The following is a 57,671-nucleotide window of genomic DNA, read 5'->3' as shown; positions in this document are numbered from 1 at the left end:
GGTGGTGGAGTCGGAGCGGCTCGGCCTGATCAGCAAGACGGACTCGCAACTGCTCACCCGCTCGCTGACCGAGCCCGACACCCCGGTCGCCGCCCTGCGGATCCCGGCCGAGAAGATCACCTCCGTCGGGGGCGACGCGGGTGTCGACGAGGTGCTGCGGGTGGCCACCGCGCACGACCGCACCCGGCTGCTCGTCCGCGAGGGCGGCACCGTCCTCGGTGCGGTCCACGCGCGCGACGCCCTGGTCGCCCGTGCCCGCGGTCGCGCCACCAGCGCCCGTGAGCTGGCCCGCCCGGTGCCCGAGCTGACGGACACCACGACGGTCGCCGACGCGATCGACGTGCTGCGCCGACGCCGGGGCACGCTGGCGGTCGTCCGCGACGACGCGGGCCGGCTCACCGGTCTGGTCACCCTGGACGACCTGCTGGCCCGGCTGATGCTCCCGGCCGGGGGCTGACCGCACGCCGCCGGGTGTGAGCACGACAGAGCGCCGGCCGGTCCGCGACATGCGGACCGGCCGGCGCTCTCGTGCTCGGCTCCCGTCGTCAGCGGGCCGTGCCACCCGCGAGCGCGGCTGCGCCGGCTTCCGCGGCCTGGGGCCTGGGGCCTGGGGCCTGTCCGGCGGATCATGCCACAGACGCGGGGTCTGGCACGCCCTCCCCCAAGCTCTTCGAGCAGGGGGACCCCCAGCGGCGTTGTCGTCGGTTGCCGACGCTCCGCGTCGACGCCCTCCTCCGCCTTGCAGCTGGACGCACCAGACCCCGCTCACCTGCGCTGATGAAGCGCCGTTGATTTCCTGCGACCTGATCCGCCGGGCAGGCCCTAGGCCGCCGCGGTCACTGTCGGGTCGTTCTCCTCGACGCGGGCCGACGCCAGCGGGACGGGGGTGAACATGGCGGGTTCCTCGTCCGGGAACAGTGCGGTGGGTCCGTACACCCAGTCGGTGAAGGCCCACTCGGTCGGGTCGATCTCACGCATGATCGCGTTGCGCTGCAGCCGCGGCGTGCCGTCGAGGTGCCACAGCTCGCCCCAGGCGCGGGCGGTCGTCAGCACCCGGCGGCAGTGCTCGACGCGGACCGCCTGGTACGCGGCCAGCGCGGCCTCCCAGTCGACGGCCGAGTCGGCGTCACCCTCGGCGCGCAGCCGGGCGACGTGCCGGGCGAGGACCCAGCCGTCCTCGATCGCCATGATCGCGCCCTGTGCCATGTACTGCAGCGGCGGGTGGGCGGCGTCGCCGAGCAGGGCGATGCGGCCGTGCACCCAGGTGTCGATCGGGTCGCGGTCCATCATCTGCCACCAGCGGTCCCGCCACATCAGCGGAATGCCCTTGCCCACGGTCTCGCAGGTGCCCTCGAAGGCCGCGTCGAGCTCGTCGGGGGTGCCCCAGTCCTCCTGCCCGGCGAGGGCCTTGGGCGACTGGAACACGGCGACCTGGTTGAACATCTCGCCGCCGCGCAGCGCGTACTGGACGAAGTGGCAGCGGGGGCCGATGTAGACGGTGACGTCCTTCTCGGCGATGCCGTTGTCCCGGACCTGCTCGATCGGGACGGCCGCCCGGTAGGCCACGTAGTCGGAGCTGACCACGTCGTCGCCGACCAGCTTCTGCCGGGCCACGGAGCGCAGTCCGTCGGCGGCGATGACGAGCGGCGCCTCCTCGGTGTGGCCGTCGGCCAGGGTGATGCGGGCGCCGTCGGCTGTGTTCTCGTAGTCGACGACCGTCTGGTCGGTCACCAGGTCCACGCCGGCCCGCCGGCAGGCACGCAGGAAGATCGCGTGCAGGTCGCTGCGGTGGATGACCATGTACGGGAAGCCGTAGCGGCGCTCGAGCTCGCCCAGGTCGAGGCGGACCAGCTCGTTGGAGTCGAGCGCGTCGCGCATGACCATGCTCTCGGGGACCACGCCGAGTTCCTTGGCCTCGTCGAGCAGACCGTACTCGTCGAGGATGCGGGTGCAGTTCGGCGCGATCTGGAGGCCGGCCCCGACCTCGCCGAACTCCTTGGCCCGTTCGAGAACGCGGACGCGCAGCCCCTCCCGGGCGAGGGCGAAGGCGGTGCTGAGGCCACCGATGCCACCGCCGACGATGATGGCGTCGGGTCGGCCTTCGGTGGGAGGGGTTGCAGGGGTCATCGTTTTTCCTGTCTGAGCAGGGGACCCTGCTCTGCCTGGCCGCGCCGGGATCCGGCGCCGTCGGTCAGAGCCAGGGACCCAAGGTGGGTGCCGGGCCGCCGTCGGGGGCGGTGAGGGCGTGCCTGCGCCCGGTGAGGTAGGCCGTGATCTCGGCGAGCGGGCCGGTGAGCACGGTCGGTTCGCCGTCGCCGGGGAGTTCCCGGACCTCTCCGGTGTCGGTCTCCGTCAGGCGCAGCGCCGGGCCGGGGGCCTTGGCGCGCTTGGCGGTGACGTCGTCGCAGAGCGCGGCGAGGAAGTCGGCCGGCAGGTCGGCGAAGGTGATGCCGGTGTCCAGGTCGACGGCGTGGACGCACACCTCGCGGGAGCGCATCCAGGGCAGTTCGGTGGCGGGCACCGTGCGGCCCTGTGCCGTCACCACCTGGGACTGCCACTGGTCGTCACCGAGCTTCGCCGTCGACGCGGCGAGTTCGGCGGCGGACCGGCGCAGCCATCCGGTGAGTTCGGCGGCGGGCATCCCGACGCCGCGCTCGATGCCGGCGGCCCGTTCCTCGGGGGACGCGTACATCGGGGTCTCTTCGCCGGTGGCGGCCCAGTGCACGAGGTTGCCGAGGGCGTCCGCGTTGGCGGCGACGTGGGCGACCAGCTGCCTGCGCCGCCAGCCGGGCAGGCCGCTGGGCGCGTCGTAGGCCTCGTCGTCGAAGCCGGCGGTGGCCTCGAGCACCAGGTTCGTGCCGAGCTCCGCCCAGCGGCGGGCGTCGTCGAACGTGCGGGGCATCAGGCCTGCTTCTCCTTGACGACCTTGTTCTCCAGCCGGCCGATGCCCTGGACCTCGGTGACCACGGTCTCGCCGCCGAGCAGGTAGCGGGCGGGCTTGCGGGCGTGGCCGACGCCGCCGGGGGTGCCGGTGGCGATGATGTCGCCGGGGTTGAGGCGGATGATCGTGGAGACGTACTCGACCAGGGCGACCGGGTCGAAGAGCAGGTCACCGGTGTTGTCGGACTGCATGACCTCGCCGTCCACGGTGAGCTTGACGTCGAGCGCGGGGCGGACGCCGCCGGGCAGCTCGTCGGGGGTCACCAGGTACGGGCCGACGGGGGTGGTGGAGTCCCAGGTCTTGCCCTGGAGCCACTCGCGGGTGCGGAACTGCCAGTCACGCGTGGTGATGTCGTTCAGCACGGTGAAGCCGGCGATGGCCTGCTCGGCCTGCTCGCCCTTGGCGCGGCGGACCTGCTTGCCGACGACGACGGCGAGCTCGACCTCCCAGTCGAACTGGTCAGTCTCCTCGGGGCGGACGATGTCGTCGCCCGCGCCGATCAGGGAGTCGGCGAACTTCGCGAACAGGGTGGGGTGTTCGGGCAGGTCCCGGCCCATCTCCTGGATGTGGTTGCGGTAGTTGAGGCCGACGCACACGACCTTGGAGGGCTGCGGGACCACGGGGGCGAGGTCGGCGCCCTCGGCGGGGTAGGTCGTCGCGCCGTCGGCGGGGGCGGCGGCGCGCTCGGCCCAGTCGTCCTGCGCGAGCAGGGTGCCCACGTCGGGGAACCCGAGGTCGACCAGGACGTCACCGTCGAGCCGGACGGCCTTGGTGGTGCCGTCGGTACGGAGGGTGGCGAGCTTCATGAGCGGGTGGTTCCTTCCACGTGGGTGCGGTCGAGCCGGAGGGCTTCGAAGATCGGGGAGTCGCTGAACCGGAACAGGTCCAGGGCGCCCGAGTCGGAGTCGGTGGCACCGGCCTCGGAGCGTACGGAGAGCGGCTGCCAGGACGGGACGACGAACAGGTCGCCGCGCGTCACGGACCAGGACACGTCGCCGACGGTGACGGTGCCGGAGCCGTCGAAGACCTGGTAGACGGACGAGCCGGTCTCGCGCACCGGGGCGGTCTCGGCGCCGCGGGCCACGCGGTGCACCTCGGCGCGGATGGTGGGCAGCACGTCGGTGCCGTTGGACGGGTCGGTGAACCGGACGGCGGCGTGGCCGGGCTCGACCGTGCCGTCGAACCCTTCCTTCTCCAGGGCGAGCTGGTCGGTGAGCGCCCGGTCGGTGTGCTCCCAGCGGTACGCCAGCAGGGGCGTGCCGGGGGCGGCCGAGCCGGCGGCGACCGGGCGCAGTCCCGGGTGGCCCCACAGGCGCTCGGAGCGGGACCGGTCCGGGGTGATCCGCTCGGCGTCGCTGATCTCGTCGCGGCCGAACTCGAAGAACTGGGACTCGCTGGTGTACTGGAACGGGATATCCAGACCGTCGATCCAGGCCATCGGCTCGGTGGTGGCGTTGTGGTGGGCGTGCATGTTCCACCCGGCCTGCGGGAGGAAGTCGCCGCGCCGCATGGCCACCGGGTCGCGGCCGACGACCGTCCACACGCCCTCGCCCTCGACGACGAAGCGGAAGGCGTGCTGGGTGTGACGGTGCTCGGGGGCGTCCTCGCCGGGCATCAGGTACTGGATGGCCGCCCACAGGGTGGGCGTGGCGAAGGGGCGGCCGCCGAGGGCGGGGTTGGCCAGTGCGATGGCGCGCCGCTCGCCGCCCCGGCCGACCGGGACGATCTCACCGGCCTGGGCGGCCAGTTCCCGCAGCCGCTCCCAGCGCCACAGGTGCGGTACGGCGCGGGAGCGCGGGTGTGCCGGCATGAGGTCGCCGATCTCGGTCCACAGCGGGACGAGCAGTTCGCTTTCGAAGCCCCGGTACAGCTCCTCGAGCGCCGGGGTGACGTCGGGCTGGTCCGCGGCGCTGACAGCGCTCAGGCGGACGGGGGAGCCCGTGGCAGGGGGGGTGCTGAAGGAGGTGGTCACAGCTCCCACTGTGCTTCATGTCCACGGAACGGACATGTAAATTCTGGAGAGCAGAACAGGAACGACATTCGGAACGGGCCGCACCGGGAGGTTCGCCGTGGACAAGCCGCTCAAGACGCCGCCGCCGTACGCCATCGCCAGCGTCGACCACGCGCTGCGGGCCGCGACGATGCTCCAGCTGGAGGGCTCGCTGACCGTCACGCAGGTCGCCGAGCGGCTCGGGGTGGCCCGGTCGACCGCGCACCGGCTGCTGGCCATGCTGGTCTACCGGGACTTCGCGGTCCGGGACGAGAACCGGGTCTACCACGCGGGTCCGGTGCTGGAGCTGGCGACGCACTCGCGTTCCCTGGTGTCCCGGCTGCGGACGGCGGCCCTGCCCCACCTGCACCGGGTGGTGGACCGACTGAACGAGACCACGAACCTCACCATCCGCACGGGGGACACGGCCCGGTTCATCGCCAGCGTGGAGTGCGACCGGGCGCTGCGGGTCGGGTCCCGGGAGGGGATGGTCTTCCCGGCCCACCGGACGACGGGCGGCCTGCTGCTGCTCGCGGAACTGAGTGAGGAGGAGCTGGCGGAGGTGTACGCGAGCGAGCACTACCGCGACCGGCCCCAGGAGCGCCCGGACCTCGACTCATTGTCCGCGGAGCTGAAGGACATCGCCCGCGGGGGCTTCGCCGTGAACCGGAACCGCTCCGAGCGGGGCCTGGTGGCCGTCGGGGTCCCGGTCCGTGACGCCGGGGAAACGGTCCAGGCAGGCCTGTCGATCTCCATGCCGGGCACCCGCTACGACCCCCTCAACCTGCAGTTCCTGGTCGGCACCCTGCAAGCGGCGGCCCGAGCCCTGAGCACGGACCTGGCCGGGACGGCCTGAGAGCCCGGCTGCTCCTCCCCCGCTCCGCGGTCAGTCGCGCCGCGCTTCCGGCACGTCCGGGGCGCCGGTGCCCAGCAGGCCGGTCCAGCTCTCGGCCAGGACGTCGACCACGGACGCGCGGTCGGCGCCCCAGTGGCCGGGGGTCCAGGTGCGGGCCACGTGGTCGAGCTGGGCCATCGCGAGCACACCGCGCAGGTGGCGGCTCTCGGGAGGGAAGCGGTCGGCCTGGTCGAGGCCCTCCTCGATGTCGTTGACGGCCTCCTCCAGCCACGCGTTCACCAGGCCGCGCAGTTCCGGGTCGACCGCCGCCGCCTCGAAGGCGGCCACCGTGTAGGGCCGGATCGATTCCCAGCGGCCGGAGATGCCGTACAGCCACTCGGTGATCGCCTCGCGGCTGCCGTCGTGGACGACCTCGACCAGGCGCCGGGCGGTCGAGCCGTGGACGGGTGAGTCAATGCGTTCGAGCTTCTCGTTCAGCTCGCCGATGAGTGCCCGCATCAGGTCGCTGCGGGACGGGAAGTACGCGTAGAACGTCACCCGGGTGGTGCCCGCCGCGGCGGCGATGTCGTCCACGGTGGTGGCGGCGTAGCCCTTGGTGCGGAACAGCTCCAGTGCCGAGTCCAGCAGGAGCTTGCGGGTCATCCGCTTCTGCGCCTCGCGCAGCCCGGCCATCTCAGCGCCCCCGCTTCCTGGCGCCGGACGGCTTGGTGGACGGTTCGGCCGTGGGGGCGGTCATGGCGCTCATCCTATCGCCGGTCTCCCGTTCGACGACGCCTCCCTTACTTCATGATCGCTTTTCGTACGCGGCATACATTTCCTTGACGTGGCGTAAAGCTAGTGCCATTCTCGCCGTCACCGCGCTTCGCTCGCCACCTCCCGGAAGCCCGGTCTGCGCCCCTCCCCCCACTCCACGCCACGTCACCACGTGGTCCGACAGGTCGCGCCCACCCCGTCACACCCACCGGAACCGGCCACAAGGAGCCGGGCCGCCTCACCATCCCAGTCAGGGAGACTGCAGTGACGCTCAACAACGGGACGACGACGTCCCCCGGCCCTTCCGCGGGGGCCGCCCGGAAGCCGGGCTACGCGGGCACGCTTGCTGCCGCGAGCGCCGCGGTGTTCGTGGCCCAGTTGGCCAACGCCCTGCCGGCCTCGCTCAACGGACTCTTCCAGCAGGATCTCGGCACGCACGGGTCCCAGCTGACCTGGATCACGGCGTCCTTCATGATCGCCGTGGTCGTCTTCGAGTTCACCTTCGGTGTCCTCGGCGACCTGTTCGGACGCCGCAGGCTCATTGCCTCGGGTGCGGCGCTCGTCGTCGCCGGAAGCATCGTCTCGGCTGTCTCACCCACCGTGCAGTGGCTGTGGGTCGGCGCCGCGCTGAACGGTCTCGGCGCCGGCGCCATGTTCCCCGGATCACTCACCATGATCGCGGACGTCGCCCGCAGCGCCCTGGAGCGGGCCCGCGCCATCGCGCTGTGGAGCGGCTTCCTGTCGGCCGGTGCGGCGCTCTCCCCCCTGATCGGCGGGGCGTTCGCCAAGGTCGGGTCGTGGCGGGGCTCGTTCCTGGTCCTCGTCGCGCTGGCCTTCGTCAGCATGGTGCTCTCGCTGGCCCTGGCCACCGAGTCGAAGGCCGCCGAGGGACGCCGGCTCGACGTCCCGGGCCAGATCACCTTCGCGATCGGTCTCATCCTGGTGCTGTACGCGGCCGTGGAGGGACCCGAGAAGGGCTGGGGCGCGCCGGACATCGTGGGCGCGTTCGCCGTCGGCGCGGGCTTCCTGATCGCCTTCCTGCTGATCGAGCGCCGTGCCGAGTCCCCGATCCTCAACCTCTCCCTGTTCAAGGACCGCGCCTTCGCGGTGGGGTCGGTCGTGGCGGTCATCGGCATGATCGCCTTCCTCGGCGCGTGCTTCGCGACGAGCATGTGGCTCGGCCCCGTGCAGCACCAGGACCCGCTGCGCGTCGCCCTCCCCTTCCTGCTGCTCCAGGGACCGGCGTTCGCCCTGATCCCGGTCGTCTCCCGGCTGCTCCACCGGGTCTCCCCGAACTGGCTGCTGACCTCCGGCTTCAGCCTGATGGCCGTCGGGTCGTTCCTGTGCGCCCGGCTGGACGTCACCGACCGGAGCCTGACCCCGTTCGTCGTGCCCACCCTGCTCATCGGCGTCGGCTTCGCACTGGCCGTCAGCTCGATCACGGCCGTCGCGCTGAACAGCGTGCCGGGACGGCTGGCCGGCATGGCGAGCGCCACCACCAACATGCTGCGCGACCTCGGCTTCGCCCTGGGCCCGGTGGTCGTCGGCGCGGTCGCCCTCAGCCACGCGGGCGAGACCTTCGCCTCGAAGCTGGCCGGCGCGAACCTGCCGCCCGACCAGCTGGGCGCCGCCACGGAGATCGGCCGGGCCGCCGGACCGATCGCCGTGAACAGCCTGCCGCCGGACGCCCCCGGAGCGGCCGCGCAGGGCATCGCCCTCGACGCGCTGGGCAGCGGGTTCGGCCTCGCCTACACCGTGTGCGGGGTCGCCGCCGCGGTGGCCGCGGCCGTGACCGTGATCGGCATGGCCGGCATCCGCGCTCCCCGCACCCTGGACACGGAACACACAGCCGAGCAGGACCCGTCGGACCGGCCCCAGGCCCCGACCACCGCTCCGGCGCAGTAGACCGCCACACCGGTGGGGCCCGTGTCGTTGACCCCGCGGACGCGGACCGGGTTCCCTGTGTGCCATGGCTGACGAAGCGCGCACGGGGGACCCGGTCCTCGCCGTCGAAACGCAGGGCGAGTGGGAGGAGTGGCTGGAGGAGCACCACGACGAGCTGCCCGGGGTCTGGTTGCGGATCCCGAGGAAGGACTCCGGACTGCCCGGCCCCGACTACGCCGCCGCCCTGGAGTCGGCGCTGTGCTACGGCTGGATCGACGGGCACAAGAAGAAACTGGACGACACCCACTGGCTCCAGCGGTTCACTCCCCGGCGTCCGCGCAGCAAGTGGTCGAGGATCAACCGGCAGAAGGCCACCGCGCTCATCGAGGCCGGCCGGATGCGGGAGCCCGGACTGCGCGAGGTGGAGCGGGCCCGGGCCGACGGCCGCTGGGAGGCGGCGTACGCGAGCCAGAGCACCGCGACCGTCCCCGACGACCTGCGGGCCGCGCTGGACGCGGTCCCGGCGGCCCGCGACTTCTTCGGCACCCTCGACAGCCGCAACCGGTACGCGATCCTCTACCGCGTGCAGGACGCCAAGCGCCCGCAGACCAGGGCGGCCCGTATCGAGAAGTTCGTCGCCATGCTCGCCGAGGGGGAGAAGCTCCATCCGTGACGATGTGACGCCGTGACCACGTGACGGTCTGGCAGGCATCCGCTCCCGGCACGTGGAGAGGCGGTCCGGGCGCCGGGGCCCGGACCGCTTCGGTGTCAGCCCGCGACGATCGCCTCCGCCGCCGCCACACCGCAGACGCGGGCCGCGCCGCGCGTGGCGATGTACGGGGTGCCGCGCGGCGCGGACTGCGGGACGCCCATCTCCACGACGACGGTGTCCGGCGCAGCGGCGAGCAGGGTGTCCAGGGCGGTGCGCATCCACGGGTGCCGGTGCTCGTCGCGGACCACGGCGACCACGCGCCGGCCGGCCGCGGCCTCGAGCACCCGCGCACCGGCGTCGGTGCCGGTGAAGTGGCCGGTGGTGGTGCCGGGCAGCAGCCGCTCCAGCTCCGCTCCGACGCCCCAGGGCGTCTCGTCGCCGACGGCGATGTTGGCCTCGGGGCTGAAGGTCGCCACGTACACGGGTGCGGTGACCGGTGCGGTGGGCCCGGTGCGGGTGACGGTCACCGCGCGGCGGGCCGCCGTGAGGCCGATCTCCGGTTCGGGGTCGCCCGGGGACGGGGACCGCCGCGCTTCCGCGGTCCAGCGGGCCAGCGCGCGGCCCCGCTCCGCCGCGTCGGCCAGGCGCTCCTCGGGCAACTCGCCCGAGCGGACGGCCTCGACCAGGGTGTCGCACAGCCGCCGTACGGTCTCCTCGTCGGCCAGACCACCCCCCACACAGATCGCGTCGGCGCCGGCCGCGAGGGCCAGCACACTGCCGCGTTCGATGCCGTAGCGGCCGGCGATGGCCTGCATCTCCATGCCGTCGGTGACGATCAGGCCCTCGTAACCCAGTTCGCCGCGCAGCAGGTCGGTCAGTACCCGCCGGGACAGTGTTCCTGGATGGTCCGGATCCAGCGCGGGGACCAGGAGGTGCGCGCTCATCACGGCGCGCGAGCCGGCCGCGATGGCCGCGCGGAACGGCGCCAGTTCGCGTTCGGCCAGCACGGCGGCGTCCGCGTCGATGCGGGGCAGGGCGAGGTGGGAGTCGACGGCCGTGTCACCGTGTCCCGGGAAGTGCTTGGTGCATGCCGCCACGCCCGCCGACTGCAGGCCGGCGACGTAGGCGGCGGTGTGCCGGGCGACCAGGCCGGCGTCGGCACCGAAGGAACGCACGCCGATGACCGGGTTGTCCGGGTTGGAGTTCACGTCGGCGGAGGGGGCCCAGTTGAAGTTCACCCCGCAGGCCGCGAGCCGGCGGCCCAGCTCCGCGGCCACCGACCTGGTCAGCTCGGTGTCGTCCACCGCGCCCAGGGCGTGGTTGCCGGGGAAGGAGGAGCCGGTGCGCACCTCCAGACGGGTGACGTCGCCGCCCTCCTCGTCGATCGCGACCAGCACGTCCGGGCGTTCGGCGCGCAGTTGCCCGGTCAGGGCGGCCAGTTGCCCGGGCGAGGCGATGTTGCGCCCGAAGAGGCCGACGGAGGTGAGGCCCTCGCCGAGGCGGCGCAGCACCCAGTCGGGCGCGGTGGTGCCGGCGAAGCCCGGTTGCAGGACGGCCAGAGCGTCCCGGGTGAGGGTGTCGGTGCCGGTGGTGAATGTCGTCATCGGGTGGCGTTATCCCTTCACGGCGCCCGCGGTGAGGCCGCTGACGGCCTTGCGCTGCAGGTAGACGAAGAGGATCAGGATCGGGACGGCGAAGAGTGACGAGGCGGCCATGGTCGCGCCCCAGTCGTCGCCGAACTGGGTCTGGAAGCTGAACAGCCACAGCGGCAGGGTCTGTGCCTCGACGTCCTTGTTGAGCACCAGGACCAGGGCGAACTCGTTCCAGGCGGTGATGAAGCCGAACAGCGAGGTGGCCATCAGGCCCGGGGCGAGCAGCGGCAGGATGACCCGGCGGAACGCCTGGGCGCGGGTGCAGCCGTCGACCATCGCCGACTCCTCCAGCTCCTTCGGCACGGCGGCGACGAAGCCGCGCAGCGTCAGGATGGTGAAGGGCAGGATCATCATCGTGTAGAAGAGCGTCAGCGGCACGAGGCTGTTCAGCATCGACGCGTCCCGCACGATCATGTAGATCGCGATGATCATGACTTCCCAGGGCGCCATCTGGGCCATCATGAAACCGATGATGAAGCCGCGCCGTCCCTTGAACCGCATCCGTGCCAGGGCGAAGGAGCCGGCCAGCGCGATGATCAGCGAGAAGACGACGGCCAGGACGGTGACGGTCAGCGAGTTGCGGACGTACGTCCAGAAGTGGTCCGCGTCGGTCGCGGTCCTGAAGTGCTGGAGGGTGACGTCGGTCGGGAACCAGACCGGGTTCTCCGAGATGATGTCGCCGGTCGGTTTGAAGGCCGTGGTGAACATCCAGTACACGGGGAAGACGCAGCCGATGAACAGGACGACGGCCGTGGCGTTGGGCCAGACCCGGGCAAAGAGCGAGCGTTTCACAGCGCGGCCTCCTCTTCGTTCTCCTGCTTGAGCACGATCCTGAGGTAGTGGGCGGTCAGGCCGAGCAGGATCAGGATGGTGAGGACCGCGATCGCCGCGCCCATGCCGTAGTGCTGGTTGCCCATGCCCTCGACGTAGGCGTAGACGGGCAGGATCTCGGTGAGCCGGTCGGGACCGCCGCCGTTGAAGGCGAGGACCTGGATGAACGCCTTGAAGACCCAGATGACCTCCAGGAAGGTCGTCGCGTAGAGGAACGGCCGCAGGAACGGCAGGGTGACCGTGGTGAAGCTCCGCCAGGCGCCGGCGCCGTCGAGGGACGCGGCCTCGTAGAGCTCGTTCGGGATGGTGGTGGTCGCCGCGTACAGATTGATCGCGACGAACGGGATGGACGCCCACACGATCAGCACGATGACGACGAAGAACGTCGACATCTGGCTGCTGGTCCAGCTGTAGTCGGCCATGGAGTGCCAGCCGAGCTTGTCCAGGACCCAGTTGACGACGCCGAAACGCTGGGCGAACAGCCACTGGTAGACGGTGGTGGCCGCCACGATGGGCATGGCCCAGGCCAGTACCAGGCCGAGCAGCAGGGTGACCCGCATCCGCCGGCCGAGGCGGGCGAGCAGCAGGCCGACCAGGGTGCCCAGGACCATGATCAGGACGACGTTGACCGCCGTGAACAGGATCGAGCGGAGGGTGACCCGCCAGAAGTCCCCACTGGTGAGGGTCTCCGTGTAGTTGTCGACGCCGTTCCACTCGGTGACGCGCTGGATCAGCTGCCCCATGTTGAGGTTCTGGAACGACAGCAGCACGTCCTTCAGCAGCGGCCAGCCGAGCAGCAGCACGGTGGCCGCGCAGGCGGGCAGCAGCAACAGGTACGGGGCGAGCGCGCCGGCTCGCGAGGGGGGCCTGCCGGGTGCCGCCCCGTCGTCCGCCTTGCGGAGGTCCGCCGGGCCGGAGGGCGGCCGTTCGGTCTGCACGGTCATGCTCGCGATCTCTCTTCTCGACGTACCCGGACGCGGTGCGGGGGCCGCCGAGTGGCCGGCCCCCGCTCCGGTCGGAGCGCGTGCGCTTCTACTGCTGCTGCGCCAGGCGCTTGTTGAACTCGCCCTCGACCTGCTTGGCCGCCTCGGCCGGGGACTTGCCCCTCAGGACGGCGGTCAGGTACGTCTTGATCGGGTTGGGCGCGTTCTCCACCGCGGCCCACTCCGGGATCAGCGGCGTGGTGCCGCCGACGGCGGCGGCCGGCGCGGCGGCCTCGGCGGGGGCGTTGCCCTCGAGGTTGCTCTGCAGCGACTCCTTGTTGGGGATGACGCCGTTGAGCTTGGCCAGCTGCCCCTCGAACTTGTCGGACAGGGCGAGCTTCAGGAACTCCTGGGCGAGGTCCTGCTTCTTGCTGCCCGCGGCGACGGCGAGGTTGGAGCCGCCGAGGAAGACGCCCTCGGGCTGGTCGGCCGTGGGACCCGGGATGGTGAAGTAGCCGATGTCCTGCTCGATCTTCGGGTTGGCCTCGATGGCGATGCCGGCTTCCCAGCCCATGCCGATGAAGGCGCCGACGTTGCCCTTGGCGAAGACCTGGCCCTGCTGCGGGGTGGCCTCGTCCTTGTCCTTGGGCGCCTTCGACAGGGCCTGGAACTTCTTGTAGGTCTCCGCGGCGGCGGCGACCTTCGGGTCACCGAGGTTGGAGACGTGCTTGTCGCCGTCCTTCTTGACGAGCTCGCCGCCCTCGCCGATCACCAGGCCGACGAAGTGGTACCAGTTCTGGCCCGGCAGGTAGATCGGTTCGGCGTCGGTCTTGTCACCGATGGTCTTGAGCGCGTCGTAGAACTCGTCGCGGGTCTTGGGGGTGTCCTTCAGCCCCGCGTCCGCCCAGACCTTCTTGTTGTAGAGGACGACCCGGTTGGCGAAGTACCACGGTGCCGCGTACTGCTTGCCGTCGTAGACGGACGACTCGTTGAGGGACTCGGTCCAGTCGGCGCCGATCTCGGACTTGAGGTCGGCGAGGTCGGCGAGGCCGCCGGTCTTGGCGTAGGCCGGGGTCTGGGTGTTGCCGATCTCGAAGACGTCGGGCGGGTTCTCCTCGGACAGGGCGGTGGTCAGCTTCTGCTGGATGCCGTTCCACTGCTGGACCTCGAACTTGACCTTCGCCTTGGTCTTCGCCTCGAACTCCGCGATCAGGTCCTTCTGCCACTCGTCCGGCGAGGAGCCGTCCATCATCCACACGGTGAGCGTCTGGCCCTCGTACCCGTTCGCCCCGGTGCTCTTGCCGTCACCGTCGTCTCCCCCGCACGCGGCGACGGAGAACAACATGCCCGCGACCCCGATCGCGGCTATCAGCTTGCGCTTCACGCGCCACCCCTCCTCAGGAACGCCTTCCACACCCACGCCTTCGGCGGTGACCCTCGCAACGGCGCGACACTCGGCGGGCTGGGACCCGGCTTCCTCTAAATGGTTTAGACCAGCAGGGGGAGCTTGGCCTAGACCTATGACCCTGTCAAGGGTCGCGTCACCAATCGCCCGGACCACCCCCAGCGCCCCCGCACGGACCTGCAACTCCTCCCAAACAGGGACGTGTCGAAGGTTGGACTAGACCAAAGAGAAGCGTGCGGTTATAACGGGACCGCCGAGTGTGCGGCGCCGAACCCGGCCGCCCGCCGACGTGCACCGCGGTCGGCGCCTGCCGCCCGCACGCCGGACACCGCAGCCGGAAGGCAGGTCATGAGCACCGACCTCAGCAGCGCCCAGACCGTCACGGGGACACCGGACCGCACCGACCGCGTGCCGAAGTACTACCGAGTCAAGCAGCGGTTACTGCGGATGACCGAGGCGCGCGCGCCGGGATCGCCGATGCCGGCCGAGCGCTTCCTCGCCCTCGAGTTCCGCACCTCCCGCACCACCGTGCGCAAGGCGCTGCAGGAGCTGGTGAGCGAAGGGCGGCTGGTCCGCATCCAGGGCAAGGGCACCTTCGTCGCCCGCCCCAAGATCTATCGGACCCTCCAACTGACCTCGTACACCGAGGACATGCGCAACCAGGGGCTCACCGCCGCCTCCCGGGTCCTGGACATCGACCACATCGCGGCCGGCGAGGAGCTGGCGGCCCTGCTCGGGGTGGAACGGGGTGACCGCGTGCTGCGCGTGGAGCGGTTGCGGCTGGCCGGGGGCGAGCCCATGGCGATCGAGGCGACCCATCTGTCCGCACGCCGCTTCCCCGGCCTGCGCCGGAACCTGGCCCGCCGCACCTCGCTCTACGCGACGCTCGCCGAGGTGTACGGGGTGCGCCTGGCGGAGGCCGACGAGACCATCGAGACCTCCCCCGCCACACCGCGGGAGGCCGGCCTGCTCCACACGGACGTGGGCCTGCCGATGCTGCTGCTGTCCCGCCACTCACGGGACGAACGGGGCACACCGGTCGAGTGGGTCCGCGCGGTGTACCGCGGCTCGCGCTACCGGTTCACGGCGACCCTGACGCCGCCGACGCCTCCGGTACCTCGGACACCGTTGGCACCGTGAACCGTACCGGTCGGGCCCGTGCGGCACAGTGGTCAGGACTGTGCCGCACGGGCGGCTGGGGGGCCGGCCGGGCGCGGCGCCGCTCAGGGCTCCCGGCGGTCCGTCGTGGTGATGCGGGCGATCGCCTCGAGGGTCAGGGACCGGTCGTGCGGTTCCCGGGACAGGGCACGATGGAGCGTCAATCCCTCTATGAGCGCGTCTAGTTGGCGGGCGGTGTCCGGGTCGAAGTGCTTCTCGAGGTGGCTGCGGCTGCGACGCATCCACTCATGGGTGAGCTCCCGGTAGGCGGGCCGGCGGGCGGCGAGCGAGTACAGCTCCTGGGTCAGCACGAGGTCGCGCGAGCTGCCCTCGGACAGGGCGTGGACGAGGTCGGCCACGGCCGTACGGGCCTCCTCCCGGCCGGTCGGCGCCGCGAGGTACGTGTCGAACACGGCGACTATGTGGCCGGTGAAGTCGCTGAACGCCTCCCGCAGCAACTCGTCGATCCCGCTGAAGTGGTACGTCATCGACCCCAGCGGCACCCCGGCCCGCTTGGCGATCTTGCGGTGGGAGACCGCCGCGAGCCCCTCCTCGGCTATGAGGTCGAGGGTGGCGGCGATGATGCGTGCGCGCCGCTGCGGGTCGGTGTGTCCGGTGGCCATGGGCGTCGTGCCTCAGAGGGTCCGGACCGGACGGGCGGGACTGCCGACGGCGACCACGTTCGCCGGCACGTCCTTGGTGACGACCGAACCCGCTCCGATCACGGAGTTGTCCCCGATGGTCACGCCGGGCAGCACGACGGCTCCCCCGCCGATCCAGACGTTGTCGCCGATGGTGATCGGCTGCGCGGCCTCCAGCTTGTCGCGCCGGGGCTGCGGTTCCAGGGGGTGCGTGGGGGTGAGGAGCTGGACGCCGGGGCCGATCTGGCAGTCCTCGCCGATGCTGATGGCGGCGACGTCCAGCGCGGTCAGGTTGTAGTTGACGAAGGTGCGCGCCCCGATGGTGATGTTGCTGCCGTAGTCGACGTACAGGGGCGGACGCACGTGCGCCTGCTCGCCCACCGCACCGAGCAGTTCGGCGAGGATCGGTCCCGCCGCCTCGGCGTCCTCGGCATAGGCCGCCTGGTAGCGGGCGGCCAGACGTACGGCCTGCTGCTGCCGGCGGGCGATCTCGGGGTCGTCGGCGATGTAGAGGTCGCCCGCCTGCATCCGTTCCAGGTGGGTACGGGGGTCCTGTGCGAAGTAGTCCGTCGCCATGGGAACGACGGTACACCCCGAAGCGTACGAACGTACACTCCCTGCGCCCAGGACTACCGCTTGACGCTGCCGGCCCGCAGCACCCCCGCGCACACGACCACGAGCGCGCCCGCGAGGGGCACCACCACCAGCCCCAGCCGAAGGCCGGCCTCGTCGGCGACGAGCCCGACGACCGGCGGGGAGAGCAGGAATCCCAGCCGCATCAGCCAGGAGACGATCGTGAGCCCCGATCCGGGCTTGAGGCCGGGCAGCTCGTCGGCCTCGAGCATCGCCGCGGGCACCAGCGTCGCCACGCCGAACCCGGCCGCGGCGAAGCCGAGGATCGTTCCGGGCACCGTGGGCACGGCCAGCGCCAGCCCCATGCCGACCGCGGTGATGAGGCCGCCGGCGCGGGCCACCGCGCGCTGGCCGAACCGGTCGACGAGCCGGTCGCCGAGGATCCGGCCGACGAACTGGGCGCCCACCAGGGCGATGAAGCCGGACGCCGCCAGCGCCGCCGAGGCGTTCAGCGAGCCGGAGAGGTAGAGCGCGGCCCAGGAGTTGCCCGCGTCCTCGACGAGCGTGCCGGCCGTCGCGATGAGGACGAGCGCGATCATCACGTAGCGGACGCGTGAGGCCACGGCCGGGCGCCCGTTCCGCTGCGGCGCCCCGCTCTCGGCGCCCTTCTCGTCCGTGTCCTCGACCGGCTCGGTGTCGGGTCCGGGCAGGGCGAACCGCAGGGCGACACAGGCGGCGAGACCGAACACCACCCCCGAGATCGTCAGGTGCGCCCCGCGCGAGAGGTCGAGCGCTATGGCGGCGGCGGCCATGGAGCCGCCGGTGACGGCTCCGATCGACCAGATGGCGTGGAAGGAGTTGATGATGGAGCGCCCGTAGCGGCGCTGCACCCGCAGGCCGTGGGCGTTCTGCGCGACATCGGTGATCGCGTCCATCGCTCCGGCCAGGAACAGCGCTCCCGCGAACAGCACCACCGAAGGCGCCACGCCCGCGACGAGGATCCCCGCTCCGGTCAGCAGGGTGCTCACCACCGCCACCCGGGCCGACCCCAGGCGGCGGATGAGGACCCCCGCCGCCAGACCGGCGACGATGGCCCCCGTCGGGAACGCCGCGACGGCCAGCCCGTAGGCGGCGTTGCCGATGCCGAGATCCGCCTTGATCTGCGGATAGCGGGGCAGAAGGTTCGCGAACAGGGCCCCGTTGGTGAAGAAGAGGACGGCAACGGCTGCGCGAGCCTGCCGCTCGGCCAGGGCGGGCCGGCGCAGTACGTCAGTGGTCATGTGCCTGACCTTATCCAGGGAGCGTACGAACGTACACTCTTTTCGGGCGGCACTGTCCGAAAACACGAGGCGTCGGGTGCCGAGCCGGTGCTCGGCACCCGACGGGCGGGACGGTGACTCACCCGCCCCTATCCGTTGTAGGTCTCGAACTCGGCGATCCGCGGCGTGCCGTTCGAGCCGGTGATCTCGAAGGTGATCTTGCGCAGCGAGGTCCGCGCGAAGGAGACGACGCCCGCGCTGCTGCCGGAGGCCAGGACGGCACCGGTGTCGTGGTTGAGGAGCCGCCAGGACCGGACGGCGCCCTCGGAGCCCGACGCCTCCCGGATGTTGGCCTTCGACACCGCGGTGTCGGACGACCACTTGACCGAGACGGAACCGGTCGAGCCGCTCGGCGACCAGTAGGTGCCGAGGTTGCCGTCGATCACGTTGCCGTAGCTCGTCCCACTGGCCTTGCTGGAGCCGTCGGCACCGGCACCCCGGCTGAGGTTGGTCCCGGTGGGGGGATCGGTCGGGTCGGTGGGGTTCGTGGGGTCGGTCGGGGCGGGGTTCTGCGGCGTGCAGTTGCCGTCCGACACCTTCAGGCCCTTGTTGGCGCCCGCCGTCCGGTTCACCACGTCCGGCACGCAGTTGGCGGCGTCGAGCTTGTAGGGGTTGGGGATGCCGACCGAGGTGTTGGACGTCGGGTTGGGGCCGGCGGGCTGGTTGTCGCCGCTGCGGGCGGACCAGGTCACGTTGTCGAAGATGTTGCCGCCGACCTGCCAGTAGCCGGCTTCGCTGGTGTAGAAGGTGCCGAGGACGTCCTTGGAGTCCTCGAAGTAGTTGTTGTCCACCTTGGCGCGTGCCCCCGGCCCGGGAGTTGATGCCGGAGTCGTTGAGGCGCTTGTAGTGGTTGTTGTACATGTGGGCGATGCCGCCCCGCAGCAGCGGCGCACGGGAGTCGATGTTCTCGTACAGGTTGTGGTGGAACGTGATGTTGCCGTTGGAGCGGTCGCTCTCGCTGGATCCGATGAGGCCACCGCGGCCGGAGTTGCGCAGGGTGCTGTACGACAGGGTCACGTACTGGGTGTTGTCCTTCATGTCGAAGAGGCCGTCGTAGCCCTCCGACTCCCCGCCGGACGCCTCCAGGGTGACGTGGTCGACCCAGACGTTGCGGACGTCGCTCTCCATGCCGATGGCGTCGCCGCCGTTGGAGGTGGGCGAGCCGGACTTCTTGACGTTCCGGACGGTCACGTTCTGGATGATGATGTTGCGGGCCTCCCGGATGTGGATGCCCAGCTGGTCGAAGACGGCACCGCTGCCGACCCCGACGATCGTGACATTGCTGGTCTGCTTGAGCTCGATCACACCGGCGGCGGTGTTGCAGCTGCTGCCCGACACCTTGCTGGTGTTGCCGTGATTGATGGTGCCCTGGACCTCGATGATGATCGGGGTGCTGCTGCTGGCGCGGTTGCACAGGGCGGTGTGGATCGCGGTGCCCGTGGTGGCCCGGACCGTCTGCCCGCCCGCGCCGCCGGTGGTCCCGCCGTTCTGGGTCGCGTAGCCGGTGGCGCTGCCGGTCGCGGCCGACGCCGAGGGCATCGACACCACCAGTCCGGTCGCGGCCGCGAGGGCCGCCGTGGCCAGTGTCGCGTGGAACCGCAGCGCTGCTGATCTCTTCATGCGGAGCTCTCCCTGTTCATTTAACGTCATGGGCATGTCATGCAGAGTGCCGTCGAACGCCGTCGACCCGATGGAAAGCGCTTTCTCGCCGCGAGAATAGGGCGCCCCCGTCCGGACTGACAAGGCTCCGGACGTCATGAGTGCGCCTGTTCGTATCTCATACACCAGACGTCGTTCACCTTCCCCCGAAGCCGCACATGCAGCCCTGATGCAGGGTTTCGGCAGCGGGTGCGCATCAGCAAGGGATTTCCCCCTCGCATCTGCGGCAGTATGATCAGCGGACGCGTTCCCCTGGACCGGTCCGTGAGAAGCAAGCAGTAGGCAGAGGGAGAAGCCCTGTGATGACCCGTCCCGCTCCCCGGACCCGCCGGACGAGGCGGGTGGCCGGTGCGGGCACCACCGCGCTGCTGCTCCTGGGCGCCGTGACCGCCTGCTCGCCGTCCCCCGACGCCCCCTCCTCGGGCTCTTCGTCCGGCAAGCCGTCCGGCACGGTGACCGTCTTCGCCGCCGCCTCCCTCACGGAGAGCTTCACGACGCTGGGCGAGAAGTTCGAGAAGGACCACCCCGGCACCGAGGTCACGTTCAACTTCGGCGGCAGCGACAGCCTCGCCGCCGGGATCACCAGTGGCGCCCCCGCCGACGTCTTCGCCTCCGCCAGCCCCAGGACGATGAAGACCGTCACGGACGCGGGGGACGTTTCCGGCGCCCCGGCCACCTTCGTCCGCAACCGGCTGGAGATCGCCACCCTGCCGGGCAACCCGGAGGGCGTCTCCTCGCTGAAGGACCTGACCGGCTCGAAGCTGAAGGTCGTCCTGTGCGACAAGGAGGTGCCGTGCGGGACCGCCGCGCAGAAGGCGCTGGACGCCAGTGGTCTGGAGCTCACCCCGGTGTCGTACGAGCAGGACGTCAAGAGCGCCCTGACGAAGGTCGAGCTGAAGGAGGCGGACGCCGCCCTCGTGTACCGGACCGATGTGCTCGCGGCGGGTGACAAGGTGGAGGGCGTGGACTTCCCCGAGGCCGCGCAGGCCGTCAACGACTACCCGATCGCCCTGCTCAAGGAGGCGCCCAACGCCGGGGCGGCCGAGGCGTTCATCGCGCTGGTGCGATCCGAGGAGGGCCAGAAGGTCCTGGCCGACGCAGGGTTCCTCACCTCGTGACCTCCGCGGGCACCCCGGGCGCCCCGGCCGCCGCCCGCAAGGGCGCCGGTCCGCGGTTCCGCCGCACACCGGCGGGCGGCGGCCGGGGTGTACCGCTGCCACTGCTCGTACCCGCGCTGATCGGCCTGGCGTTCCTGGTGGTGCCCCTGCTCGGCCTGCTGGTCCGGGCCCCCTGGTCGAGCCTGCCCGAGCAGTTGACCAGCCCCGAGGTGTGGCAGGCCCTGCGGCTCTCCCTGGTGTGCGCCACCGCGGCGACGGCGGTGAGCCTGGTGATCGGCGTGCCGCTGGCCTGGCTGCTGGCCCGGGTCGAGTTCCCGGGCCGCGGCCTGGTCCGGGCCCTGGTGACGCTGCCCCTGGTGCTGCCCCCGGTGGTGGGCGGGGTGGCCCTGCTGATGGCGCTGGGCCGCAACGGCATCGTCGGGCAGTGGCTGGACGCCTGGTTCGGCATCACTCTGCCCTTCACCACCGCCGGTGTCGTGCTCGCGGAGGCGTTCGTGGCGATGCCGTTCCTGGTCATCAGCGTCGAGGGCACCCTGCGCGCCGCCGACCCCCGCTACGAGGAGGCCGCGGCCACCCTGGGCGCCTCCCGCTTCACCGCGTTCCGCCGGGTCACCCTGCCGCTGATCGCGCCGGGCATCGCGGCGGGCTCCGTGCTGGCCTGGGCGCGGGCGCTGGGCGAGTTCGGGGCGACGATCACCTTCGCCGGCAACTTCCCCGGCCGCACCCAGACCATGCCGCTGGCGGTCTACCTCGCCCTGCAGAGCGACCCGGAGGCGGCCATCGCCCTCAGCCTGGTCCTGCTCGCCGTCTCGATCGCGGTGCTGGCCGGACTGCGCGACCGCTGGATGACCGCCTCATGATCCGTACCGACAAGCCCCGGCACGACCTCACCGGCGACGGCCCCGGCGCCCCCGGACCCGAGGGCCTCGACGCCCGGCTCGTCGTCGACCACGGCACCTTCCGACTCGACATCGCGCTCACCGCCGCCCCGGGCGAGGTCGTCGCCCTGCTCGGTCCGAACGGCGCCGGCAAGAGCACGGCCCTGCGCGCCCTCGCGGGCCTCGCGCCCCTCACCGCCGGCCATCTGCACCTGGACGGTGCGCGGCTGGACCGTACGCCACCCGAATCCCGCCCCGTCGGCGTGGTCTTCCAGGACTACTTGCTCTTCCCCCACCTGACCGCGCTGGACAACGTGGCCTTCGGTCCCCGCTGCCAGGGCGCCACGAAGGCGCAGGCACGGGCGACGGCCGCCGAGTGGCTGGAGCGCATGGGTCTGGCGGACCACACCGGTGCCAAGCCCCGTCGCCTCTCCGGCGGCCAGGCCCAGCGCGTCGCCCTGGCCCGCGCCCTGGCCACCCACCCCCGCCTGCTCCTCCTCGACGAACCCCTCGCCGCCCTGGACGCCCGCACCCGCCTCGACGTCCGCGCCCAGCTCCGGCGCCACCTGGCCGCGTTCGAGGCCGTCGCCGTCCTGGTCACGCATGACCCGCTGGACGCGATGGTGCTGGCCGACCGCCTGGTGGTCGTCGAGCACGGCAGGGTCGTCCAGGAGGGAACGCCCCAGGACATCGCCCGCCGCCCGCGCACCGACTACATCGCCCGACTGGTCGGTCTGAACCTCTACACCGGCCGGGCCCGGGGCCACACCGTGCGGTTGGAGTCCGGTCCGACGCTCACCACCACCGAGGACCTCACCGGCCAGGTCTTCGTCGCGTTCCCGCCCGGCGCGGTCACCCTGCACCGGGACCGCCCCACCGGCTCCAGCGCCCGCAACCTCTGGCACGGCGAGGTCACCGGCATGGAAACCCACGGCGACCAGATCCGCGTCGCCCTCGCCGGAGAGCTTCCCCTGACCGCCGACCTCACCACGGTCGCCGCCGCCGAACTCGGTCTGCACCCCGGCACGGACGTCTGGGCCACGGTGAAGGCGGCCCAGACCCACGCCTACCCGGTCTGACCGGCCACAGGCAACACGCCCGGCGCGGCTTCCTCGCCGCTCCGGCCGGATCACCTCGAGCCGAGAACGGAAAGGCGCCATTACTCCATGGGAGGGAATTCCGGCGCCGCGCAGGCGGGATGCCCCCGGCGACCATAAGCTTCCGGTAATGGGGGCAAGACTGTGCCATTCCAGCCGAGGAGAACCGATGGCTGAACGCATTGCCCGTCGACGCGGCTATCGAGAAGGCCTCGCCGGCGAGATGATCGCAGAATTCCTGGGAACGTTCGTCCTGATTCTCCTGGGTGCCGGGTCGGTGGCCGTCGCCGTTGTCGGCCTGCCCGGATCAGGTCGAGAAACGGCGGCCTTCGGTCCCGCCAACTGGATCATCATTTCGTGGGGCTGGGGTCTCGCCGTGGTGTTCGGCATCTATGTGGCCGGCGGTGTCAGCGGCGCCCACATCAATCCCGCGGTGACGCTGGGCTTCGCCGTCCGGCGGGACTTCCCCTGGCGGAAGGTCCTGCCCTACTGGCTGGCGCAGGTCGCGGGGGCGTTCGTCGGCGCCGCGCTCGTCTACGCGTCCTACCGGTGGGCGATCGACGCGGCCAACGCCAAGGCGGGAATCCCGCGGGACGATTCACTGGCGACATTTTCGATCTTCGCCACATTCCCCGCCGAATACTTCGGAAATTCCTGGTGGGGTCCCCTGCTCGACCAAATCATCGGCACCGGGATTCTACTGCTGCTGATCTGCGCGCTCATCGACACCCGAAACCTGGCTCCCGGGTCCAATCTCGGCCCGTTCCTCATCGGCCTGATCGTCGTCGGGATCGGTTTCACATTCGGCACCAACGCCGGATATGCAATCAACCCCGCCCGGGACTTCGGCCCCAGGCTTTTCACCTATTTCGAAGGCTGGGGCTCCATCGCCCTACCCGGAACCTACCAATGGTTCAGCGGCTACTGGTGGATCCCCATTGTCGGCCCCCTCATCGGCGGAGTCATCGGGACCGTCGTCTACGACCTGCTCATCAGCCCGGTGCTCAAGGCCCGGCTCGGTGCGACCGAGGAAGGCCCGGCCACAGAGGAGCCCTCCTAGGGCCCTGCCGCGGGCGGACATTCCCGCGCCCCTTCCCGTACGACCATGAGGAGAGTGGCCACGATGCCCGAATTCGTCGGCGCGGTGGATCAGGGCACCACCAGCTCACGCTTCATGATCTTCGACCACGACGGGAACGAGGTGGCGAGGCACCAGCTCGAGCACCGCCAGATCCTGCCGCGGTCGGGGTGGGTCGAGCACGACCCGGTGGAGATCTGGGAACGTACCAACACGGTGATCCAGAACGCCCTCCGTGCCGGGAACCTGTCGGCCACCGACCTCAGGGCCATCGGCATCACCAACCAGCGCGAGACCACCGTGGTCTGGGACCCGCGCAACGGCCGTCCGTACTACAACGCCATCGTCTGGCAGGACACCCGCACCGACAGCATCGCCGCCGCCCTCGAGCGTGACGGCCACGGCGAGGTCATCCGCCACAAGGCCGGCCTGCCGCCGGCCACCTACTTCTCCGGCGGCAAGATCAAGTGGCTGCTGGAGAACGTGGACGGACTGCGCGAGGCCGCCGAGGCGGGCCACGCCCTGTTCGGCAACACGGACGCCTGGGTGCTGTGGAACCTCACCGGCGGACCCAACGGCGGGGTGCACGCCACCGACGTGACCAACGCCAGCCGCACCATGCTGATGAATCTGGAGACCCTGGACTGGGACGACGAACTGCTGGACGTCTTCGGCATCCCGCGCGCGATGCTGCCCACCATCAACCCCTCGTCCCATCCCGAGGCGTACGGCCAGGCCCGCACCTCACGGCCGCTGAGTGCCGCCGTTCCGATCACCGGCGTACTCGGCGATCAGCAGGCGGCGACCGTCGGCCAGGTCTGCTTCTCCCCCGGCGAGGCCAAGAACACCTACGGCACCGGCAACTTCCTGGTGCTCAACACCGGTACGGATCTGGTGCGTTCGCAGCACGGGCTGCTGACGACGGTGGCGTACCAGTTCGCCGGCAGCCCGGCGGTCTACGCGCTGGAGGGGTCCATCGCCGTCACCGGCGCGGCCGTGCAGTGGCTGCGCGACCAGTTGAAGATCATCACGAGCGCCCCGGAGAGCGAGCAGCTGGCACGTTCGGTGGACGACAACGGTGGGATGTACTTCGTTCCGGCCTTCTCCGGTCTGTTCGCCCCGTACTGGCGCTCCGACGCCCGCGGCGCCATGGTCGGCCTGGCCCGCTACAACACCGGGGGCCACATCGCACGGGCCACGCTGGAAGCCATCTGCTACCAGAGCCGTGACGTGGTCGACGCCATGGAGCAGGACTCGGGCGTCCACCTGGACGTGCTCAAGGTCGACGGCGGCGTGACCGCGAACGATCTGTGCATGCAGATCCAGGCCGACGTGCTGGGTGTGCCGGTCAGCCGTCCGGTGGTCGCCGAGACCACCGCGCTGGGCGCCGCCTACGCCGCCGGGCTCGCCACCGGGTTCTGGCGCGACACCGACGAGCTGCGCTCGCACTGGCAGGAGTCGAAGCGCTGGAGCCCGGTGTGGAGCGAGGAGCAGCGCCAGGACGGCTACCGGGACTGGAAGCGTGCCGTGGAACGCACCCTGGACTGGGTCAAGGTCACCTGACCCGACCACCGGCGGCCGGTGCGGCTCTCAGCGGTCGGCGATGTCCTCGCGGAGGCCGTCGGAGAACTCCCACCATGACAAAGGGAGCCAGTCGCCGTTGACGAAGGCGTCCACTGTCGCGCCGCGACCACGGACCGTCACGACCGTCCCCGGCGGGTACGTGGTGCCGGACAACCCCGGCACGGGGACGAGCAGGGTCCCCAGCCTCTGTGCTGCCATGTTCCACCACTCCCTTCTCGGCACGGCGCCGGATATTCACATATCCGGAGATTACCGGTTTGCCCGATCGAGAGGACCGGAGAATCATGAGACATGAGTCACGCGGACAGCGGGCGGGGGCGTGGCGATCGAGCACGTACGCCATCGAGTGGAGGTCGCAACCATGAAGGCCGTCGTGTACAAGGAGCCGTTCAGCGTCGCGGTCGAAGAAGTCGAGAAGCCCAGCATCCAGCATCCGAACGATGTGATCGTACGGGTCACCTCCACCGCGATATGCGGCTCCGATCTGCACATGTACGAAGGCCGCACCGCTGCCGAGCCCGGCATCGTCTTCGGCCACGAGAACATGGGAATCATCGAGGAGGTCGGCCAGGGCGTCACCTCGCTCAAGGAGGGCGACCGCGTGGTCATGCCCTTCAACGTCGCCTGCGGCTTCTGCACCAACTGCGTCGAGGGGTTCACCGGATACTGTCTGACCGTCAACCCGGGCTTCCCGGGCGGCGCGTACGGCTACGTCGCCATGGGGCCCTGGAAGGGCGGCCAGGCCGAGTACCTGCGCGTTCCCTACGCCGACTTCAACTGCCTGAAGCTGCCGGAGGGACAGGAGAACGAGACCGACTTCATCCTGCTCGCGGACATCTTCCCCACGGGCTACCACGGCTGTGAACTCGCCCAGGTCCGCCCCGGCGAGAGCGTCGCGGTGTACGGCGCGGGACCGGTCGGCCTGATGGCCGCCTACTCGGCCCTGCTGCGCGGCGCGAAGAAGGTGTTCTCCGTGGACCGGGTCCCCGAGCGGCTGCAGAAGGCCGAGGAGATAGGCGCGGTTCCGATCAACTTCGCCGAGGGCGACCCGGTGGAGCAGATCAAGGACCAGACCGAGGGCATCGGCACGGACAAGGGCGTCGACGCGGTCGGCTACCAGGCGTCGGCGCACGGCGCGGACCACGAAGAACCGGCGACCGTCCTGAACTCGCTCGTCGGTACGGTCCGGGCCACCGGAGCGCTCGGCGTGCCCGGCCTCTACGTCCCGTCCGATCCCGGAGGCCCGGACGAACAGGCCAAGCGCGGCATGCTCCTCGTCGCGATCGGCAAGCTCTTCGAGAAGGGCCTGCGGATGGGTACGGGACAGTGCAACGTGAAGCGCTACAACCGGTACCTGCGCGACATGATCATCGAGGGCAGGGCGAAGCCCAGCTTCGTCGTCTCCCACGAACTGCCCCTGGACCAGGCGGCGTCGGCCTACGACAAGTTCGACAAGCGCATCGAGGGCTACACCAAGGTGGTGCTGCACCCGTAACGCCACGGCGCTCCGGCCCGAAAAACGAAAAGCGTGAGCACCGAACCGCTCGAGTGCTCACGCTTTTCCCCGCCGGCCAACGACCGGTGCCGGCCGAGCCGTTCACCCCACCCCCATGGGTTTGTCCCGGTCCGCCGAACTGGCGGCCGACCCAATCCGCTTCGAGCGGGACGGGGGCGAACGGACCGACATCGACGCGTGGCGGGCCGCCAAGAGCCTCCGCCACCGCTTCCGCACCGAGTGGAACGACGCCCTGACGAACGCGGGCCGGAGTTCGGTCTGCAGCGTTCCTTCTCATCATTGCTCCCTTATTGCTCCCTTATTGCTCCCTCCGCAGCCGATCAAGGCCGGGGTGTGCGCGGGCGTGTACCCGGGGGTGTGCAACCGGCGGTGGTGACTGCTCCCTGTTCAAAGGAACGGCCACCGCGCAACTCTCTCTGGCGAACTGCGAATTCACCCCCGGAGGTGCGCGATGGCCTTGTCGGAGTCCGGCCCACAGCGTTTACGGAAACCGCCACCCGCTGCTCGCGGACGTCGCCGCAGCGCTGTCGTCTTCCCACTGCCCACCCACGGCCCTTCGTACAGGGCGCCGAACCGGCCTACGCGGGGAGGCGCGCTGTGAAGAGGTTCTTCGGGAAGGTCCAGCCGGCCGAGCCGGAGGTGTCCGACGCGGAGCGCGAACTGTTCGGCGGCCCGCTGCGCTACGACATGGGCTGGTCCCAACATGAGAACGCTCAACTGGACTTGACCCTGGTGTCCGCACTCCGGTCGATGCCGACTCTGGTCGGCGCGACCCTGCGCATGGCGTGGAAGGCAGACCGCCGGGCGCTCATCGCCGTCGGGATCAGCGAGGTCGGGCAGGGCATCGCCGCTGCCGTCGGGCTGCTTGCCGTCAACGCCGTCATGCACGCCCTCCTCGGCTCCGGCAATGCCGTGGAACGGCTGCACGCCCTGTTGCCCGGTCTGCTCGCCATCGCCGCGATCGCCGTCGTCAACTCGGTTCTCGCCGGGTGGTCCACGTCCCGGGCGGGCCGTCTGGAACCGCTCGTCGAACGGATCGCCACCACCCAGTACCTGGCTGCCGCCGTCTCCGTCGAGCTGGAGGCCATCGACGACCCGGACTTCCGCCGCCTGATCGACATCGCCCAGTACGGCCCGGCCTCCGCCCGCCGCATGATCAGCGCCTGTGTCGCCGCGCTGAACAGCACCATCTCCCTGGTGGCCACGGCCGGCGTGCTCACCGTCCTGCACCCGGCGCTGCTGCCCATGCTGATCCTCATCGCCGCGCCGCGCGGCTGGGGTGCCATGCGTGTGGCCCAGGAGCGCTACGTGTCGGTGATGAGCTGGGTCGAGCACGTGCGGGCCAGTCGCCTCATCGGCAATCTCCTGACCGAGCGCACCGCCGCCCAGGAGGTGCGCATCCACGGTGTCGGTCCTTTCCTGCTGAGCCGGTACAAGCGCATGGCCCGAAGCGCCGAGGCCGAGCAGGAGCGGCTGGCCTCCAGCAAGGCGGTCACCGAGTGGGTGGCCGCCGCGCTGTCCGGGGTCGCGATGGCGGCCACCTACGGAACCATGATCTGGCTGATCATGAGCGGGCACATGAGCCTGGCGGTGGCCGGTACCGCGGTGATCGCCGTCCGCTCCGGCTCGGCGAGCCTGGGCGCCCTGGTGATGAACATCAACACGCTGCACGAGGAGTCCCTCTACGTCCGCGATCACGGACGCTTCCTGACCGAGGCCGCCCGACACGCCCTCCCCCGGACCGGCGATCCGGTCCCGAAACAGGTCGAACAGGTCTCTCTCGACCAGGTCACCTACCGCTACCCCGACCGTGAGGCTCCCGCGTTGGACCAGGTGACGCTCACCCTGCCCATGGGCTCGGTCACGGCCGTGGTGGGCGAGAACGGTTCCGGCAAGAGCACCCTCATGAAGATCCTCTCGGGCCTGCTGCTGCCCCAGGAGGGAACCGTGCGGTGGGGCGACTCGGACATCACCGGCCTGGAACGCTCCCAGGTCTTCGACCGCGTCGCACTGCTCACCCAGGACTTCCAACGCTGGCCGGTGACGGCCGCGATGAACATCCGCATCGGGCGCCCCGGCCACGACGCCTCCTCAGAGGACCTGCAGGCGTCCGTCGACTACGCGAGGGCCGACTCGGTCGTCGCCAAACTCCCCGACGGGCTGCAGAGCCTGCTGGCCCGCGTGTTCCGCGGAGCCGTCGAACTGTCCGGCGGCGAATGGCAGAAGATCGGCCTGGCCCGCACCCACTGGCGCAGCTCCACCTCGTCGGCGGACGGCGTCCTCATCGTGGACGAACCCACCTCCGCCCTGGATCCGGAAGCCGAGATCGAGGCGTTCGACCGCATCCGCCGGCTCGCCGCACCGAACCGCGCCGTCGTCCTCGTCACGCACCGCATGTCCGGCGTCCGCCACGCCGACCGCATCTACGTCCTGCACCAGGGGCGCCTGGCCGAACACGGCAGCCACGACGAACTCATGGCCGCCCGAGGGCGCTACGCCGCGATGTTCGACGCCCAGGCGGCCCAGTACGTCCCCGTCGGCGCCATCCCCCGCCCCACCTCACCCCCCGTCGCGGACCCCGCCTGAAACCTCCGCCCGAAAGGCCCGCTCACCGTGCCGGCCCCTCCTCCCACCACCCGGCGGCTCCACGCCCGAGGCCCGCACCGCCCCGCGACCGGCGCACAGCCCATGAACCGAGCAGCCGACCCGGCCCCGGTCGGGACACACCCGCGGGCGCCGCATGCCGTGCGGGAGCGGCAACCCACCCACGTCCGGTGCGGGGGCCGCGACGACGATCGGCCGGCGTCACCGGTCCGTCCCCTCCGCTGTCCGGTGGACGCGGCAGCCGAGGCGCTGCCGGCCCCTCAGCGCGGCGCGTCCGCGTCGAGCTGTGCCGGCCCCTGCTCCCACCGCTGCCGGCGGTCGCTCCCGGACTGCTCCCACCACGGTGTGCCCCGCTCCCCCAACGCCACCTTCGCCCGGTGGACACGACCGCGTGCGGAGCGTTCGGCCCGGGCGTCGCCCGCGGCCGTCGCGGCCCGCACCGCGCGCCGGGCCGCCATGAGGTGACGGCGCAGACGGGCCGCGGTCTCCTCCGGAACGGAGGGATCCGTCGCCCGCCGTCTCCGTCCCCGGACGACGACGAAGTGCCCGTCGGGGGTCTTCTCCGGAGCCCGGCCCGCGTCCATGGTGTCCCTTCTGCCCCTCGCTGCCTCGCTCGGCTGTCCCGTCTGCCCCTCGCCACCTCGCTCGGCTGTCCCGATCGTCCGGTCGGAGCGACGAGGACGCCGTTCAAGGCGTTCGACCGGGACCGTCCGCCGCCAGGCGCCCTACTCCCGTCCCGGAGCGGTTTCGGAACGGGTGGTGGACAGGAACGTCTCCCAGTCGGCGCGGCCGCCCGCGCCCAGTACTCCGACATCGGCCCCGAGGTCGCCGGTGGACGGCTCCCGCAGTTCGCGGCGGGCGATGCGGGCGACCACGGACGGGAAGATCGGTCGCAGGGGCTGGCACCAGCGCAGCCACGGCGGGGCGTAGACGTGCCAGGCGCGGTGCGCGATGCCGGTGGCGAGCCAGTCGGCCACCTGATCGGGGCTGTGCACCCGGCGTGCGAACCACGGCTGGTGCCGGCGCAGGGCCCGCAGGACCGGATGGTCGTCGATGCCGACGACCATGTCGGTGCCGGTCCAGTGGAGGTAGGCGATGCCGACGGCTACCCCGTCGGGCTCCACCTCACCCCGCAGGGCCTGGGCGAAGGACTCCGCGCCCGCCTTGGACGCGCAGTACGCGCTCATCATGGGCGCGGACCCGAAGGCGGCGGTCGAGGCGATCTGCAGGAAGTAGCCGTGGGTGCGGGTGAGCTGCGGCAGGAAGGCCCTGGCCGTGTTCGCCGACCCGACGAGGTTGACGTCGACGACGCGCCGCCACAGGTCGGCCGCCGTACGGCTGAAGGGGCCGCCCGTGGCGATCCCCGCGTTGGCCACGACGGCGACGGCCGGCCCGAGCCGCTCCTCGACCTGCCGTGCGGCCTCGTCGAGCGCGGCCTGGTCGGTCACGTCCGTCTCGACGCAGACGCTCGGAGAGGTCAGTGCGGCCGCCGCCCGGTGAAGGGTCTTCTCCTCGCGGCCCAGCAGGGCGATGCGCATGCCGTCCGCGGACAGGCGCCGGGCGAGGGCTTCGCCGACACCGCGGGCCGCCCCGGTCACCACGGCGACGCGCCCGCGCAAGGGGCTGTCGTGAGCCGCGGTGTGTACGCGTGTGCCGGTGAAGGTGCGCATGCGTTCCTCTCCTCTCCCCCGCCCGTCACGGACGTCACCACACCCTGCTCCCGTCGGCCTCGCCGACGGGAATCGAGCGTCGTACGGGCGTCAGGAGTCCTGACGGCCGGGCAGCACGCAGCCGCTCCCACCAGTCACTCCAGCACACATCTCCAGGTGGGGCGAGCCCGATCGGCTCGACCCGCTGGATACCGTGAAACAGGCCGAGACCACCGGCGCCACCACTGAACCGCAGGTCAGCCGCTCTTTCCCGCAGGCGCCAGGATCGCCACGCACTCCACGTGGTGCGGCATCGGAAAGACCTCCGACGACGAGGGAACCCTGATCGCCATCGGCGCGGTACTCGTCGGATTCCGTGCCCGCCACACGTGGGGGACGCACCTCAACGGGATCCTGACCCGAGGTCCGCGAGCAGGTCGTCCAGCACCGCTTCCTCCTCGACCCGGACACCGTGCTCGGCGAGAGCGACGGCCAGGGCAGGGTCCCAGGGAGTCGCCGCGGGCGGGCCCGTCAACTCCGGGGCTTCGGCCAGTGCGACCACTGCTGCTCGGTAGTGGACAGCCTCATAGCGCCACGGCCGCCAAGGGACGTTTCCCGCCAGTGCTGCGGCGATGCGTACACCGCCCCAGTCGAAATCGCCGTGGTAGAGAAGGCCGGCTCCCCGTGCGGACAGGTCGCGCAACAAGGTGAGAGCGGCGGCCGACGGTTGCCCCTGGAGGCACACCAGGGGCGGGCACGCCGGGCCGAGGGTGTCGGCGGCGGCGGACAGCACAGCCGGGTTCTCGCAGATGTGGACGGTTCCCGTCACCGGGACGGCGACAACCGGTGCGCGACGGGTGAGGGAGCGGAGCGTCAGCACCGCCGGCTCCCCCGCGTCGGCCATCCAGTCGAGGGGTGGGGTACCGCGCAGGTTGAGGGTGAGGACGGTCGAGGACAGATCGTCCTTGAGCAGCCCCGCCGAGGCCCATGCCTCCCGCCGCCACTGCGCACCGGAGCCGTCGGGGAAGCCGGTGAGGGAACGGATGCCGGACAGGACGAGAGTGGCGAGCGGTGTCCCCTCGTCCAGGACATGGGCGCCCGAGAGGTTCCGTGCCGCGAACGTCGCTCGCGAGATCGGGGGTGACGCGGGCAGCGCACGCAACGTGCGCACGGCAGCCTCCACCAGAGTGCCCGCGGCCTGCGGGGTACGGGCGAGGCGCCGTACGAGACCGCCCCCGCGGACCCGCTCGGCCCAGGGCGCCAGTCCGGCACCGAGGGTGTCGAGCGGGGCGTACGCCCTTGCCCAGGCCCGTTCCTCCCTGTCCCGGGTCTCCGCACGGAGGGGGACGGGGCCGGTGAGGGCCACCACGGCGGCCGCCAGTCCGTCGGGGCTGACACCGGAACGGCGCAGGACCGCGTCCACGGTGTCGAGGCGGACGCTCAGGGAACCGCCTGCTCGTGGCGCCCGCCCCAACAGGCGCTCGACGGCCAGGCGTTGGGAGGCGTCGGGGTCGGACAGGGTCACGGAGCCGGTGAGCGGCCGCCCACGGGCCAGCCGCTGCCGGGCGCGGTCCACGAGCCAGGCGAGGCCGGGGTCTCCCAGCAGACGGCCGAGACGCCCGGTGTCGATGCCGGCCCGGTCCCCGGCCTCCGGCGGCACGGCCGGTGCCGTGTCTGCGGCGGCGCCGTCCGCTGCTGTCTCTCCCCCGGCCGCCGCGTGGGCCGTGGGAACACGACCGTCGCGGGCGGACGGACTCGTCGCAGGGTTCACGTCCACCAGGACTCCTGACTTCCGGCATCTCCGGCGCTTCCGGCGCTTCCGACACCTCCGGCGACGGTCCGCCCCGGCTCACCGGTGGAACCCACCGGTCCCTCGGCCGCCTCGCCGAGCCCGTCGACCAGGGGAGCCGGCCTCGCCGCGTCCGCCCGTGTGCCGGGCTCCGTGCCGCGCCGCCGTTCGCTGCCGTCCCACTCCCACCGCGTGACCAGTACGGCGTCGATGTCGTCGACGCGGGAGAGCTGGGCGATGGCGATGCCGGGCACCTGGGGGTAGCAGGCCCATTCGCGCTCGCTGGTCATGACGACGTCGAGGTCGAAGGCGCGCAGCAGGCCGAGGCACTTGGCGCGCGAGTCGTCGTCGACGCCGGCGAACGCCTCGTCCAGGGTGACCAGGCGCGGGGCGTACGCGCCGCCCGCGCTCGCGTAGTGGGAGGACGCGGCGGCGAACAGGGGCACGGACGCGGCCAGTACCCGCTCCCCGCCCGAGGCGGGCCCGGTGGCGGGCACCCACTTGCCGTGCTGGTGGCGTTCGACCCCGAACTCGTGCCAGGCCCGGTAGTCGAGGGCGGCGGTGAGGTCCTCCAGCCAGCTGCCGGCGCTGTCGTCGGCCTGTCGGCGGGCGATCTGCTCCTGGAGGAACGCGCCGACCGCGGCCCGGTCCTCGGGCGACCAGGCGTCGGCGGACTGGCGCAACCGTTCACGGGCCTGGGTCAGCCCCTGCGGGGCCCGGCGGGACGCCCGCCACACCAGCCGCAGCTTCATCCCCGTGGAGGTCGGGCGCTCCTCCAGCTCCCTGTTCATGGCGGCCACCTGCCGTTCGGCCGCCCCGATCAGTTCCTGGAGCGTGCCGGCGACCTCGGTGATCAGATGGGTCTGGAGGATCTCGCGCTCGTGTGCGGACAGGATGCGGGTCAGTTCCTCGACCTCCACCGCCAGCGCCTCGGCGAGTTCGGGCACGGCCCGTTCCCGGCCCTGGTAGACGATGTCGACCCGCATGCCGTCCTCGCTCGGGCGGGCGGTGGCGGTGTGGCCGTGCCGCGACAGCGCGTCCTGGAGCCTGCCGAACTCCTCGCTCAGCCGTTTCTGCACCCGCTCCCAGGCCGCATCGGTGTCGTCGACCGAGGAGAGCCGGGACTCCACGGCCCGTGCGAGGGCGATGGCGGGGGTCGCCGCCCACGGCCCTCCGTCGTCACCCGGTACGGCGAGGTCGGGCAGCGCGACGGTGAGCAGCCCCGTCGCGGAGAACCGCTGGAGCGCCGCGACGGCTTCCTCTCGCGCGGCGGTCGCCTCGGTGACGTCCTCGGCGAGCCGCTCGATGCGCCCCTCGGCACGGCTGGCCCGCCGGTCGGCGTCACCGTACTCCGTCCGGGCCTGCTCCTGTTCGTGCGCGCAGATCCGGACCGCCTCGGCCGTCTCCTCCAGCTGCCGCTGGAGTTCGGCGACGGCCGCTCCGACGGTGGAGCGGAGTGTCGTGAGATGTTCGTCCGCAGCCGCGGCGATCCGGGCCGACTCCGCCGTACGCTTCGCGAGTTCAAAGACGAGGAGTTCGGCCCGGTGGGTCTCCTCCTGCTCTCCGGTCACTGCGCGTTCGGCCTCCGTGCGTTCGCGCAGGGCGGGCCACAGGGCCGCCAGGAGGGCGGTGTGGTCGGCGAGCGCCTGGCGCACGGCGCCCAGCGCCGTGCGGTCGGTGGGGAGGTTCAGGGCGGCTGCGGTGTCGGCGAGTTCGGCCGCCGTGTGTTCGGCCCTGCGTGCCGCCGGAGCCAGTTCCGCGGCTCGTTCGTCCCGCCGGGCGCGGGCGCGGCGGACCGCCTCGGTCGCGGCGGTGACGCGTGCGTGGGCGTGCCGCAGGTCGTCGTCACCCGGCAGTGCGGCGAGTTCGGCGTCCAGTACGGTGCGGCGCCCGGCCACGGCGCGGGCTTCCTCGGTCAGCCGTTCCCGCTCCGCCGTCAAGTCGTCGATCTCGGCGCGCAGTTCTCCGACCCGGACGCGACGCGCCTGCTCCCGCGCTCCTTCTCCGACGTACTGGGCGCTGTCCTTGGCCCAGCTTCCGGTGAGCGCCCCGACACGGAAGCGGCCGTCCGCGCAGACCCAGGTGTCGTGGCCGCCGGCCTCCCGGGAGGCCTCCCCGGGCCCGTCGCCGCCCGCGGCCAGACCGATCGAGGCGAGCAGACGTGCGGCCGTCTCCTCCCCCACGGCGGCGGCCCCCGCGTCCGCGGGATCGACCGCCGGGCACAGCGCGCGGTCGAGGCCGGCCCCGCCGAGCAGCCCGACCGGATCGAGCAGCACGTCGTGGCCGTCCGCCCCGACCGCGGAACCGTCCGGCCGCACCCAGGCGTCGAGGAGCCCCGACGCCTCCAGCGCGGCTTCCAGTCCCGCACGGTCGGCCTCGGTGACGTGCGGACGGAAGTCGACGAGCCGCCACAGCGGAGCGCCGGGGCCCCGGTCCCGTACGCCGGGGGTGCGCGTGTGGGGGGCCGACGGGCCGCGCTGCCCGCCCGTTTCGAGGGCGGTCAGTTCCTCCGCCGCCAGCCGCTGTCGCTCCGCCGCCGCCTCCTCGCGGTGGGCCAGCAGGGCCGCCCGGTCGGCCAGGCGGGAGGCGGCGGCGCGATGCGCCTCGGTCGCCGCCGTACGGGCCGGCAGCGGGCCGTCCAGGGAGCTCACCCAGTCCTGTACCGCGTCCAGGACCCCCGGCAGCCCGGGCACCCGCAGCTCCCCGCACCCGGAGAGGTGCTCCCGCACGGTCGTGACCAGAGCCCGCCCCGCCCGGGCGACGCCCTCCTCCGCCTCGGCCAGCCGCTCCTCGGCGTGCACGGCCTCCTCGTCGGCCTCGTCGGCGCGCAGCCGGGCGGCCCGGTGCTGTTCCCCGGCCCGCTCGGCCTGCGCGGCGAGTTCCGCCACGTGCTCGACGGCGCGCCGCCTGCTCGCCGTCGCCTCGTCCGTCTCCCGGCGCAGGACCGCGTCGGGGGCTCCCTCCGTCCTGGGCACGTCGAGCCGGGCGGCCGCGGCGCTCTCGGCCACCCGGCCCAGGATGTCGTCCAGAACCTCCCGGGCGGCCGTGAGCCGGTTGTCCGCGGTGGCGAGTCGGCCCAGGGCCCGGGTGTGCGCCTCGGCCGCCGTACGCCGGTCCGCCTCGGCCCGCTTCAGCTCCCCGGCCGTGCGGGAGGCGTCGTCCGCCGCCCGGTCGAGCGCGCGGGCGTCGCGCATCTCGGGCCCGGACCGCAGCGCGGCGTCCTGGGCGGCCAGCCGCGCGGCCCGCTCGTCGAGGGCGGCGCCCCTCGCTTGGGCCTCCTCGCGGTCCACCACGGCCCGGTCCCGGTCCGCCTGCGCCTTGGAGAGCTCCCGCTGGAGGTTCTCGTACCGGGCGTGTTCACGGCGGGGCAGACGGGCGCGGCGCCGGGAGGCGAGGCGTGCGTAGCGCCGGTAGTGGTCGAGGAACGCCGAAGACGCCTGCTCGGCCTCGCGGGCCGCCCGCAGTTCCTCCTTCTCCTCGTCCAGCGACCGGAACGCCTCCGCCGCGTCGGCGACGACCGCCTGGTCCATCGGCGGCAGCGCCTCGGTCAGCGCCCGGGACAGGGCGGCCTCGCTCGGGCGCTTGGACAGCTGGGGCTGGCGCAGCTGGATCAGGAGGTCGACCAGGGCGCCGTAGCGCCGCTCCCCGAGCCCGAAGAGCGCCTCGTCGACCGCCCTGCGGTAGGCCTTCGCCGTGTCGTACACCATGCCGCGGTCACCGACGGCCTCGGCGAGCCGGTCCCGGGACAGGGCCGTCCCGGTCGCGTCCAGCAGGTCGAGGCCGGCGCCGATCCGCTGGTCGGTGACCGCGAACCAGTGACGGGCGATACCGCGTCCGGCGACCGCCTTCAGCCCGCACAGCAGGGTGCGGAAGTGCGCCTCGCCCGTGGCCTCGTCGAGCCGTCCGAACTCGATCCAGGTGTAGCCGAGCCGTTCGGGGTGCGGGTGCGCGCCGCCCAGGAGGAGGTTCCACTCCATGCGCTTGCCCGGGTCGCCGTCGGGCTCGACGCGGCGGGCGGAGAGGTCGCCGTCCAGGAGGAACGGCAGGGTGAGGGCGAGCACCTTCGACTTGCCGGTGCCGTTGTTGCCGCGCAGCAGCAGCCGGCCGTCGCGGAACCAGAACTCCTCGACGTCGTAGTGGAAGAGGTCGACGAGTCCGATGCGCAGGGGGCGCCACCGGCCGGGGGCGGGAGCGGGAAGCGCGGGGCCGGGGGTTCCGGGGCCGGGGAGCGCGGTCACGGGGCAGTTCACCTTTCGTCCTGCATGTTCTGCACTGCCTGCACGGCTTTTGCAGCTTTTGCGGCCTCTGCGGTCTGCGCGGTCGTGGCGGGTCGGCGGGCCCGGCCGGGTTCTGGTTCTCGGACGACGGGCTCGCCGACCGCGTACCGCGCGAGGGCCGGCCGCGGGACGACGCCCCGTTCCGTGCGCTCGGCGAGTCCCAGCGCCACCAGTTTGGTCAGCGCCTTCTCGACGAGTTCGGGTTCCGCTCCCGGCTCCCGCGCCGACTTGGACCAGAACCCGCCGTGCTCCGCGGCCAGTTCCCGTACGCGGACCGCCAGTTCCTCCGGCTCGACGGGCCCGGTCGCCCGTGCCAGGTGCCCGGCCAGCAGCAGGGTGATGTGACCGTGGGTGCCCTGTTCCGGCATGCGCACGTCCGTGAGGTCGTCCAGGGGGTCGACCATGGCGACGCCCTCGGCCCGGACCTCCGGGACGAGTCCGGTCAGTTCGTTGATGCGCGCGGTGATGAAGCCGCGCTGCCGGGTGAGGTAGGCCAGTTCGTCGTCGGTGAGGTCGTCGTAGTAGAGCACCGGGTCGTCCAAAAGGACGCGGGTCAGCTTCCAGCGGATCGCCCGGAACCTGAGCTCGTCGCTGTCGAGCGCGGTCCGCGCGGTCATCTCCGTCAGGCGCTCCTCGAAGCCCTCGGCCTCGACCATGGAGGGGCCCCGCAGGGACGCCGGCATCCCGGCCAGCACGCGCCGCCGCACGTCGTACAGCACGTCGCCCGCTCCGCTGACGTAGGCGTCCTCGTCGCCGGCCACCCGCCGCAGCACCCCGAGCCGCAGCAGCAGGCGGACGACGGCCGCGAGGTCGAGGCGTTCGTCGCGCCGCTCCAGGGTGAACGTGATCCCGGCGGCGACGAGTTCGGGATCGGCGGCGGCCAGCACGACCTGTTCGGCGAGGCGCCCGAGCGCCACCTGCGACTCGCCCCGTTCCAGTGCGGCCAAGGCCAGGCAGAGCAGGACGTAGCGGCGGCGGGTGAAGGGCAGGGCGCTGCGGGCGGCCTCGCGCGCCGGGTGCGTGGCATCGGTGAGGGTGCCCGGTGTCTTGCGCAGCCGTGCGGCGTCGGCGTCCGTGCGCAGCGTCCAGCCGACGTTGCGCTCGAACCACTCCCGCAGCTCGGCGGCGTGCCGGCGCACCAGCCGGAACTCGTCGGCGTACGGCCCGTCGGCGGTGAGCAGCGGCTCCTTCAGCAGGGCACGTGCGGCCTTCTGGAGGTCGGCCTGCCGCTGGCCGTCCAGGACCTCGGCGAGGGGGCCGCTGCTCATCGGTCCTCCGTGAGCCGGGGAGAGATGCCCTCCCGTGGGGCGGGTATGGGAAGGGGGACGAGGCCGGGTGCGGCGCGGTCGCCGTGCCCCGCCGTGAGGTCGACGATGTCGACCAGGTGGTCGGGGCCCCTGAACACACCGTCGGGGGTGTGCACTTCGGCCGTCGATCCGTCGTCGAGCGCGGTCAGCCGGATCTCCATCGAACCGTCCCCGCTGGTGGCCGCGGTGGTGGTCGTGTCCGGCCGCCAGGTGGCGAGCGCGTCGCCGAGCAGCCGCAGGAACAACTGGAAGGCGAGCGGGTCGAGTTCGCCGAGCCGGGACAGCCGCACCGGCCCGCCCGTCACCAGTCGGTCCCGGGCCCGCCTGGTCTCCTCCGTCTGCCGGGCGGCGATCTCGGCGAGCCTGCGCTTCGCCTCGCCCCGGTCCGCCACCTTGCGCGGCTTGCCGCGCCGTTCGTAGCTGCCGGTGCGGCGCAGCTGGGGGCTGATCCGCAGCGGTCGCGCCTCGCCCCACTGGGTGGAGGCCGGCTCCGGGGAGGCCGTCCGTTCGGCGAGGGTGTCGGCGTCGACGGTGAGGTGCCGCGAGGAGTGCAGCCCGAACGCCACCCGCCACAGCCGGTGCCGCGCCGCGTCGTCCGGCGCCTGGGCGAACCAGCGCGCCAGGGTGCGGAAGTCGGCCGAGCGGTCCGAGCGCCCGGCTCGCCGCTCGTTGAGCTGCCGTACGACGGCCAGGAGCTGCGGGATCGCACCGAGCGCCCGCCCGCGCAGCAGCCGGGCCTGCGACTCCCGCCCCTCCCCCGACACGAACCACTCGGCGAGCCCGGACCACCGGGCGGCCCACCGCTCGTACGCCACCGCCTGAGCGCGCTCGGCGTCCTCAAAAGCGGCGTCGGCGGCCTCCCGGGCGGCGGCGAGCGACAGCAGCGGCTTCACGCTCCCCCGCTCCTCCAGCTCCCCGATCAGCAAGGCGATCCGCCCACCGAGGGTGATGAGGTCCTGGATGAACCGCTCCAGGTACTGGATCAGCCGGTCCTTGTACGCGAGGAACGCCTCGACCTCGATGTCGTGCAGGTCGATGGTGCGCTGGAGCGAGCCCATGAAGGCGCGGGCGTTGTCCGCGAGGTCGGTGAACCGCGCCGTCAGCACGGACAGGGCGACGTACGTCTTGGCCGGGTCGGGCTCGTCCTCCGCGGCGATCACCAGCAGCGCCCGCAGCTGCGTGACGATGTCGTGCAGCGCGACCGCCTGGAGCTCGCCGCGCCGCCCCAGCACCTCGTCGTACGTCCCCAGCGCCGCCTCGGCGGCCTCACCGGCGCGGGTGAGCTGGTAGATGAACCGCCTGCGGTAGAAGTCCTCGACCGCCGTCACCCGTGCGTGGTCCGGGTCGGCCCGCAGGTTGCCCCACTCCACCAGCTTGTCCAGCGCCTGCGTCACCGCCTCGAGGTCGGCGGGCCGGCTCCCCGCGCCCAGTGCGGCGTACACGTCCTCCGGCCGCAGATGCACCGCGAACCGCTCCTTGGCGGCGAGGAAGACTCGCATCACCTGGCGGTAGAGGGGGGCGTTGGGGGCGGTGAGGTGGGCGAAGGGGGTGTAGTCGGCGGAGGTGGGGTTGTGGGGCCGGGAAGCCGGGGAGGTCTGCGAGGTCATCGTCGGTTCATTGTTCCGGATCTGTGGCAGCGACGTGCTCGATGCCCGGTTTTCGTATGCTCAGCCCGTTCGGCTGTCCTTTATCCTCGCCCAGCGCGAGCACCGGGCGACGTCACCGTTCGTGCCGGACGAAGCGCACCGATTCCGTGAGCACGGCGGCGGCGGACTCCGTGTCGGCCAGCCGGGCCGACAGTGTGGCCTCAGCCAGGCGCGGTGGAAGGGCATCGCCGAACTTCAGACCACGTACCGCGCGTTCGTCGACGTCCGGCAGGCACAACCGGTCGATCACATCCTTCTTCACATCACTCCAGGTGTGCACGGTGACGTCCTCGCGCAGCCGGATCCAGCGGTCGTTGACGTGTTGTCCCGGCACGGCGACCGTGTCGAGAGTCGCGGCGAGTGTGGCGTTCGCACGGTGGCCCGCCCAGGTCCACCAGCGCATCTGTCCCTCCGTGTCCTGAACGATCAAGGTGCCCCCGGGATGTACCCGCTCCAGGTATTCCTCACGGGCCCGCCGCAGGACACTGGTCGCCCGCCCCGTCATCTTCACGGGCGGGTCCTCACCCAGCAGTACCCGGCGTTCCGCACGGGTGAGCTCGTAGGAGCCCGCCGAACCGAATCCGGGACTGCTCCACTTGGCCTTGCCTCCTCCGTCGACGGGTTCGACGAAGCAGCGCTTGCGCCGCCAGTCGATGTAGGTGACCTGCCAGCTCCGGCCGGCCAGCAGAAGCCGCCGCGGGCCGTCGACCCGTTCGGTGAGGAGGCTGGGGTCGGTCCGGCCGATCTCCGTACGCCCCTGTAGGACGGTGAACTGCGGGGGCGCGGTGAACACGGCGGTGAGGTTCATGAAGTGGCGGTGTCCGAAGCACCGTTCCGCCTCCGGGCCGATGAACAGCATGCCGCCGTCCCGGTCCAGGTACCCCTGGTCGACGAGGTGGCGCACGATCGGCTCGGCCGACGCGCCGAAGGGGCCGAGGCCGTTCCACCATTCCTGCCACAGGTGCTCGCCGACACGGTTCTCCTGCAGGCATAGGGCGAGGAGTTGCTGGGCGACGATATGCCGGGGTTCCGGTGGTGCCACGACGGGCTCTACCCATCCTTGCGACCACTTGAGCAGCAGTCCGGCCGCTCCCAGCAGGCCTTCCTCGTCCAAGGCGAGGAAGAGGCAGTTGCGTGCGGTGCCCTCGCGTCGCCCGGAACGGCCGAGTCGTTGGAGGAAGGAGGCCACCGAGGCGGGGGCGTCGATCTGGATGACCCGGTCCAGGTCACCGACGTCGATGCCGAGTTCCAGCGTGCTGGTGGAGACGATCACGCAGTCGCGGGCCTCGGCGAAGGCCGCCTCGGCGCGCCGACGCTCGTCGAGGGAGAGGGAGGCGTGCGAGAGGAAGGTGGTGACGCCCTTCGCCAGGAGCTTCTCCCCGAGTTCCTCCACGTATCGCCGTGACTCGCAGAAGACGAGGCGCTTCTCGCCACGGTGCAGTGCGGCGATGACGGTGGCCGCGTTGTCGAGCGAGCCGACGTAGTCGAGTTGGACGTCTCCCGGTGGGACGGCGGCTGATCCACCGGTTGCTGCGGAGGGAGACGTGACCGCGGGTGCTGTGGGCGGGGACTCGGTGAGGTGGGGGGCAATCACCTGTCCCGGCCGCTTACTCGCGCCTGAACCCTGCAGCCAGGTGAGCAATGCGTCGGGATTGCCGACGGTCGCCGAGAGGCCGACGCGTTGCACCGGTCGGCCCACCACCCGTTGCAGGCGTTCCAATACGGCGAGGAGGTGCCATCCCCGGTCGTCACCGGCGAAGGCGTGCACCTCGTCCACCACGACGGCCCGCAGCCCCGAGAAAAACGAGGTGTGGTCGACGTTGGCGCTCACCAGCATCGCTTCGAGCGATTCCGGCGTGGTGAGCAGGACGTCGGGGCGTGCGGCGAGGATCCGTTTGCGGACACCGGCCGTGGTGTCTCCGTGCCACAGGGCCGCGGTGCGGCCCAGCCAGGAGGCGTAGGTCTCCCACCGCGGCAGCAGGTTGTTGAGCAGAGCCTTCAGCGGGCAGACGTAGAGGACGGACGTGCCGCTCCACCGCTCCCCCGTCATCCGGGTCAGCAGGGGAAAGGCGGCTGCCTCGGTCTTACCGCCCGCGGTGGGAGCGAGCAGGACAGCGTCGTCCCCGCAGACCAGAGGGGTGACGGCTGCTTCCTGGAGCGGGCGCAGGCTCCGCCACCCCAGGGTGTTGACGATGTGGTGGATGAGTGCCGGGTCCAGGTCCCCGGCACTCACGGCAGCTCCAGTTCGACGGCGCCGGCGTCCCCGGACGCGGCCGCGTTGCGTTCGGTCTCGGTGAGCTCGGACGAGGTGATGGTGAGCGCGTAGTGCGTGCGGGGGTCGAAGTCCTCGAACTCGTCGACACGGTCGAGGACGTCGGCCACCAGCTTGCGCAGGAACACGCGGGGCGCGACGCCGACCTTGCCGCCGAGTCCGCCGGTGACGGCTCTGGCCAGCTCCGTCAGATACGCGTCGTCGACCCGCTCGGTCACCCGCTCGGGATGGCGTGCGATCCGGGCATACAGGTCCCGCACGGTACGGCCGAGCTCGCCGAGCTGAGGCAGGTCGAATCCCGGGAGCCGGAGCTGGACGGCGCGCGGGGAGTCGAAGCGCGGGTCAGTCGTGAAGTCGGTGGCCAGTCGTTGTGCGAGCGGAGGCAGCCGCTGCGCACCCTGTTGTCCGTCGTAGAACGCCGGGGTCCCCGTGATGACGAGGAAGAGCCCCGGGAACCGGCCCGCGTCGATCTCGTCCAGCAGCTGCCTCAGCGCGTTGAGGCCCTTCTCCCGGACGTCACCTCGTACCCGTTGCAGGGTCTCGATCTCGTCGAGGACGAGGAGGAGGCCAGGGTGGCCGCAGTCGCGCAGCACGGTGAGCAGCCCCTGCAGGAAGCCGAGGGCCGCAAAGTGGTCAAGGTCCCCTCGGACTCCGGCGCTGCGGCGGGCGGAGGCTGCGACCGACTTCTGGCCGCCGAGCCAGGCGATGAGTGCTTCCGCCGTCGCCCCGTCTCCGGCGGCGACGGCCCGCCGGTAGCCGCGCAGTGCGGCGGCGAAGGCGGGGGTGGTCCTGGCGACGTCGGCGAGTCTGCGTTCCATGAGCACGTCGACGGCCGCGGCGAGTGCCGCCTCGTCCTCCTCGTCCGTCTCCCCGGCGTCGAGGACCTCTTCCTCCAGTGTGTAGAACCACGAGTCGACGACCGCGCGCAGTGCGCTGGGCTGGTGGGTGGCGGTCGTCAGGCGCTCGGTGAGCCTGCGGTAGACCGTCTCCAGCCGGTGCAGCGGGGTCTCGGTCTCGGAGATCTGGACTTCCGCCGTGGCCAGTCCGGCGCGTTTGGCGCGCTCGGCGAGCCACCGCGCGAAGAACGTCTTCCCGGAGCCGTACTCGCCGCGGATGGCGTGGAACGCCGCTCCGCCCCGTGCCGTTGCCGCCAGGTCGTCGTCGAGCGCGGTCTCGAACCGGTCCAGGCCGACGGCGAGCAGGTCCAGCCCGGCCTGCGGTACGGTGCCGCGCCGCAGCGCGTCCACGACCTCCCGCATGCGGACGGGGCTGGCCGGGGCCGCCGCGCTCATGACGTCTCCTTCCTCGGCGACCCGGCCCTCGCTTCGTCGGGCAGGAACTGGTCCCGGAGCAGGGCGACGTCGAGCTTGACCGCGTGACCGGCGTCGACGAAGCCGAGTACCGGGTACCCCTCGACGTTGAGCAGGCGCTGCACGGTGGCGACGAAGCCCTCGATGTTGCGCCGCACCCGGCCGGTCGCCGAGATGGCGGCGGCCAGGGCGGCGGGCGACATGGTGCCCCCGGCGGCGGCGAGCGCGTCGATGACGGCGGCGACGACCTTGCCCTCCGGGGCCTTGCGCACGTACTCCTTCTGCGCCTCGTACACCTCGCTCGCCACCACGCGCCCGCCGAGGGTCGCGGGAGCAGGCGTGGTCTCCGGTGCCGCTTCGGGCATCACCACGTCGTCGGTGCCGAACAGTTCCTCGTCCTGCCGACGTGTCGGCTTCGCGGGTTTCCGCACCGGCTGCGCGGCGCTCTCCGTCCGGGATTCCGGCACCTCGACGGGGGGCGCGGCGGTGGCCTTCCACCAGGAGGGCGTGGCCTGTTCGCGGGGCAGCGGTTCCCAGTCGCGCGGAGCGAGTTCCTTCGGGGGGAGGAGGACGAGGACCGGGACGGTGATCTCGGCGAGGGAGGCCCCGCCGTGGTAGCCGGCCCGGCGGGCGGCGTACCGGATGTCCTCGTGCCAGGGAACGGTGATGGTGCCGCCGCCTTCGAGGACGCGCGGTCCGCTCAGCACGACCTCGCCGTCGCCGGCGTCGGCGTCCGGCCGCCAGCGTGCCGAGCCGCCGCCGTCCGCAGCCGGGGTGACCCGGCCTCGGCCACGGTCGATGACGTGTCCGTGGTCGGCGACGAGGACGACGGGGCGCGCGTAGCTGCGGGCGGCGGCCAGCAGTTCCCGCAGGTAGGTGATGTCGCCGAGGGACCACACGGTGCGCTGTCCCTGCTGGCCGGAGTCGAGCGCGTCGTCGATGGTGTTGAGGACGACGCCGACGACCGCGTCGGAGGCGAGCGCGGAGGTGAGTTCCTGGGCGAGGAAGTGGCCCGCGTCTCCCCCTATCGACGCCTTGTGGAAGAGGACCGCGTCCTTGCGCCGCTTCTTCCAGAAGGTCGCGAACCCGGAGGCCTCGACGGACTGTCCTCCCTGGGTGGCCGTGCCGCTGAGCAGGGACGCCCGGCTCGTGCGGGTGATCGAGGGCAGCGCGGAGACGGCTGCGAGGCGGGTGCGCCGTGCTCCTTCGCCGGGCCGGGGCACGATCTCCTGCCAGCCTTCCCGTTCGGCTTCCTCCCCCAGTTGCGCGGCGACGGCGCTGCTCATCCCGTCGAGCACGATCACCAGAGGCGCTCCGCCCGTCGTCAGGGGGCGCACGACGGTGTCGAGGACGTTCTCGACGACCAGGCAGCCGCCCGGCTGCTGGGCGGTGGCGTTCGGGGTCCAGCCGAGCAGGTGCCGGGCGAACTGCTCGTCGAGGCGTTCACGCTGGGCCCGTCCGTCCTCGTAGAGGTCGCGCAGGCTCCGTGCGACAGCCGGGTCACCTCCGGGGTCGCCGGCCCAGAGGACGGACAGCGCCCGGTCCACCCACCCCCACTCGGCGACGTGGTCGCGCACGCCGGTGGCCACGGAGGTGACGGCGGGCGGCCCCTGACGCAACCACCGTGCGAGACGCACGGCCATCTCGGCGACGCGCACCCGGTCGGGGAAGAGTCCGGCCAAGGCGTGCCCGGTCAGCTCGGCCAGGGCGCTCTCGCCTTGCGCGGGGGACCTGCGGGCGCCCTCGACGACAGCGGCGAGCTGGGCGGCGAAGCTGGACAGGAGGAAACGGCTGTTGTCGAGTCCTGCGGTGAGACCGGCGTCCCGGGCCAGATCGTCGGCGCGCTGCAGTACGGCGAACACCTTGTGACGCGCGTCAACCGAACCCGCGGCCTCCCCTATCCAGCGCAGGAGGGTGCCCTCCACCGCGTCGGTGAAGGCGCCGATCTCGCCCCGGCGTGGTCCGGCCTTGCCGAACAGTCCGCCGACGGCGAGGGCCACGTCGGGGTCGGCGGCGGGGTCGCGCAGCGCGGCACCGAGCAGGCCGAGCGCCATCGCGTCGTGTCCCCGTCCGATCTCGGCGAGGGTGAGCAGAACGGGGACGGCGGGCCCGGCGACCTCACCGAGCCACCTCTTCAGCTCCGCGCGTTCGGTGTCGCCGAGTTCGGCGAAACGGCGCGGCCCGGCGGGAGTGCGCGACCAGGCGAGCAGCACGTCCGCGTCCACGGCGGCCTCCGCCGGGGCGTGGGGCGAGATGTCCGGGTGGTCGAGTCCGAGGCGCTCGACGACCAGGGCGCGCAGGGCGGCGTCCCGGGTGAGGGTGCCCGCGGTGCGCGGCCATCCCCGTCCGGCGGGTTCGGCGTCGACGAGGGCCTGGAGCAGCCAGTCCTCGCGGTACATGCGCACGTCGAGTCCGGTGGCCCCGAACCGCTGCGTCACGATCTCGGCCTTCTCGACGTTGAGCGTGCGCCGGTGCACCGCGTGTCCGCGCACGTCCCAGCCGAGCTGGTCGTCGTCGACGCCGGTGGTGACCACCAGCAGGTCGCCGGGGGCGGCCTCGTCGCGGTGGCTGTGCCAGGCGGCCAGGATGCCGAGGACGGAGGACTCGTCGCGCACCGTGACGCGGCGGGTCCGCTCACCGACCTCGGCGGTGAAGGTGGTGGCCGAGCCGGCCGCGTACTGGCCGTGGACCAGCATCAGGCTGTGCTCGGCCAGCTTCTTGGCGTGCCGGTCCAGGAGTGCCTCGACGGTGCGCCGTCCCACCTGTGGCAGGAGCGCCATCAGCGTTCGGTCTCCTTCTCGTCCCGGTCGGTGTCGCCGGTCTCGCCGTGGGCGTCCTCGACCACCTGCCAGGTGACCTGGACGCGGGCTCCGGGGTGCGCGGTGAGGAAGCGGCGGATGTCGGCGCTGAGCCCGTCGACGGTCGCCGCGAGCGTGCTCTCCAGCTGGGTGGGTTCGACGACGTACGCGCCGGGGCGGCGGGCGGACTCGGCCGCGTAGCCCACGCGCGGGTCCCGCGGAGCCGGTCCGGAACGCGGGCGGTCCCGGTCCGGCTCGGCGGGGACGGCGGCGGGAGCCACGGGCACCGGGGGTGTGCCGTGCTCGGTGAGGCGTACGTCTTCCGCGGTCGGCTCGGCGGGCTGTACGGGTTCCACCGGCCGGGCCGCCTGGGCGAGCCGGGTGGCCTCCCGCATGAGGGCCACTGCCGACTCCTGCAGCGAGTCCAGTACCGGGACGAGCGATTCGTCCTCCTCGTGGGCGTTGGCCGCCCGGCGGACGGTGTCCAGCAGCCGCTGTGCCCGGTCGCCGACGCCGTCGTCCCGGCCCGCGAGTTCGCGGACCATGTCCAGGTCGGACCAGCGGCCGTCGCGCTGGGCCCGCAGCACCTGCAGCACCTCGGGGGCCTGCTTGAGAGCAGCACCGATCTGGCGGTCCGTCACCTCGTAGGCGGCTTCGGCGAGTTCCCGCGTGAGACTGGTGGCGTCGGTGGTGCGCAGCAGGCGGGCGATCAGGTCGGCGGCGGCCTTCGTGGACTTCAGCCGCGGCGCGTCCACGCCGCCGGCTCCTTCCAGACCGAGTCGTACGGCGTTGTCCTGGAGCAGTGTCCGGGTCTCCCCCACGGCGGTGCGGTGCTCTTCGGCGACGGTGCGCACCTGCGCGGCGAGCCGCGAGACGTTCCTGGCGAAGAGCACCGGCGACACGCTCTGTCCGAAGACCGCCCCTGCGCGCCGCAGTGCGGTGGCGAAGGTGTCCTCGTCGGGGAGGGGGACGGCCCGCAGTCCGTATCCGGGGACTATGCGGTCGAGTTCGGGGGCCTGCGGAACGACCTGGGTCTGGTAGATCCAGGTGCGGTCGTCGAGCAGCGCGTAGGTCGCGATGATCAGGTTGCCCACGTTGCGGTCGAGGCCCTCGTAGCCGAGCTCGGTGATCCAGTCGCGGATCGTCTCGACAGCGAGGTCGTCGCCGGTGTCGGGGTTCTCGGCGGCCTTCTTGTTGATGCGCAGCCGCCAGTCGTTGCTGACGTTGAGCGGTCCGTCGTGGACCTCGCCGAGGCCGAGCGCGTGCACGATCTTCCTGACGACGGGCAGCGGGTGGCTGTCCACGACGACCCGTCGGGAGCCGTCCTCCATCGCCCGGGCGATCCACTCCATGGTGGTCTTGAGTTCGCGCACGGTGATGGCCTTGCGCGTCAGCCGCGGGTCGAAGTCGGGGTGCTTGGGGTAGCGGGCGGCGAACATGCCGTCGGCGAGCAGCAGCAGGTTCTGTTCGAAGCCGACCGACGGCTCGGGGCGGGTGCGGGTGAAGCCCGGTAGCAGGGAGACCAGGTGCTGGCCGTCGGGGACGGTCGCTCCGACGGTCTCCGGCTCGGCGTGGTTGATCCCGTAGAGCTGGAGCAGTGCTTCGGTGAGGTGGCCGCTGATGTTGTCGCGGGACGCCTTGAGCTGGTTGCGGATCTGTGTCCGCTCCTCGGCGGGGCGGGTGGCGGTGTGCTCTTCGAGCCGGTCGCGCTCCAGCAGGTAGTTGATCTTCAGCAGGCGGCCGAGCTGCCGGGAGGTCTGTTCGGAGAAGAAGTCGGCCAGCCAGACGAGCGTGGGCTCGGTGCGGCCCGCTCCCCGGAGCCGTTTGACGCGCTGGAGGTCGTCGATGGGGCCGTGGTCGCCGTCGTCGAAGGGGTAGTCGAAGACGATGCGGAGGTTCCCGGCCTGCTGGGGTGCGAACTCGTCGTCGGGCAGGTGGGGGTCGCGCACGTTGCCGAAGACGAACTCGACGGTCCGCTTGGTGCCGCGCCAGACGACGTCCCGTTCGCAGACGAAGGGCTGGGTGTCCTGGATGCCCAGCTCGCGCCAGAGCTGGTCCTTGATCCACTGCCGTCGGTAGCCGAGCTGGTCGGCGACACCCTGCACCTCTTCGAGGAGCGGTTCGACGTCGATGTCGGAGAGGTGCAGGTGGAAGACGGGGTCGGTCCTGTCCCCCTCGCTGCGCAGCTCGCTGTCGAAGGAGACCTGCAGCTCCCGCAGCCGCTTGGCGGCGACGGAGCCGGCGTCCCCGACCCGGGTCCGGATCGAACCGTGGTTGAGGGCGGCGAGCCGGGTGCCGGTCAGCCGGGTCAGGGCGGGCACGTTGGGTGCGAGCGCGGCCAGCAGCAGGGTCTTGACGAGCCGTTCGTCGGCCTGGAACCGCTTGTCGTCGGGGGTCTTGTACTTGCGCAGCAGTTCCTCGCGCACCCGTCCGTGGAAGTCGTCCGCGGTCTCGGCGTCCTTGCGCAGCCGGGGGGTGAACGCGGCGCCGGAGCGGTGGGCGATGACGTCCCACAGGTCGCCGAGCGGGATGAGTTCGCCGAGCTTCAGGTCGTCGCGGCGGCGGCGCAGCAGCTCCTGGACGAGTTTGAGGCCGGTGCGCTCGCGCTGGAGGGCGCCCGAGAGGTCGACGAGGACGTTGAGGAGCGCCGGGGAGAGCGGGTACAGCTCCCGGAAGTCGTCCCAGGAGGCCTCGGTGCGGCCCTGCGCGTCCAGGAGGATCTGCCGGACCTCGTCGTTGGAGGACTCCACCAGTTTGAAGGCGTCGTCGCGCACGGACTCCATGCCGGGCTTCGGGGCGAGCACGCGGTGCTTGATGATCTCGACGAGGTTGCTGTCCTCGAGGTCGACGACGTTGAACCGCTCGGCCAGGTACTCGATCTGGGCTTCGAGGTTGGTCACGTCGGCGCCGACGACGTCCGAGCCGATCAGCTGGGACAGGTCGCGCTGGCGGGAGATGAACGACACGATCGGCACCGGCCGGCCGCTGTCCCCCGACTCGATCAGCTTGACCAGCCGCTGCACCTGGTCGCGTACGAAGTCCTGGTTGCCCATCTTCGCCTGGAGCCACAGGACGAGTTCGTCGAGGAAGAGGACGACTCCGGTGTACCCCAGGGACTGGGCGTGCCGGGAGATGACCTTGAGGCCGTTCTCCAGCGGCAGGAACGCGCTGGCCTCGCCGCGCATGCCCTGCGCGTAGGCGGCCATGGGACCGCTGAGCAGGGCGGAGACCAGCCGCTCGCGGTAGGGGTCGTCAGGCGCGCCGGCGAAGGCCCGGTCGAAGTCGGCGCCGGTCCACGTCCCGGCGGGCAGCGCCACGGCCTCGCCGTCGATCATCGGCATGTCGTCCGGGTCGGCTTCCACGGGCGCGGCTGCGCTCGGGGTGAGGGCCGCGGCCCCCTTGCCGAGCCACTGCAGGAACTTGGCGTCGTCGCCGAGGAACTCGCGCTGGTTGCGGGCGTCGGCCAACAGGGCGTCGGCCCGGTAGACGGGGGGCAGCGGCTTGTCGGGGTGCAGTTCGCGCACCGTGTGCACGTAGCCGCCGAGGAGAGCGGAGTCGAGGTCGGCAGAGCCGACGAGGTGGTACGGCACCATCAGGAACCTGCTCCGCCGCAGCCACTCGTCGTGCGGCGCGACCACCTCCACCAGCCGGGACTTGGTGCGGACGGCCGGGTGGTTGTTGAGCACGGCGTGCAGCACGGTCAGGAAGTGACTCTTGCCGGAGCCGAAGGAACCGTGCAGGTAGGCGGCTTCCGAGTTGCCCGACCTGACGCAGGCCGCCACGAGGTCCAGGGCCTGCCGAAAGGCCTCCTGGAGCTGCTCGGTGACCACGTACTCGGCCACCCGGGCGTCGGTCTCGCTGAAACCCTGCGAAAGCTCGATCTTGAAGTCGCCGGCGTGGACGTCTTCCTTGATCTCGATGACGTCCTTCAGCAGGAACTCGCTCGTGGGCATCAGGCGGTCGTTCCTTCTCTCGGCTCATGGCTCGGCTGCACGGCTCGCGCACTTCTCGACGCGTTCCCATCCTGCCAGGTGGCACCGACACGTATGTCCGTCGGTGCGGAATCCTCCGTACCACATGGTGCCCGCGGGATCACCTTGGGTGTGCGCCGGGCAGAGTCCGTGCGGTAGCTGCGCCCTGGACGACGGGGCGATATCCACCTCCGCACAGTGCACGGATTGCCCGGGCTGGGGCGTGCTCGGGTCGGCGACGTGCCAGGGGTGCGTGGAGTGGTGGAAGAAGCATGCCGAGCAAGGGCTGTGTAGACGACCTCCACAAGCGAACCGTGCGCGGGATTGGCTATGCTCTCCGGCTTCCGAGTGCTGGAGGATGCAGTGAGCGATCGCCCTGTCCACACGGTTGAGGTACCCCTCCGCGACGGTGGCGAGGAAACAATACGGGTGCAGATCCGCGAAGTGGACGAATCCCTGGTGCGGGTGGGTCGCGGTGGCCGTTCCGTGGCGCGGGCCCAGAGATCGTTCGGCGAGATGCTGGACACCGTGCGGCCTGTCGCGGAGAGCTTCGTCGGACGGTTCCGGGGACTGACCAACGCGCCTGATGAAATCACTCTGGAGTTCGGGGTGTCCCTGTCGGCCGAGGCCGACGTGGTCATCGCGAGCACCGCCACCGCGGCGAACTTTTCCGTGACCCTCACATGGAACAGGAGTGACGATCCTGGAACGACGGTCAATAATCCGTGAGGAGTTGAGCCCGTAGGGATTGTCGGGCCGTGGCGAGACGGGGGCCGTATGACGGGGGCGGAGCCGCAGGAGCCTGACGAGGCGCTGGTCTCGTCGGTCGTCCGGATCAAGGGACAGAACGGTGAGCCCGTGGGCGCGGGCTTCCTCCTGGCACCGGACGTGGTGCTGACCTGCGCCCATGTGGTGGCGTACGCCTCGGGAGAGGAAGACGGCACGGCGAAGGTGGCGGCCGGAACCCAGGTGACGCTGGACATGCCGTTGGACGCGGACCTGGCGGGGCAGTCCTGGACCGCCGAGGTCGAGCACTACGTCGAGGAGCAGGACGACAGCACCGGAGACGTCGCGGTCCTGCGCGTACAGGGCACCGTACCTGGTGGCCGTCCGTTGGCCCTGGCCGAGCCCGCGACCGCCTGGGACAAGAGAGTCGGCATCGTCGGATTCACGGGGCCCCGGCCGGGCGGAACCTGGTACTGGGGAGTCCTGGGCGGGCCGACGGAGGAGGGCTGGCGACAACTCTCCCGGACCGATGAGACCAGGCCCCACATCGAGGAGGGTTTCAGCGGCAGCCCGGTCTGGGATTCCCGTGGCCGTACGGTCGTGGGTCTCGTCGCGCAGAGCCAGCGGGGGGGCAGTGAGACCCAGCAGACGTTCGTGATCCGCGCGAGCACGGTACTGAGGCTCATCCCCGAGCTCGAGAAGATCGTGGAACCGCCGTCGCCCTTCCGGAGCCTCAAGACCTTCCAGGAGGGCGACGCGGGCGTCTACTTCGGCCGTGACGACGACAAGGCGAAGGTGACCGGCGCTCTGCTGGCCGGGCGTCCGAGCGTCACCGTGTACGGGCCGTCGGGCTCGGGCAAGTCGTCGCTCGCACTGGCCGGTGTGGTGCCGGAGATGCGTGAAAAGGGATACGACATCGTGGTGGTGGACGCCGGACCGGTCTCCTCGCCGCTGGCCGCGCTCGCCACCGAGCTGTACGAGGCCTACCGCACTCGGCGGCACGGGGCGCGAAATGCCGGTGAAGTGCAGGAGTGGCTCACGGAGCTGGGGCTCGTGGACACCCTTCATCGCCTCCGCGGCAAGTCGGGCGGCAAGCTCCTCGTCGTACTCGACCAGGCCGAAGCGCTGCTCGCCGACACGGACACCGAGGTCGCCCGGGTGGTCGATGTGCTCTTCCCGGAGATCCGGCCGGTCGGCGCGCCCGGCGTCCTGGTCACCCTCCGGGCCGACTTCATCGACGCCGCCCTCAGACACCCGAGCCTCGGTCCCGCGCTGCATCGCGGAGACACCCTGCCGCTGACGCCGATGTCCCGCAAGCAGCTCACGGACGTGATGACCAAGCCGCTGGAGAATCTCCCGGGCGTGGCCGTGACCTACGAACCGGGCCTCGTCGAACGGATCCTGGACGACGCCGGCAGCGAAGCGGGGACACTGCCGCTCCTCGGCTTCGTCCTGGAAAAGCTGTGGGAGGGCAAGGAGGGCGGTCGGCTCCGGACGGCGACGTACGAGGAGGCCGGTGGCGTCTCCGGCGCGCTGGCAGGCCATGCCACGCGGGCCTGGGACAAGTGCGTCACGGACGAGGAGAAGCAGAAGGGCGGCGAGGCAAGTCGGCTGCTCACCGGGCTCGTCCGGGTGCTGCCCGACGACAGCCCGCACCCGCTGCGCCGCAGACTCACCCGGCAGGAGGCGGGTGACGAGCGGTGGGACATCGCGGTCCGGCTCGCCGGCACCGAGCACCGACTGCTCGTCATCCACGGGGGGCGGGGAGAACCGGAGTCCGTCGAGCTGGCCCATGAAGCGCTGGTCACCGAATGGCCGGCCCTGCAGGAGCAGGTGCGGTCCGACAGCGAGTTCCTGGCCGCGCGGTGGGAACTCGCCCATGAGCTCAAGCGATGGACCGACGGGGACAAGGCGGCGGGACTGCTGCCCGCTGGTCTCCACCTGGCCAGTTTAGAAAGGCATTTGAAGAGCAGGGAGAAAGAGCTCGACGCGGAAGAACGGAATTTCCTCAAACTCGCGCAGCAGCGACGCCGCGCGCGACGGAACCGGCTGCGCGCCGCGTGGATCGCGGTCGCCGTGGTGATCGCGCTGGTCGTCGGGCTCGGCACGTTCCTCGTCTACCAGGGGAAGGTCAGCGAACAGCGGGACGCAGAGGCACGCTCCCGGGCGATGGCCGTCCTCGCAGGCCAACTGGACAGGAGTGATCCGGGGCAGGCCTCGCTCGTCGCCATGGCGGCGTACGAGATCGCGCCCACGCAGGAGGCCCGCAACGCCGTGCTGCGCGGATACGACCGGTTCAAGCGTGCCGACTGGGTACTCAGCGGCGCCGAAGGGAAGATCGTCGATACGGCGATGAGCACCGACGGCACGGTGACGCTGGTGACGACCCAGCTCGGACGTGCGTCACTGTTCGTCCGCAGAGCCGGGAAGAGCGTCATGAGTACACGGCTTCGTCTCAATGAGATGGCCTTCCGCCCCATGGTCAGCAGGGACGGGCGGCGGATCGCCTATACGTCGGGAGCGGGCGCATTGGTATGGCACGACCTCGATCCGGAGGCGGACAGTACGGCGGAACTGCTGGGGCCGGCGCACACGGTCCGTGACGGCGAGTTCAGGGACAGGGCTGAGGAACAGGGGTACCGCAGCGATGGGGTCCACACCGCGGACTTCTCCCCGGACGCCCGGCGAGTGGTCACGGTGGCAGCAGAGGGGCGGCTGCGGCTGTGGGATCTGGAGACCGGACGGCATGAGGAACTTCCCTCGCGGCTGCCCGCGTTCGAGGCCGTGTGGTTCGGACCCGATGGTGACACGCTTGTGGCCGCTCAGCGGCGCAACGCCGACAAGTCCAGCGACAAGTACGCGTTCGTGGCGGTGAACACCGGTACCGGCGGGATCCGCGAGCTGGCGACCGACGTGGAGACCTTCACTCCCCCCGCCAGCGTGCACATCGCCCCCGCGGTCAGTCTCTCGGGCGACGGTGGGGTGCTGGCCTGGTGCCGGAAGGAGCGTGGCAAGGACGGCTACAGCAACAGTGTCTACCGTTTCGTGCGTGTGGGAGACGGGCGGGTACTGAACCGCTACAGCACCGATTCGTTCAACTGCGGCGGTGTCTCTCTGAACGAGTCGGGGCAGCGTTTCGCGGTGTACGGCGGCGAGTGGTCGCTCGGTGACAATCGACGAGGCGGGGAAGAGAAGAAGGCGGCGGGGCCGAAGCCGGCCAACTTCGGCAACCGACTTCTCGGGGATTCGGCCCATCCCGTAGTGGCCACCTGGGACGAGACGACGGTGACGGGGCTGTCCCTGCAACCGGTCAGCGGCAGTGAGTTCAACATGGTCGCCAGCTACCCGAAACTGATCGACGACGGTCGCATCCAGGTGGCCCAGGTGACCCGGACCAGGGGCTACTCGGACCTCACCGCCGAAAAACTCGTGCTCTACGACGTGGTGACCGAAAAGGTGACGACCGTGGTGAAGCGGCCCACGGCGGATGCGCCCACGGACCCGGACCCCGCCCACGCGCTGACGGTGAACGAGGCCGAGACCCTGGTGGCCGACGTGGTGGGACGCAACAAGATCCTGATCCGGCGCCTTCCGTCCCTGCGCGAGGTCGCGGAGATCACCACGCTCATGCCCCCTGTCCGTCAGGACGGGAAGGCGGAGCCGCTGTCGCTCTTCTTCGCGGGAGAAAACGAACTGGTCACGCTGTCCGGCAGCCGGATCGAGCGATGGAACACCAGGGAAGGGCGACGGCTCTCAAACCCCGTGGACGCCCGTGGCCTCAAGCTCGTCAAGGAGAACCCAGCGCTGTACACCTCGGAGGAGAAGCCCCTCGACTCCGGCTTCGCGGTGAACAAGCGCCCCGAGCCGGGATACGTACAGATCATGGTCCAGGGTCACCCGACACTGCACGCCGTCGATCTGCGCACAGGCAAGGAGGACAAGGCGCTGCGTGTCAGCCTCGCGCCGGACAACGACCGTGCGTTTCTCGACAGCAGTGGGCGGTATGCGGCCGCGAAGACGAAGGGGGCCCTGCTGGAGCTGTGGTCGGTGCGGCCGGGGCGAGAGTCCCACAGAGTGGTGGGTCCGCTGGGGCCGTTGGGAGCGAACGACGTGTCCTGGGGGGACGGGTTCCAGCTCGGGTTCACCGGGCACGGGAACGAGTTCTTCGTGGCCAACGGGAACTCCGTGCGTTTCCAGCGGGCGGACGACCCCAGCCACTTCGACTCGTACGACTTCGCGGAGGACCAGCACTTCGTCGCCGCGAGCAGGGACGGCAAGACGTTGGTACGGGTGGTCGACGGCCGCGGGGACCTGATCCGCCTCGATCCCGACCTCTGGAAACGCCACCTGTGCGACGTCGTCGGCCGTGACCTCACTCAGGACGAACGCCGTGGGATGCCCGGCGGACTCCCGGACCGGATCTGCTCCTGAACACGGGCGACCAGTGGGCAGTCGGTGAAAGGGGACGAACCCCTTGGATGGCCGGGTCCAGGGGTTCGTCCGGGCGAAGACCGAACCTGTCGGCGTCGGACGGGTACTGATCTCAGCAGGTCGGGCCGCTTGAGGCACGGGTCCTGCACAGGTGCGATCCAGCCGTCGGGACGTCAGGGGCCAGGTGCGGTCAGGTCCGGGGAACCGTCGTGCACTCGGCCCAGACCGTCTTTCCGGGGCCGAGGCGATCCTGGGTTCCCAGGCGGTGGCGAGGGCATCAACGAGAACCAGGCCGCGGCCGCCGTCCTCGTCCGAGTCGGGAGCCTTGCGCGTCGGCAGGGCGGGGCGGGTGTCGGCCACCTCGATCCGGACGGCGCCTCGGCCGGCGTCGTAGGACAGTGACAGGGCGAAGTCCCGTCCCGGGACCCGGCCGTGGAGAACCGCGTTCGCGGCGAGTTCGGCAACGATGAGGACGACGACGTCGTGTGCCTCGGTGCCGTGCGGGTGGCCCCACTCGGTCAGTTGGTGGGCGGCGAGCAGCCAGGCGAGGCGGTCGGACGCGGGCGTGCGCGTGACCGTCTTCATCCGCGACGACACGGACCAGCTCCAATCTCGTCCGGACGCCCAGAACCTCATCACGGACCTCCGGACCGTCGTCCACACCGTCATTCCCCATGAACGTCATGCACCAGAAGATCGCGGTGATCGACGAACGGGCGGTGATGATCGGCAGCCTCAACACCCTGTCCCAGTCGTGGACCCGCGAGGTTGTGGTGACGATGCGCGGCGGTCACTTCGCCCGCAAGCTCCTGGAGCACGAACAGACCGAGCGCTTCACCCGTCCGCCGAAGTGCGGCCGCTGCGGCGGCACCAGCATCGAACCGCGCCGCCGTAAGAACGGCACCTGGTTCTGGCGCTGCTACGACACGGTTTGCAAGACGGGACCGAACGGCCGGAGCAGAGCCTGGAACCAGGACGTCAGGACGGGCGGGGGCAGGCGCTGAAGGCAGCACCGCCACGGCGATGCTGCCCGGTACGCCCGTACGATGCGGTTACAGGTGCAGTCCGACGTGGTTCACGATGAAGCGCTTCCCCTCGGAGTCGAGGGCGAAGTAGATCCGTCCGACCTCGTTGGGGGAAACGGCGTCCCGGACCTTGATGTGCGGCAGTCCGTCCCAACGCTCCTCGTCGAACATGAAGTAGCGCTTGTCCTTGTCCTTGCTGAGCTTCTCGTCGCTGGGCGCGAACTTCAGCCCGTGGTTGTCGTAGAACCACTGGACCAGCCTGGGTATCTTGCCGGACTTGGTGTACAGGTCCATCGCGGCCTGCGCGAGAGCGACCAACCGGTCGGTCATCTCCTGGGGATACGGGTATCGGGAGTCCTTCCAAACGCGCGCCGCTCTCGGCGTGAATACGATGCGCTGCTCCGACGTCTCAGCGAGGGCTCGGAACGTGGGCAGGGCATCCGTCGTCCCCAGGACTGGGATCTGGCTCCAGACGTCGAGTGTCGCCGTCTGCCCGGCCCCGCCTTTCGAGAGATCCAGGTACTGGTTCTTCCAGTAGTCCCGGTCCTGGCGCAGCACTTCAGCGTCGGCAGCCTCGGACCGCGCCTTGTCACGCTCCTCCATGTAGCTCTGCGCCATGTCCTCCCAGGACTGAGCCTCCTCTTCGAGCTCCCGCACCCGGAAGTTCAGCGCTTTGAGCTCACCGGCTTTGTCTCCAGCAGCCTTCGCGCGGGACAGCTGCTCCGCCACCCTGCGCGCCCCTGCCCGGTACGAAGCCTGCCGCGCCCGCTCCCACGCACTGTCACTGCCCCGGGCAATGACAGAGAGGTGACCGAGCGACGGCATCAGCTGTGTCTCCACGAAGGACTGCCGGCACACCTCTTCACGCGAGTAGGCGGGATGCTCCAGGCCGAGATGGGGCCAGACCAGCCGGGCGCCACCGCTGGGGACGGCCACCTGCTCGTGGACCCGGCGGACCGCTTGCGCGGTCAGGTAGTTCAGGGTCACCACTTGGGCGAGCCCGGCGAGCTGACCCGAGGCATCGGCCGCCATGTTCCATGCTGCTTGGTCCCTGGGCTGCACCAGGAGAATGGGCAAGCGCGTACTCAGCGCGAGGGAGTCGAGGAGCACGGCCGCGCTTCCCTCGTCCCGGATCCTCTCGTACCGCCCGGTGGCGACCTGGTTCAGCACCCGCACCTCGAGTTCCCGGTCCTTGAGCACCTCCCGCAGCAGGTTGGGGCGCCTGAGCCGCGGGTCCCCCACCGGGGCGATCCAGCCGTCGGGGATCTTTCTGCCCATGACGACCCTGAGTCCGCCACCGCCTTCCTCCGACTGGAAGACCGTGATCCGCGTGACGAACTGGGCCGGACCGTCGAACA

39 protein-coding genes and 2 pseudogenes (2 of these 41 cut by a window edge) are annotated in these 57,671 nt (G+C 71.4%); 15 read left to right on the top strand and 26 right to left on the bottom strand.

The genetic code is table 11. The features are described from left to right. Positions 1–457: the end of a hemolysin family protein gene (locus DIZ27_RS11435; RefSeq protein WP_109378239.1), read on the top strand. 563 nt of this gene lie to the left of the window's left edge; 457 of the gene's 1,020 nt are visible here — the last part of the coding sequence; its start codon lies off the left edge, out of view; the stop codon is at positions 455–457. Positions 458–822: 365 nt separating this feature from the next. On the opposite strand, the gene DIZ27_RS11430 is transcribed toward DIZ27_RS11435, so the two are convergent. The 4 genes from DIZ27_RS11430 to DIZ27_RS11415 all read right to left on the bottom strand — a co-directional run bounded on the left by DIZ27_RS11430 (position 823) and on the right by DIZ27_RS11415 (position 4,913). Further along, a complete protein-coding gene (locus tag DIZ27_RS11430; protein WP_109378238.1) occupies positions 823–2,127 on the bottom strand; it encodes an FAD-dependent oxidoreductase in 1,305 nt (434 codons plus the stop codon). Positions 2,128–2,191: 64 nt separating this feature from the next. Continuing rightward, entirely contained in the window at positions 2,192–2,902 is a 711-nt protein-coding gene (locus DIZ27_RS11425) for a maleylpyruvate isomerase family mycothiol-dependent enzyme (protein WP_109378237.1), read from the bottom strand. Further along, positions 2,902–3,747 (bottom strand): fumarylacetoacetate hydrolase family protein, encoded by an 846-nt coding sequence (locus DIZ27_RS11420; protein ID WP_109378236.1) that lies wholly within the window; start codon positions 3,745–3,747, stop codon positions 2,902–2,904. Before DIZ27_RS11420 ends, DIZ27_RS11425 begins: the two co-directional genes overlap by 1 nt. Then, positions 3,744–4,913, bottom strand: coding sequence for a cupin domain-containing protein (locus tag DIZ27_RS11415; RefSeq protein ID WP_109378235.1), 1,170 nt, complete (start codon positions 4,911–4,913; stop codon positions 3,744–3,746). The genes DIZ27_RS11420 and DIZ27_RS11415 overlap by 4 nt, the downstream gene beginning before the upstream one ends. Before the next feature lie 97 nt (positions 4,914–5,010). On the opposite strand from DIZ27_RS11415, the gene DIZ27_RS11410 reads away from it, so the two are divergent. Next, entirely contained in the window at positions 5,011–5,787 is a 777-nt protein-coding gene (locus DIZ27_RS11410) for an IclR family transcriptional regulator (RefSeq protein ID WP_109378234.1), read from the top strand. Between the two features lie 30 nt (positions 5,788–5,817). On the opposite strand, the gene DIZ27_RS11405 is transcribed toward DIZ27_RS11410, so the two are convergent. Next, positions 5,818–6,459, bottom strand: a complete 642-nt coding sequence (locus DIZ27_RS11405; RefSeq protein ID WP_109378233.1) for a TetR/AcrR family transcriptional regulator — start codon at positions 6,457–6,459, stop codon at positions 5,818–5,820. Positions 6,460–6,804: 345 nt separating this feature from the next. On the opposite strand from DIZ27_RS11405, the gene DIZ27_RS11400 reads away from it, so the two are divergent. Together DIZ27_RS11400 and DIZ27_RS11395 are read left to right on the top strand one after the other, a co-directional pair. Then, the gene (locus tag DIZ27_RS11400) at positions 6,805–8,445 is read left to right on the top strand and encodes an MFS transporter (RefSeq protein WP_109378232.1); all 1,641 of its coding nucleotides are present in this window, start codon (positions 6,805–6,807) and stop codon (positions 8,443–8,445) included. Between the two features lie 64 nt (positions 8,446–8,509). Further along, positions 8,510–9,097, top strand: a complete 588-nt coding sequence (locus tag DIZ27_RS11395) for a YdeI family protein (RefSeq protein ID WP_109378231.1) — start codon at positions 8,510–8,512, stop codon at positions 9,095–9,097. Positions 9,098–9,192: 95 nt separating this feature from the next. On the opposite strand, the gene DIZ27_RS11390 is transcribed toward DIZ27_RS11395, so the two are convergent. The 4 genes from DIZ27_RS11390 to DIZ27_RS11375 form a co-directional block, all read right to left on the bottom strand. After that, positions 9,193–10,680 (bottom strand): glycoside hydrolase family 3 protein, encoded by a 1,488-nt coding sequence (locus DIZ27_RS11390; protein ID WP_109378230.1) that lies wholly within the window; start codon positions 10,678–10,680, stop codon positions 9,193–9,195. A gap of 9 nt (positions 10,681–10,689) precedes the next feature. Next, positions 10,690–11,520, bottom strand: coding sequence for a carbohydrate ABC transporter permease (locus DIZ27_RS11385; protein ID WP_109378229.1), 831 nt, complete (start codon positions 11,518–11,520; stop codon positions 10,690–10,692). Beyond that, a complete protein-coding gene (locus DIZ27_RS11380; RefSeq protein ID WP_109378228.1) occupies positions 11,517–12,503 on the bottom strand; it encodes a carbohydrate ABC transporter permease in 987 nt (328 codons plus the stop codon). Before DIZ27_RS11380 ends, DIZ27_RS11385 begins: the two co-directional genes overlap by 4 nt. 88 nt (positions 12,504–12,591) lie before the next feature. After that, positions 12,592–13,866, bottom strand: a complete 1,275-nt coding sequence (locus DIZ27_RS11375) for an extracellular solute-binding protein (protein WP_109378227.1) — start codon at positions 13,864–13,866, stop codon at positions 12,592–12,594. A gap of 369 nt (positions 13,867–14,235) precedes the next feature. Between DIZ27_RS11375 and DIZ27_RS11370 the strand changes: the two genes are divergently transcribed. Further along, entirely contained in the window at positions 14,236–15,027 is a 792-nt protein-coding gene (locus DIZ27_RS11370) for a GntR family transcriptional regulator (protein WP_109378226.1), read from the top strand. Between the two features lie 83 nt (positions 15,028–15,110). Here the strand turns inward: DIZ27_RS11370 and DIZ27_RS11365 are convergent, their stop codons facing one another. The 4 genes and pseudogenes from DIZ27_RS11365 to DIZ27_RS11350 all read right to left on the bottom strand — a co-directional run bounded on the left by DIZ27_RS11365 (position 15,111) and on the right by DIZ27_RS11350 (position 19,198). After that, the gene (locus DIZ27_RS11365) at positions 15,111–15,668 is read right to left on the bottom strand and encodes a TetR/AcrR family transcriptional regulator (RefSeq protein ID WP_109378225.1); all 558 of its coding nucleotides are present in this window, start codon (positions 15,666–15,668) and stop codon (positions 15,111–15,113) included. Between the two features lie 12 nt (positions 15,669–15,680). Beyond that, positions 15,681–16,262: a sugar O-acetyltransferase gene (locus DIZ27_RS11360; RefSeq protein WP_109378224.1), complete on the bottom strand. Its 582-nt coding sequence runs from the start codon at positions 16,260–16,262 to the stop codon at positions 15,681–15,683. Positions 16,263–16,315: 53 nt separating this feature from the next. Beyond that, positions 16,316–17,539, bottom strand: a complete 1,224-nt coding sequence (locus tag DIZ27_RS11355; protein WP_109378223.1) for an MFS transporter — start codon at positions 17,537–17,539, stop codon at positions 16,316–16,318. 128 nt (positions 17,540–17,667) lie between these two features. Continuing rightward, positions 17,668–19,198 (bottom strand): annotated as a pseudogene (locus DIZ27_RS11350) (polysaccharide lyase family 1 protein). Positions 19,199–19,539: 341 nt separating this feature from the next. On the opposite strand from DIZ27_RS11350, the gene modA reads away from it, so the two are divergent. From modA to glpK, 5 genes are all read left to right on the top strand, one after another. Next, positions 19,540–20,355, top strand: coding sequence for a molybdate ABC transporter substrate-binding protein (modA, locus tag DIZ27_RS11345; protein WP_109378222.1), 816 nt, complete (start codon positions 19,540–19,542; stop codon positions 20,353–20,355). After that, on the top strand, positions 20,352–21,215 hold the full coding sequence (locus tag DIZ27_RS11340) for an ABC transporter permease (RefSeq protein ID WP_109378221.1): 864 nt from the start codon (positions 20,352–20,354) through the stop codon (positions 21,213–21,215). The genes modA and DIZ27_RS11340 overlap by 4 nt, the downstream gene beginning before the upstream one ends. Then, a complete protein-coding gene (locus DIZ27_RS11335; protein ID WP_109378220.1) occupies positions 21,212–22,312 on the top strand; it encodes an ABC transporter ATP-binding protein in 1,101 nt (366 codons plus the stop codon). The genes DIZ27_RS11340 and DIZ27_RS11335 overlap by 4 nt, the downstream gene beginning before the upstream one ends. Positions 22,313–22,499: 187 nt before the next feature. After that, complete coding sequence (locus DIZ27_RS11330; protein WP_109378219.1) at positions 22,500–23,390, top strand: MIP/aquaporin family protein; 891 nt, start codon at positions 22,500–22,502, stop codon at positions 23,388–23,390. A gap of 63 nt (positions 23,391–23,453) precedes the next feature. Beyond that, the gene (gene glpK, locus DIZ27_RS11325; RefSeq protein ID WP_109378218.1) at positions 23,454–24,971 is read left to right on the top strand and encodes a glycerol kinase GlpK; all 1,518 of its coding nucleotides are present in this window, start codon (positions 23,454–23,456) and stop codon (positions 24,969–24,971) included. A gap of 27 nt (positions 24,972–24,998) precedes the next feature. On the opposite strand, the gene DIZ27_RS11320 is transcribed toward glpK, so the two are convergent. After that, positions 24,999–25,190 (bottom strand): hypothetical protein, encoded by a 192-nt coding sequence (locus tag DIZ27_RS11320; RefSeq protein WP_109378217.1) that lies wholly within the window; start codon positions 25,188–25,190, stop codon positions 24,999–25,001. A 163-nt stretch (positions 25,191–25,353) separates the two neighbouring features. On the opposite strand from DIZ27_RS11320, the gene DIZ27_RS11315 reads away from it, so the two are divergent. After that, a complete protein-coding gene (locus DIZ27_RS11315) occupies positions 25,354–26,487 on the top strand; it encodes a glutathione-independent formaldehyde dehydrogenase (RefSeq protein WP_109378216.1) in 1,134 nt (377 codons plus the stop codon). A 618-nt stretch (positions 26,488–27,105) separates the two neighbouring features. After that, positions 27,106–29,094, top strand: coding sequence for an ABC transporter ATP-binding protein (locus DIZ27_RS11305; RefSeq protein WP_109378214.1), 1,989 nt, complete (start codon positions 27,106–27,108; stop codon positions 29,092–29,094). Between the two features lie 278 nt (positions 29,095–29,372). On the opposite strand, the gene DIZ27_RS11300 is transcribed toward DIZ27_RS11305, so the two are convergent. From DIZ27_RS11300 to DIZ27_RS11255, 10 genes are all read right to left on the bottom strand, one after another. Further along, positions 29,373–29,696, bottom strand: a complete 324-nt coding sequence (locus DIZ27_RS11300) for a hypothetical protein (RefSeq protein ID WP_109378213.1) — start codon at positions 29,694–29,696, stop codon at positions 29,373–29,375. Positions 29,697–29,837: 141 nt separating this feature from the next. Then, positions 29,838–30,782: an SDR family oxidoreductase gene (locus DIZ27_RS11295; protein ID WP_109378212.1), complete on the bottom strand. Its 945-nt coding sequence runs from the start codon at positions 30,780–30,782 to the stop codon at positions 29,838–29,840. A gap of 382 nt (positions 30,783–31,164) precedes the next feature. After that, positions 31,165–32,538 carry a TIGR02679 family protein gene (locus DIZ27_RS11290; RefSeq protein ID WP_309074855.1) on the bottom strand — a complete coding sequence of 458 codons (1,374 nt, stop codon included), beginning with the start codon at positions 32,536–32,538 and terminating at the stop codon, positions 31,165–31,167. Continuing rightward, positions 32,529–36,788 carry a TIGR02680 family protein gene (locus DIZ27_RS11285; RefSeq protein WP_109378264.1) on the bottom strand — a complete coding sequence of 1,420 codons (4,260 nt, stop codon included), beginning with the start codon at positions 36,786–36,788 and terminating at the stop codon, positions 32,529–32,531. The genes DIZ27_RS11290 and DIZ27_RS11285 overlap by 10 nt, the downstream gene beginning before the upstream one ends. Before the next feature lie 8 nt (positions 36,789–36,796). Further along, a complete protein-coding gene (locus DIZ27_RS11280) occupies positions 36,797–38,095 on the bottom strand; it encodes a TIGR02678 family protein (RefSeq protein WP_109378211.1) in 1,299 nt (432 codons plus the stop codon). Further along, positions 38,092–39,741 carry a TIGR02677 family protein gene (locus tag DIZ27_RS11275; protein ID WP_109378210.1) on the bottom strand — a complete coding sequence of 550 codons (1,650 nt, stop codon included), beginning with the start codon at positions 39,739–39,741 and terminating at the stop codon, positions 38,092–38,094. Before DIZ27_RS11275 ends, DIZ27_RS11280 begins: the two co-directional genes overlap by 4 nt. A gap of 112 nt (positions 39,742–39,853) precedes the next feature. Further along, positions 39,854–42,013 (bottom strand): DEAD/DEAH box helicase, encoded by a 2,160-nt coding sequence (locus DIZ27_RS11270; RefSeq protein ID WP_109378209.1) that lies wholly within the window; start codon positions 42,011–42,013, stop codon positions 39,854–39,856. Further along, entirely contained in the window at positions 42,010–43,344 is a 1,335-nt protein-coding gene (gene brxD, locus DIZ27_RS11265) for a BREX system ATP-binding protein BrxD (RefSeq protein WP_109378208.1), read from the bottom strand. The genes DIZ27_RS11270 and brxD overlap by 4 nt, the downstream gene beginning before the upstream one ends. Then, the gene (pglZ, locus tag DIZ27_RS11260; protein WP_109378207.1) at positions 43,341–46,142 is read right to left on the bottom strand and encodes a BREX-2 system phosphatase PglZ; all 2,802 of its coding nucleotides are present in this window, start codon (positions 46,140–46,142) and stop codon (positions 43,341–43,343) included. Before pglZ ends, brxD begins: the two co-directional genes overlap by 4 nt. Continuing rightward, on the bottom strand, positions 46,142–50,113 hold the full coding sequence (locus tag DIZ27_RS11255; protein ID WP_109378206.1) for a PglY protein: 3,972 nt from the start codon (positions 50,111–50,113) through the stop codon (positions 46,142–46,144). Before DIZ27_RS11255 ends, pglZ begins: the two co-directional genes overlap by 1 nt. A 447-nt stretch (positions 50,114–50,560) precedes the next feature. Between DIZ27_RS11255 and DIZ27_RS11250 the strand changes: the two genes are divergently transcribed. Both DIZ27_RS11250 and DIZ27_RS11245 read left to right on the top strand, forming a co-directional pair. Then, positions 50,561–50,860 (top strand): CU044_2847 family protein, encoded by a 300-nt coding sequence (locus tag DIZ27_RS11250; protein ID WP_375231954.1) that lies wholly within the window; start codon positions 50,561–50,563, stop codon positions 50,858–50,860. Positions 50,861–50,908: 48 nt separating this feature from the next. Then, the gene (locus DIZ27_RS11245; protein WP_109378205.1) at positions 50,909–55,288 is read left to right on the top strand and encodes a trypsin-like peptidase domain-containing protein; all 4,380 of its coding nucleotides are present in this window, start codon (positions 50,909–50,911) and stop codon (positions 55,286–55,288) included. 321 nt (positions 55,289–55,609) lie between these two features. Here the strand turns inward: DIZ27_RS11245 and DIZ27_RS11240 are convergent. Beyond that, positions 55,610–55,873, bottom strand: a pseudogene (locus tag DIZ27_RS11240) (ATP-binding protein); the annotation flags it as partial. Between the two features lie 89 nt (positions 55,874–55,962). Between DIZ27_RS11240 and DIZ27_RS11235 the strand changes: the two are divergent. Continuing rightward, a complete protein-coding gene (locus tag DIZ27_RS11235; RefSeq protein ID WP_258308332.1) occupies positions 55,963–56,292 on the top strand; it encodes a hypothetical protein in 330 nt (109 codons plus the stop codon). Positions 56,293–56,340: 48 nt separating this feature from the next. Here the strand turns inward: DIZ27_RS11235 and DIZ27_RS11230 are convergent, their stop codons facing one another. Then, positions 56,341–57,671: the 3' portion of a hypothetical protein gene (locus DIZ27_RS11230; protein ID WP_109378204.1), read on the bottom strand. It continues 262 nt past the right edge of the window; 1,331 of the gene's 1,593 nt are visible here — the last part of the coding sequence; its start codon lies off the right edge, out of view; it ends in the stop codon at positions 56,341–56,343.

Origin of the sequence: Streptomyces sp. NWU339, assembly GCF_003143855.1 — a bacterium.
In the GTDB taxonomy this organism is placed as follows: domain Bacteria; phylum Actinomycetota; class Actinomycetes; order Streptomycetales; family Streptomycetaceae; genus Streptomyces.
Note: the sequence above shows the minus strand (reverse complement) of the source record. Positions and strands in the feature narration are given on the sequence as shown.

What these genes read in the sequence shown, in the direction of transcription:
- DIZ27_RS11430 (WP_109378238.1), bottom strand. Translation starts at nt 2,127, where the DNA reads ATGACCCCTGCAACCCCTCCCACCGAAGGCCGACCCGACGCCATCATC.
- DIZ27_RS11425 (WP_109378237.1), bottom strand. Translation starts at nt 2,902, where the DNA reads ATGCCCCGCACGTTCGACGACGCCCGCCGCTGGGCGGAGCTCGGCACG.
- DIZ27_RS11420 (WP_109378236.1), bottom strand. Translation starts at nt 3,747, where the DNA reads ATGAAGCTCGCCACCCTCCGTACCGACGGCACCACCAAGGCCGTCCGG.
- DIZ27_RS11405 (WP_109378233.1), bottom strand. Translation starts at nt 6,459, where the DNA reads ATGGCCGGGCTGCGCGAGGCGCAGAAGCGGATGACCCGCAAGCTCCTG.
- DIZ27_RS11395 (WP_109378231.1), top strand. Translation starts at nt 8,510, where the DNA reads ATGGCTGACGAAGCGCGCACGGGGGACCCGGTCCTCGCCGTCGAAACG.
- DIZ27_RS11390 (WP_109378230.1), bottom strand. Translation starts at nt 10,680, where the DNA reads ATGACGACATTCACCACCGGCACCGACACCCTCACCCGGGACGCTCTG.
- DIZ27_RS11380 (WP_109378228.1), bottom strand. Translation starts at nt 12,503, where the DNA reads ATGACCGTGCAGACCGAACGGCCGCCCTCCGGCCCGGCGGACCTCCGC.
- DIZ27_RS11370 (WP_109378226.1), top strand. Translation starts at nt 14,236, where the DNA reads ATGAGCACCGACCTCAGCAGCGCCCAGACCGTCACGGGGACACCGGAC.
- DIZ27_RS11365 (WP_109378225.1), bottom strand. Translation starts at nt 15,668, where the DNA reads ATGGCCACCGGACACACCGACCCGCAGCGGCGCGCACGCATCATCGCC.
- DIZ27_RS11360 (WP_109378224.1), bottom strand. Translation starts at nt 16,262, where the DNA reads ATGGCGACGGACTACTTCGCACAGGACCCCCGTACCCACCTGGAACGG.
- DIZ27_RS11355 (WP_109378223.1), bottom strand. Translation starts at nt 17,539, where the DNA reads ATGACCACTGACGTACTGCGCCGGCCCGCCCTGGCCGAGCGGCAGGCT.
- modA (WP_109378222.1), top strand. Translation starts at nt 19,540, where the DNA reads ATGACCCGTCCCGCTCCCCGGACCCGCCGGACGAGGCGGGTGGCCGGT.
- DIZ27_RS11335 (WP_109378220.1), top strand. Translation starts at nt 21,212, where the DNA reads ATGATCCGTACCGACAAGCCCCGGCACGACCTCACCGGCGACGGCCCC.
- DIZ27_RS11330 (WP_109378219.1), top strand. Translation starts at nt 22,500, where the DNA reads ATGGCTGAACGCATTGCCCGTCGACGCGGCTATCGAGAAGGCCTCGCC.
- glpK (WP_109378218.1), top strand. Translation starts at nt 23,454, where the DNA reads ATGCCCGAATTCGTCGGCGCGGTGGATCAGGGCACCACCAGCTCACGC.
- DIZ27_RS11320 (WP_109378217.1), bottom strand. Translation starts at nt 25,190, where the DNA reads ATGGCAGCACAGAGGCTGGGGACCCTGCTCGTCCCCGTGCCGGGGTTG.
- DIZ27_RS11315 (WP_109378216.1), top strand. Translation starts at nt 25,354, where the DNA reads ATGAAGGCCGTCGTGTACAAGGAGCCGTTCAGCGTCGCGGTCGAAGAA.
- DIZ27_RS11300 (WP_109378213.1), bottom strand. Translation starts at nt 29,696, where the DNA reads ATGGACGCGGGCCGGGCTCCGGAGAAGACCCCCGACGGGCACTTCGTC.
- DIZ27_RS11295 (WP_109378212.1), bottom strand. Translation starts at nt 30,782, where the DNA reads ATGCGCACCTTCACCGGCACACGCGTACACACCGCGGCTCACGACAGC.
- DIZ27_RS11280 (WP_109378211.1), bottom strand. Translation starts at nt 38,095, where the DNA reads ATGAGCAGCGGCCCCCTCGCCGAGGTCCTGGACGGCCAGCGGCAGGCC.
- DIZ27_RS11275 (WP_109378210.1), bottom strand. Translation starts at nt 39,741, where the DNA reads ATGACCTCGCAGACCTCCCCGGCTTCCCGGCCCCACAACCCCACCTCC.
- brxD (WP_109378208.1), bottom strand. Translation starts at nt 43,344, where the DNA reads ATGAGCGCGGCGGCCCCGGCCAGCCCCGTCCGCATGCGGGAGGTCGTG.
- pglZ (WP_109378207.1), bottom strand. Translation starts at nt 46,142, where the DNA reads ATGGCGCTCCTGCCACAGGTGGGACGGCGCACCGTCGAGGCACTCCTG.
- DIZ27_RS11255 (WP_109378206.1), bottom strand. Translation starts at nt 50,113, where the DNA reads ATGCCCACGAGCGAGTTCCTGCTGAAGGACGTCATCGAGATCAAGGAA.
- DIZ27_RS11245 (WP_109378205.1), top strand. Translation starts at nt 50,909, where the DNA reads ATGACGGGGGCGGAGCCGCAGGAGCCTGACGAGGCGCTGGTCTCGTCG.
- DIZ27_RS11235 (WP_258308332.1), top strand. Translation starts at nt 55,963, where the DNA reads ATGAACGTCATGCACCAGAAGATCGCGGTGATCGACGAACGGGCGGTG.